At 63.0% G+C, this 57,671-nt stretch carries 43 protein-coding genes and 1 pseudogene (2 of these 44 cut by a window edge); 30 read left to right on the top strand and 14 right to left on the bottom strand.

The window, feature by feature from the left end; genetic code table 11:
- Positions 1 to 160, top strand: the 3' end of a protein-coding gene (locus ACODSJ_RS10395; protein WP_489101642.1) for an MATE family efflux transporter. Its footprint begins 1,202 nt before the window's first position; the window shows 160 of its 1,362 coding nt (coding positions 1,203-1,362); its start codon lies off the left edge, out of view; it ends in the stop codon at positions 158 to 160.
- Here ACODSJ_RS10395 and ACODSJ_RS10390 read toward each other — a convergent pair.
- The 6 genes from ACODSJ_RS10390 to ACODSJ_RS10365 form a co-directional block, all read right to left on the bottom strand.
- Positions 151 to 945 (bottom strand): DUF4123 domain-containing protein, encoded by a 795-nt coding sequence (locus ACODSJ_RS10390; RefSeq protein WP_489101641.1) that lies wholly within the window; start codon positions 943 to 945, stop codon positions 151 to 153. The genes ACODSJ_RS10395 and ACODSJ_RS10390 overlap by 10 nt on opposite strands.
- Positions 942 to 2,243 (bottom strand): type VI secretion system Vgr family protein, encoded by a 1,302-nt coding sequence (locus ACODSJ_RS10385; protein WP_489101640.1) that lies wholly within the window; start codon positions 2,241 to 2,243, stop codon positions 942 to 944. The genes ACODSJ_RS10390 and ACODSJ_RS10385 overlap by 4 nt, the downstream gene beginning before the upstream one ends.
- Positions 2,244 to 2,686: 443 nt before the next feature.
- On the bottom strand, positions 2,687 to 4,600 hold the full coding sequence (gene speA / locus ACODSJ_RS10380) for an arginine decarboxylase (protein ID WP_489101639.1): 1,914 nt from the start codon (positions 4,598 to 4,600) through the stop codon (positions 2,687 to 2,689).
- A 212-nt stretch (positions 4,601 to 4,812) separates the two neighbouring features.
- Positions 4,813 to 5,184 (bottom strand): translation initiation factor Sui1, encoded by a 372-nt coding sequence (locus ACODSJ_RS10375; protein ID WP_489101638.1) that lies wholly within the window; start codon positions 5,182 to 5,184, stop codon positions 4,813 to 4,815.
- A gap of 169 nt (positions 5,185 to 5,353) precedes the next feature.
- A complete protein-coding gene (locus ACODSJ_RS10370) occupies positions 5,354 to 5,911 on the bottom strand; it encodes an NUDIX hydrolase (protein WP_489101637.1) in 558 nt (185 codons plus the stop codon).
- A 3-nt stretch (positions 5,912 to 5,914) separates the two neighbouring features.
- Positions 5,915 to 6,982, bottom strand: a complete 1,068-nt coding sequence (locus ACODSJ_RS10365) for a DUF2333 family protein (protein ID WP_489101636.1) — start codon at positions 6,980 to 6,982, stop codon at positions 5,915 to 5,917.
- 286 nt (positions 6,983 to 7,268) lie between these two features.
- On the opposite strand from ACODSJ_RS10365, the gene ACODSJ_RS10360 reads away from it, so the two are divergent.
- The 5 genes from ACODSJ_RS10360 (at position 7,269) to accC (ending at position 13,489) form a co-directional block, all read left to right on the top strand.
- Positions 7,269 to 8,939 (top strand): diguanylate cyclase, encoded by a 1,671-nt coding sequence (locus ACODSJ_RS10360; RefSeq protein WP_489101635.1) that lies wholly within the window; start codon positions 7,269 to 7,271, stop codon positions 8,937 to 8,939.
- Positions 8,940 to 8,991: 52 nt separating this feature from the next.
- A complete protein-coding gene (locus ACODSJ_RS10355; protein ID WP_489101634.1) occupies positions 8,992 to 10,938 on the top strand; it encodes a methyl-accepting chemotaxis protein in 1,947 nt (648 codons plus the stop codon).
- 215 nt (positions 10,939 to 11,153) lie between these two features.
- A complete protein-coding gene (aroQ, locus tag ACODSJ_RS10350) occupies positions 11,154 to 11,606 on the top strand; it encodes a type II 3-dehydroquinate dehydratase (protein WP_489101633.1) in 453 nt (150 codons plus the stop codon).
- Positions 11,607 to 11,654: 48 nt separating this feature from the next.
- Positions 11,655 to 12,116, top strand: a complete 462-nt coding sequence (gene accB, locus ACODSJ_RS10345; RefSeq protein ID WP_489101632.1) for an acetyl-CoA carboxylase biotin carboxyl carrier protein — start codon at positions 11,655 to 11,657, stop codon at positions 12,114 to 12,116.
- Between the two features lie 17 nt (positions 12,117 to 12,133).
- On the top strand, positions 12,134 to 13,489 hold the full coding sequence (gene accC / locus ACODSJ_RS10340) for an acetyl-CoA carboxylase biotin carboxylase subunit (RefSeq protein ID WP_489101631.1): 1,356 nt from the start codon (positions 12,134 to 12,136) through the stop codon (positions 13,487 to 13,489).
- A gap of 72 nt (positions 13,490 to 13,561) precedes the next feature.
- On the opposite strand, the gene ACODSJ_RS10335 is transcribed toward accC, so the two are convergent.
- Positions 13,562 to 17,479 (bottom strand): dermonecrotic toxin domain-containing protein, encoded by a 3,918-nt coding sequence (locus ACODSJ_RS10335; RefSeq protein ID WP_489101630.1) that lies wholly within the window; start codon positions 17,477 to 17,479, stop codon positions 13,562 to 13,564.
- A 239-nt stretch (positions 17,480 to 17,718) separates the two neighbouring features.
- On the opposite strand from ACODSJ_RS10335, the gene prmA reads away from it, so the two are divergent.
- The 8 genes from prmA to ACODSJ_RS10295 all read left to right on the top strand — a co-directional run bounded on the left by prmA (position 17,719) and on the right by ACODSJ_RS10295 (position 28,088).
- Complete coding sequence (prmA, locus tag ACODSJ_RS10330) at positions 17,719 to 18,597, top strand: 50S ribosomal protein L11 methyltransferase (protein WP_489101629.1); 879 nt, start codon at positions 17,719 to 17,721, stop codon at positions 18,595 to 18,597.
- 30 nt (positions 18,598 to 18,627) lie between these two features.
- Entirely contained in the window at positions 18,628 to 19,872 is a 1,245-nt protein-coding gene (locus ACODSJ_RS10325; RefSeq protein WP_489101628.1) for a DUF3426 domain-containing protein, read from the top strand.
- A gap of 185 nt (positions 19,873 to 20,057) precedes the next feature.
- On the top strand, positions 20,058 to 21,065 hold the full coding sequence (gene dusB / locus ACODSJ_RS10320) for a tRNA dihydrouridine synthase DusB (RefSeq protein WP_489101627.1): 1,008 nt from the start codon (positions 20,058 to 20,060) through the stop codon (positions 21,063 to 21,065).
- A complete protein-coding gene (gene fis, locus ACODSJ_RS10315; RefSeq protein ID WP_008368706.1) occupies positions 21,062 to 21,382 on the top strand; it encodes a DNA-binding transcriptional regulator Fis in 321 nt (106 codons plus the stop codon). The genes dusB and fis overlap by 4 nt, the downstream gene beginning before the upstream one ends.
- An 83-nt stretch (positions 21,383 to 21,465) precedes the next feature.
- The gene (gene purH / locus ACODSJ_RS10310; protein ID WP_489101626.1) at positions 21,466 to 23,073 is read left to right on the top strand and encodes a bifunctional phosphoribosylaminoimidazolecarboxamide formyltransferase/IMP cyclohydrolase; all 1,608 of its coding nucleotides are present in this window, start codon (positions 21,466 to 21,468) and stop codon (positions 23,071 to 23,073) included.
- Between the two features lie 187 nt (positions 23,074 to 23,260).
- Positions 23,261 to 24,556 (top strand): phosphoribosylamine--glycine ligase, encoded by a 1,296-nt coding sequence (gene purD, locus ACODSJ_RS10305; RefSeq protein WP_489101625.1) that lies wholly within the window; start codon positions 23,261 to 23,263, stop codon positions 24,554 to 24,556.
- Positions 24,557 to 24,655: 99 nt separating this feature from the next.
- Entirely contained in the window at positions 24,656 to 27,430 is a 2,775-nt protein-coding gene (locus tag ACODSJ_RS10300) for a hybrid sensor histidine kinase/response regulator (RefSeq protein ID WP_489101624.1), read from the top strand.
- Positions 27,431 to 27,491: 61 nt separating this feature from the next.
- Entirely contained in the window at positions 27,492 to 28,088 is a 597-nt protein-coding gene (locus ACODSJ_RS10295) for a MarC family protein (protein ID WP_489101623.1), read from the top strand.
- 20 nt (positions 28,089 to 28,108) lie between these two features.
- Here the strand turns inward: ACODSJ_RS10295 and ACODSJ_RS10290 are convergent, their stop codons facing one another.
- Positions 28,109 to 28,927 carry a hypothetical protein gene (locus ACODSJ_RS10290; protein ID WP_489101622.1) on the bottom strand — a complete coding sequence of 273 codons (819 nt, stop codon included), beginning with the start codon at positions 28,925 to 28,927 and terminating at the stop codon, positions 28,109 to 28,111.
- 47 nt (positions 28,928 to 28,974) lie between these two features.
- Positions 28,975 to 29,106 (bottom strand): hypothetical protein, encoded by a 132-nt coding sequence (locus tag ACODSJ_RS10285; protein WP_489101621.1) that lies wholly within the window; start codon positions 29,104 to 29,106, stop codon positions 28,975 to 28,977.
- A 49-nt stretch (positions 29,107 to 29,155) separates the two neighbouring features.
- Between ACODSJ_RS10285 and ACODSJ_RS10280 the strand changes: the two genes are divergently transcribed.
- Entirely contained in the window at positions 29,156 to 29,797 is a 642-nt protein-coding gene (locus ACODSJ_RS10280; RefSeq protein ID WP_489101620.1) for a hypothetical protein, read from the top strand.
- Between the two features lie 85 nt (positions 29,798 to 29,882).
- On the opposite strand, the gene ACODSJ_RS10275 is transcribed toward ACODSJ_RS10280, so the two are convergent.
- The 5 genes from ACODSJ_RS10275 to cobG all read right to left on the bottom strand — a co-directional run bounded on the left by ACODSJ_RS10275 (position 29,883) and on the right by cobG (position 41,747).
- Positions 29,883 to 36,941: a TcdA/TcdB catalytic glycosyltransferase domain-containing protein gene (locus ACODSJ_RS10275; protein ID WP_489101619.1), complete on the bottom strand. Its 7,059-nt coding sequence runs from the start codon at positions 36,939 to 36,941 to the stop codon at positions 29,883 to 29,885.
- A 448-nt stretch (positions 36,942 to 37,389) separates the two neighbouring features.
- Positions 37,390 to 39,081, bottom strand: a complete 1,692-nt coding sequence (cobJ, locus tag ACODSJ_RS10270; protein ID WP_489101618.1) for a precorrin-3B C(17)-methyltransferase — start codon at positions 39,079 to 39,081, stop codon at positions 37,390 to 37,392.
- Positions 39,078 to 39,812: a precorrin-2 C(20)-methyltransferase gene (locus ACODSJ_RS10265; RefSeq protein WP_489101617.1), complete on the bottom strand. Its 735-nt coding sequence runs from the start codon at positions 39,810 to 39,812 to the stop codon at positions 39,078 to 39,080. The genes cobJ and ACODSJ_RS10265 overlap by 4 nt, the downstream gene beginning before the upstream one ends.
- Positions 39,809 to 40,435, bottom strand: coding sequence for a precorrin-8X methylmutase (locus tag ACODSJ_RS10260; RefSeq protein WP_489101616.1), 627 nt, complete (start codon positions 40,433 to 40,435; stop codon positions 39,809 to 39,811). Before ACODSJ_RS10260 ends, ACODSJ_RS10265 begins: the two co-directional genes overlap by 4 nt.
- Positions 40,428 to 41,747: a precorrin-3B synthase gene (gene cobG / locus ACODSJ_RS10255; protein WP_489101615.1), complete on the bottom strand. Its 1,320-nt coding sequence runs from the start codon at positions 41,745 to 41,747 to the stop codon at positions 40,428 to 40,430. Before cobG ends, ACODSJ_RS10260 begins: the two co-directional genes overlap by 8 nt.
- 287 nt (positions 41,748 to 42,034) lie before the next feature.
- Between cobG and cbiE the strand changes: the two genes are divergently transcribed.
- From cbiE to urtE, 15 genes and pseudogenes are all read left to right on the top strand, one after another.
- Positions 42,035 to 43,246, top strand: a complete 1,212-nt coding sequence (gene cbiE / locus ACODSJ_RS10250) for a precorrin-6y C5,15-methyltransferase (decarboxylating) subunit CbiE (protein ID WP_489101614.1) — start codon at positions 42,035 to 42,037, stop codon at positions 43,244 to 43,246.
- Positions 43,239 to 44,336, top strand: a complete 1,098-nt coding sequence (locus ACODSJ_RS10245) for a cobalt-precorrin-5B (C(1))-methyltransferase (RefSeq protein ID WP_489101613.1) — start codon at positions 43,239 to 43,241, stop codon at positions 44,334 to 44,336. Before cbiE ends, ACODSJ_RS10245 begins: the two co-directional genes overlap by 8 nt.
- A gap of 11 nt (positions 44,337 to 44,347) precedes the next feature.
- Entirely contained in the window at positions 44,348 to 45,070 is a 723-nt protein-coding gene (locus ACODSJ_RS10240; protein ID WP_489101612.1) for a cobalt-precorrin-6A reductase, read from the top strand.
- Positions 45,071 to 45,429: 359 nt separating this feature from the next.
- On the top strand, positions 45,430 to 45,789 hold the full coding sequence (locus tag ACODSJ_RS10235) for a DUF6124 family protein (RefSeq protein WP_489101611.1): 360 nt from the start codon (positions 45,430 to 45,432) through the stop codon (positions 45,787 to 45,789).
- A gap of 219 nt (positions 45,790 to 46,008) precedes the next feature.
- Positions 46,009 to 46,161, top strand: a pseudogene (locus tag ACODSJ_RS10230) (addiction module antidote protein); the annotation flags it as partial.
- 291 nt (positions 46,162 to 46,452) lie between these two features.
- Positions 46,453 to 46,851: a DUF2946 domain-containing protein gene (locus tag ACODSJ_RS10225; RefSeq protein WP_489101610.1), complete on the top strand. Its 399-nt coding sequence runs from the start codon at positions 46,453 to 46,455 to the stop codon at positions 46,849 to 46,851.
- A 45-nt stretch (positions 46,852 to 46,896) separates the two neighbouring features.
- Positions 46,897 to 47,376, top strand: a complete 480-nt coding sequence (locus tag ACODSJ_RS10220; protein ID WP_489101609.1) for a copper chaperone PCu(A)C — start codon at positions 46,897 to 46,899, stop codon at positions 47,374 to 47,376.
- Positions 47,377 to 47,433: 57 nt separating this feature from the next.
- Positions 47,434 to 47,829: a DUF2946 domain-containing protein gene (locus ACODSJ_RS10215; RefSeq protein WP_489101672.1), complete on the top strand. Its 396-nt coding sequence runs from the start codon at positions 47,434 to 47,436 to the stop codon at positions 47,827 to 47,829.
- 83 nt (positions 47,830 to 47,912) lie between these two features.
- Positions 47,913 to 50,039: a TonB-dependent copper receptor gene (locus tag ACODSJ_RS10210; RefSeq protein WP_489101608.1), complete on the top strand. Its 2,127-nt coding sequence runs from the start codon at positions 47,913 to 47,915 to the stop codon at positions 50,037 to 50,039.
- Positions 50,040 to 50,252: 213 nt separating this feature from the next.
- The gene (locus ACODSJ_RS10205; protein WP_489101607.1) at positions 50,253 to 51,632 is read left to right on the top strand and encodes a PepSY-associated TM helix domain-containing protein; all 1,380 of its coding nucleotides are present in this window, start codon (positions 50,253 to 50,255) and stop codon (positions 51,630 to 51,632) included.
- Between the two features lie 388 nt (positions 51,633 to 52,020).
- Positions 52,021 to 53,286, top strand: a complete 1,266-nt coding sequence (gene urtA, locus ACODSJ_RS10200) for an urea ABC transporter substrate-binding protein (RefSeq protein WP_025211599.1) — start codon at positions 52,021 to 52,023, stop codon at positions 53,284 to 53,286.
- 126 nt (positions 53,287 to 53,412) lie between these two features.
- Positions 53,413 to 54,912 carry an urea ABC transporter permease subunit UrtB gene (gene urtB, locus ACODSJ_RS10195; RefSeq protein WP_489101606.1) on the top strand — a complete coding sequence of 500 codons (1,500 nt, stop codon included), beginning with the start codon at positions 53,413 to 53,415 and terminating at the stop codon, positions 54,910 to 54,912.
- On the top strand, positions 54,912 to 55,991 hold the full coding sequence (urtC, locus tag ACODSJ_RS10190; RefSeq protein ID WP_046064374.1) for an urea ABC transporter permease subunit UrtC: 1,080 nt from the start codon (positions 54,912 to 54,914) through the stop codon (positions 55,989 to 55,991). Before urtB ends, urtC begins: the two co-directional genes overlap by 1 nt.
- The gene (gene urtD, locus ACODSJ_RS10185; protein ID WP_489101605.1) at positions 55,988 to 56,857 is read left to right on the top strand and encodes an urea ABC transporter ATP-binding protein UrtD; all 870 of its coding nucleotides are present in this window, start codon (positions 55,988 to 55,990) and stop codon (positions 56,855 to 56,857) included. Before urtC ends, urtD begins: the two co-directional genes overlap by 4 nt.
- 168 nt (positions 56,858 to 57,025) lie before the next feature.
- Positions 57,026 to 57,671, top strand: the 5' portion of a protein-coding gene (urtE, locus tag ACODSJ_RS10180; RefSeq protein WP_489101604.1) for an urea ABC transporter ATP-binding subunit UrtE. 53 nt of this gene lie beyond the right edge of the window; the window shows 646 of its 699 coding nt (coding positions 1-646); the start codon lies at positions 57,026 to 57,028; its stop codon lies beyond the right edge, outside the window.

The following is a 57,671-nucleotide window of genomic DNA, read 5'->3' as shown; positions in this document are numbered from 1 at the left end:
GCCCTTCGCCTGGGCGCTGCAAGGGTTGGGCAACCACGGACTGTGGATCACCTTCCTGCTGTTCATGGCACTGCGCAGCCTGACCCTCGGCGCCATCGCCTGGCGCTTGCACCGCGGCGACCACTGGCTCGGTGCGCATGCGGCGAGCGTTCAGCCTTGATCGTCCTGCCATAACCGCCGCAGGTGTTCGAGGCGTTCGCCTTGCGACGCGCCCTTGAATCCGGGCACGGCACGCGCGGTGGGGTGTTGCAGGCGTAGCCATATCCAGCCGTCGAGCACCGCCTGCTCGGTGAACCCCAGCGCCAGTCCTTGCTGCAGATAGTCCCAGAGCAAACGGTAGTCACGTCCGGTGGAGCGTGCCCATTGCCAGGTGTGGCGTTCCAACAGGCATTGCTGCAATCGGCGCTGCTGTCGCTCGCTGAGGCTGTGCTCGTTTTCCAGCGCCGGGACCGCCAGCCCGGGATTGGACAATTGCTGCCAACCCTGGCTGCCGGCCGCCCGGTCGGCCCAGGTCCCCCCGAACCAGCGCAGCAAGCTGATCGGACCCAGCCAGCAACTGAGTTCGCCGGCATCGCAACCGTCGAAGAAATAACTGGCAGTGTGCGGGTTGTAGTAGTTCACCAAGGCCCGGTGATGAGGACCAAGCGTCACGGTGAGCATGCGTCGAAGGTGTGCCAGCAGTGGCCCGACCGGCGCCGTGCTCCTGAGCAGCAGCCCCGGCCAGGCCCCGGCATCAAGATGACACAGGCTCGCCAGCGCCGGGGCTTGCCGAAGGTCCACCAGCAATGGGCCGTGGTCCCTCAAACCCTGCCACTCGGCCCCCTCGAACAGCGCAAAGCACGGGGCCTGGGCGAATTGCTCGTGCAACCGTCGCGCCGCCGTTGGCGCACCGGGCACATCCAGCAGCAGCCAATGAGGCGCAGGCCCAGGCATCGGCGCGCTCATGGCGCACTGCCCGCGCCGTGTCGGGTAAGCAGGCGACAGGTGCACACAGGCTGGGTACAGGGGGTGAAGGGACCGCCTCCGGGGACCAGGCACAACAGGACCAAAGGCTCGCCACTGCGGATCGCGGACAACAGGACCGGGTCGAGCTCGCTGGCAAGAGGCTGGCTCGAAATCGAGTCATCCACCGCCACGGCAGTGGCCGGCGCATCGAGGAACGCACTGATCACCGGACGATCCGGGTCGCCTTCGACAAAGCTCACCAGCACCTCGGTGCCTTCATCGAGGACCGGAGGTCCGTCGCCGGACAGCTCCCGCGCCAGCGGCAACCAGCAATGGCCGGGGCTCGCGCCTTCGCCCTGATAGGTCCAGTCGAACTGCACCGCCACATGCCCGGCCCGTGGCGCCGGCTCCCGCACCTTTATCACCCAGCCACGCTGCCGGCTCGCCATGCGCGGCTTCGCCGGAACCTTGTCGGCAACCAACGGTGCCCCTGCGGGGATGGCCGAAAAGACATTGCGGTACGCCCCGGCGTCGCCGCGATGCTCGACCCTCGTCAACCACCAGCGCCGGTTCCAGCCAGCGAACGGATGGGCTGCCAGCGACAATGCCCGGCCACTGTGCAGGTGCGCCAGATCGCTGCGGCCTTGGGCGAGCTGCGCGCCCGAGGCGTCCGTTCGCACGCGGAAGGCCTGCACCCCGCTCCCCTGGCCCGGGCCGGTGGACACCACCTCGCCAAGGCCTGGAAAGTGCTCGGCGTTGTCGGTGAAAACCACGCAGTGCCCGCCCCGGGCGTGCTCGAAATGAAAGTGGATGCCCGCCTCGGCACACACACGGCGCAAGAACTGCAGGTCCGACTCTCGATACTGGGCACAAAAATCCCGTGGCTGATAATCCCCCGTCAAATCCAGGCACAGGTGGCGGCCACGGATGCCATGCCCCTTGAGCACCTGGCGGATGATCTGCGGCACCGAACTGGCACTGAACACCCGCTGGCTGAAGCGCTGCGCCAGGCAAGCCAGCCTAGGCCCGATGCGCACCCGGCAGCCTGCGCCATGGCATGGCTGGACAAGCTCATGAAGCTGCCCATGAATGCCCCGCTCCGAGTCACCGAAGCTCAACCAGGCGCTGCGATACAGCAAGCCCGACAGGTCCAGTGTCGCGTCGAGGATCAATAACTGCGCTTCAAAAACGAACGGCTCGCTGATGGCTTCGCTACCCGTGAAGGCCACGACGACAAAGGGTTCGGGCAGACCGGCTATCTGCAGACGAAAGGATGGCTCGCTGGCTGGATCGGACATCGGCGTTTCTCTACAGGAGGGGCGGCCGGGGATTCTCGCCGAGAGCCATGGCCGAGTAGAGGGCCGAAGTACAAGTTAGGAAAGGGACTACATGATTTAAGGACACTGCCGGTTAAATGGGCTGCGTCGCCGAAAAAACGGGCCGGCATCAATAAAAATGCCCTTCGCGACTGTCCGAAAATGCCCGCAAGACACGGTGTATTTTCTGACAGCCACGGAGGGCACTGTTGATCTGGGCCCGACACAGTCCTGTGGCGAGGGAGCTTGCTCCCGCTGGGCTGCGGCAGCAGCCCCCCCAAACAGTCAACTCAATTTGCCTGGCACACCGAGTTTTCGGCATTCAGGGCTGCCGCTCCCGAACGCGGACCGGCCCAGCGGGAGCAAGCTCCCTCGCCACAATGAATCCCGCCAACCTGGAGACGGCGATTGACACTATTTCCCCATCAAGAGGACAGATACGACGAACGCGTCAACCCCAACCGCAGCGCATCGAGGAACTGAGTACGCTCGGCGGTGCTGATGCGGGCGCTGGCGCATTTGTCGCGGTAATGAGTCATCAACTCCTCCGGCGACAGGTGCACGTAGCGCAGCATGTCTTCGATGGTGTCGTGGGTCTCGATACCGGCGTGGTACACGCTGCCATCGGCGTTCTGGTAGATGTTCACCGAATCGGTGTCCCCGAACAGGTTGTGCATGTCACCAAGGATTTCCTGGTAAGCGCCGACCAGGAAGATGCCCAGCAGGTAGTCCTCGCCCGACTTGAGCGCGTGGACTGGCAGGCTGGTCTCGATGCTCTGCTCGTCGACGTACTGCTTGATCTTGCCGTCGGAGTCGCAGGTCAGGTCTTGCAGCACGGCGCGGCGCAGCGGCTCTTCGTCCAGGCGATGCAGCGGCAGGATCGGCAACACCTGGCCGATGGCCCAGGTGTCCGGCAGGCTCTGGAATACCGAGAAGTTGCAGATGTACTTGTCGGCCAGCTTGTCGTTGAGTTCGTCCAGCACCTGGCGGTGCGAGCGCTGGCGGGCCTTCAACGAGTTGTGCAGGCGCCGGCACACAGCGAAGTAGCACTGCTCGGCCAGGGCTTTTTCGGCCAGGGTCAGCTTGCCATCGGCGTACTGGGCGGCCACGTCGCTCATGTAGTGGGTGGCGCGCCAGTAGGTCTCGGTGACCATCTCGATGTCGGTCGGGCCCAGCAGGTCGACCAGCCACTGCACGGTTTCCGGCAGCTGTTCCTTGTGGTCAATCGCCGGCACTTCATCGTTGTGCTTCTCGACGTCGGTCACCTGCACCACCAGCATCGCGTGGTGAGCCGTCAGCGAACGGCCGCTTTCGGAGAAGATGTGCGGATGCGGCAGGCTCTGGGCATCGCAGAACTCCTTGAGCATGCCGACCACGACACCGGCGTAGTCGTCCATGTCGTAGTTGATCGAGCTGGCATTGCGCGAGTGGGTACCGTCGTAGTCCACGCCCAGGCCACCGCCGACGTCGATGTGGTCCACCGGCAGACCGAGGTTGCGCAGCTCGCCGTAATAACGGATCGCTTCCTTGAAACCGTGCTGGTAGTCCGCCAGGTTGGCGATCTGCGAGCCCATGTGAAAGTGCAGCAGGCGAATGCCCTGGTCCAGGCCGGCGTCACGGAAGCGCTCGACCACTGACAGCAATTGTGCGGCAGACAAGCCGAACTTGGATTTCTCGCCACCGGTATCGGCCCACTTACTCGACGCCAAAGACGACAGCCGCACCCGCAGGCCCACCTGAGGCTTGACCTTGAGCGACGCCGCTTCGTCGATCACCAGGCCGACTTCGGACTCTTTCTCGATCACGATGAAGACGTTGTGACCCAGCTTCTGGCCCATCAACGCCAGGCGAATGAACTCGCGGTCCTTGTAGCCGTTGCAGACGATGGTCCCGCCTTTCGGCGCCAGGGCCAGCACGGCCAGAAGCTCAGGCTTGGAGCCGGCTTCAAGGCCAATGGAAACATTCTGGGTGGCGATGATGTTTTCGATCACCGCTTCCTGCTGGTTGACCTTGATCGGATAAAGCGCGGTGTACTTGCTCTGGTATTCCAGGCGCGCGATGTTGCTGTCGAACGCGCCGGTCAACTGGCGCACACGGTCTTGCAGGATATCGGGGAAGCGCACCAGCAAGGGCAGCGACAAACCGCTCTGGCGCAGTTGCTCGACTTGCTCGAACAGGTCGATGGGCGAGCTCTCGGGTCCGTTCGGACGAACTTCGACGCGACCGGCGTCATTGATCGCGAAATACCCGGCCCCCCAATGGCGAATCCCGTAAACACTGCGGCTGTCCGCAACTGTCCATTGGCTGCCATCGTCTTTGCGTGTGCGTCGTACGGACATCGAAGTCCCCTATAAAGAAGTCAGAAATTCACCATCCTGTCGGAGGCTGGCGCAGTCTAGAGAGTGAAAATGACGAATTATCTGTCAGCAAGGTAGACCCTGCTCCCAGCGATGAGTTTAGAAACCCGTTCAGAACAGGCTCTGTGAAAACCATGTGGGCGACCTCGGACACCGGGTCCGGATCAAGCCGAAAGTGGTTTTCACAGAGGCTGCTAGCCGCCGGATTTCTTCGCCTTGAAACCGTGTTTGACCAGTTCGGCCAACAACAGCTCGACGTGATCACCCTGGATCTCGATGATGCCGTCCTTCAGCGCGCCACCGGTGCCACAGCGTTTTTTCAACGTGGTAGCCAATTCCTTGAGCGCGTCTTCGGCCAACGGCACGCCGGTGATCGTGGTCACCGTCTTGCCGCCCCGCCCCTTGCTTTCACGGCGCACACGGGCAATGCCGTCTCCGGCGGGGATGACGGTTTGTTTGCAGATGCAGGCATCCACCGGTTGACTGCAACCAGGGCAATGACGACCGGCGTCGGTAGAAAATACCAGGCCGCCCAGGGCGGCGAAGGATGCGGCTTTTTTGGCCACCGGCAATCCTCTTGGGAGGACAAAGACTGGTCGGGGTGCAAAGAGCCTCGACCGCGAAGCCCCACTCAGGCAGGGGCAGCGCTACTGGACCGCAGACGTCGGTCCAGCTTGAAAAGGCGCGCAGTGTAACGGCAAACCATCGACTTGCTAAGAGCCAATCGACGTCAATTTATAGCTTCTTTGCGACGTCGCCGCCATGAACCCGCAAATAGCGTTCAAGGGCCGCCAGAGAGTCCGGACAATAAGGTTTGCGCTGGATTTCATCGAGCACCTGTTCGAGGGGCAGGAAACGTGCTTCGAGGACTTCTTCAGGTTGCAGGACCAGCGGGCCGTCCCACACCGCCGAGAACGCCGAACACCACAACCGGCTCCCGGTGTCTTGGAAATAGAAATGGTCGTGGGCGGTCAGCTCCACACCGCTTACGCCCAGCTCTTCGGCCAGCTCACGGGCGGCCGACTCGGCGTAGGTCTCGTCCGCCTGCACCATGCCGCCCGCCGCCACGTCCCAGAATCCGGGGTAAATGGCCTTGCTCAGGGTTCGCCTGTGCACACACAGCTCACCGGCCGAATTGAACAGCATGATGTAGCTGCCGCGTCCGATCAGGCCGCGCTCGCGCAGGTCCGCGCGCACCAGGCTGCCGAGCAGATTGTCGTGCTCATCGACCCAAGCGATCAGCTCGGCATCAGAGGCCGCTCGGTGAGCGACCTCCCGGGAACGCTCGTTCATGACTCAGCCCTGGTTCAGCAACTGCCGCAAGTCGATCACTGCGGCGTTGGCCCGGGAAATGTAGTTGGCCATCACCAGCGAGTGGTTCGCCAGCACGCCGAAGCCGCTGCCATTGAGGATCATCGGGCTCCAGACAGCTTCCTGGGACGCCTCCAGTTCACGAATGATCTGGCGCACGCTGACCGTAGCGTTCTTTTTCGCCAGCACATCGGCAAAATCCACCTCGATGGCGCGCAGCAGGTGCGACAGCGCCCAGGCCTGGCCGCGGGCTTCATAGAACACGTTGTCGATTTGCAACCAAGGGGTCTCGACCACCTCCTCGTCCACCTGCGGCACCTGGCCTGGGGCCGGGACTTCGGTTTTCAGCGAGGTATTGAGCTTGACCCGGCCCACGCTGGCCGACAGGCGCTGGGACAGCGAGCCCAGGCGGGTACCGACGTCGCCCAGCCAGTTGTTCAGGTTGTCGGCGCGGGCATAGAACAGCGCGCTCTTCTGGTTCGGATCGGACAGGCGCGCCTGATAGCGGCTCAGGGAGTTGATGCCTTCCTGGTACTCGGACTCACTGGACGGCAGCACCCAACTGCGATTGTCGAAGTTGAAACGCGGCTCGGCCTTGGCCAGGTCAGCGTCCTCGGCAGACTGGGACTGGGACCGGGCGAAGTCCTTGCGCAACGCGCGGCTCAGATCACGGACCTGCACCAGAACGCCGTATTCCCAGCTCGGCATGTTGTCCATCCACAGGCCTGGCGGGAAACGGTCGTTGGAAATGTAGCCGCCCGGCTTGGTCAACAGCGTCCCGGCCACCGTCTTGAGGGTCTCGACCGTGGTGTAGCCCACCACCATTTGCCGACCATCCTTTTCGGCCGCCGCCTGGGCATTCTGCTGGACCGGAAACAGCGCGGGCTCCTGGCTCCAGTACCAGCCGACAGCGATGGTCACCAGCAGGTACAGGCCAATCAGCGAGCCCAACGCCCGGCTGAAGAACAGCCCACCCAGGTAGCTGCGGGTGTCCGATTTCGGTTCGGCGGCACGTTCAGGCGCGCTGCCCGCGCGGTTTTTCCAGTCCAGCATGACGATGTCCCTTCAATCACTTGAGTTCACGGTTCGACCACAACCCTACGCCATCGTGCCTGATTTGAAACGCGATAATGTGGCGCCAGATCATGCCTGTCCTGGCAGGGTCGTCGAGCAACCACTATAAAGGAAGCGCCGCCGTCGGTCTGCGAAACTGGCCGGTCATTAACTGAATGTCGCGGCTGGACAGATTATTGACGTATGACACTGATGCATGGGAAAAGAGGTGCTAGCATAGAGCCACTAGTCGACCTCAGCATGCACCCTAACTAGAAGTCAGGATATGACCGAGCCAGAAGACCCCAGCCGTGAGCGCCTCAAGCACCACTTTGCCCAGCGGGTAATTCATCAGGCTCGCCAGATCCTGGAGATCTGGCAGCGCCTGCAACGCAGCGAGTGGTCGAGTACCGATCTGTCGGAGCTCAGCGAAGCCAATCTGCGCCTGCTGCGCTTCGCCGAGCGCTTCGAGCAGCCGGAACACTCCCAGCTAGCCCAGGGCATCAGTCAGTCGCTGCAAGCGGTGAACGACAACCGCGGGCGCCTGAGCAGCCACCTGATCACCGAAATCAATCGCCTGATGCAGCGCCTGTCGCGCACTGGCCTGCGCCATGGCGACCAACTCGAACAGACCTTCCTGCCGCCACTGCGCAAACCTATCTATGTACTGCTGCAGGACCATGACCGCGCCGAGCGCCTGGCCAAGCAACTGGAATTTTTCGGCCTCAGCGCCCAGGCCCTGGACAGCGTGGCGGCGTTCCGCTCCTCGATGGTCGAGCGCCTGCCGGCGGCGATTGTCATGGACGTGGATTTCAGCGGCCCCGGCATCGGCCTGAAACTGGCCGCCGAAGCCCAGCAGGGTTTGGAACAGCCGTTACCACTGCTGTTCTTCAGCCTGCTGGAAACCGATACGCCGACACGCCTGGCCGCCGTGCGCGCCGGCGGGCAGGAATTCCTCACCGGCACGCTCGAGGCGTCGAGCCTGTTGGAAAAGATCGAGGTGCTGACCTGCGTCGCCCAGTACGAACCCTACAAAGTGCTGATCATCGACGACTCCCGCGCCCAGGCCTTGCACACTGAGCGCCTGCTCAACAGCGCCGGCATCGTCACCCGCACGCTGATCGAGCCGATCCAGGCGATGGCCGAGCTGGCGGATTTCCAGCCTGACTTGATCATCCTGGACATGTACATGCCGGCCTGCACCGGCACGGAGCTGGCCAAGGTGATCCGTCACAACGACCGCTACGTCAGCGTACCGATCATTTACTTGTCCGCCGAAGACGACCTGGACAAGCAGCTCGACGCCATGAGCGAGGGCGGCGACGATTTCCTGACCAAACCGATCAAGCCCCGGCACCTGATCACCACCGTGCGCAACCGCGCCGCCCGGGCCCGCAACCTCAAGGCACGGATGGTGCGTGACAGCCTCACCGGCCTGTACAACCACACCCACATTCTGCAACTGCTCGAAGATTGCGGTTTCCGTGCCCGTCGAGAAGGCAAGCCGTTGAGCTTCGCGATGCTGGACATCGACCATTTCAAGCGGGTCAATGACAGCCACGGCCACCCCATGGGCGACCGGGTGATCAAGAGCCTGGCGCTGTTTCTCAAACAGCGCCTGCGCAAGACCGACTTCATCGGCCGCTACGGCGGTGAAGAGTTCGCCATCGTGATGCCTGACACCGACATCGAGGCCGCCTGCAAGGTGCTGGACGAAATCCGCCAACGCTTCGCCGAGATCCACTATCCGGCCCAGCCCCACGACCTGTGGTGCACCTTCAGCGCGGGCGTGGTGCAGATGAGCGAAGAGTCCGACAGCCTGATGATGGCCAGCCAGGCCGACGAAGCGCTGTACCGCGCCAAGCACGCCGGACGCAACCGGGTGCACAGCGCGCGGCAATCACAGCAAAGTGCCACCTTTTCATCAGATTCCACTGATTCGGTCATAAACATGTAATGCAAACGCAATAAATTCAGGCGCTTACGATTCTGCCCTTGGTAGGCCCACGATGCGCCTGAAGCTGCTGACCAATCTCAATACCCTTCTTTTAGTGACTGTTTGCCTGGGCCTGGGGGCCACCTTGTGGTGGTCGCAGGTGGCCCTCGAACGGCCTTACCTGTTGATGGAGCGCTACCTGGGCCTGTCTCGACAGTTCCAGAACGAGGTGGCGCGCAACATTGAAGATTACCTGGGCAGCGGCGACGCCTTGCGCCTGAACAGCGCCACCCAGGCCCTCGAAACCCTGCAGAAAGGCCTGGATCAATTCCCCCTGGAACTGGCCCAGACCCTGCGCCCGAGCCTGTCGAACCTCGATGGCTTCAGCAAGACCGACCTGCTGGCCGCCGGCAAACTGGCCGGCGATCCGCAGGCGCTGTTGTTGCAGGCCGAGCGCGAACTGGGCGCCAATCTCGATCAGTTGGCCCGCTATGCCAATGGCGCCCCGGCGTACCTGCCGCCGCTGTTCGCCGCTTCGCAGCACTTGGGCAGGCTCTCGCTGGCGCGGGACAAATTGGTCAGCAGCGGCCGCAGCGAGCTGGCCGCCGATGTCGAACGGGAGCTGGCCAGCATCCGCCTGGAAGCCGAGCGCCTGGAGGGCTTGCCGCTGCTCGGCGTGACGGCCAGCAACGAAACCGGCAGCGATGATTTCGCCGCGCTGATGGGCCTGCAATCCGAGGAAAAAACCATTGCCGAAGACGCCGGCATCGCCCTCAAGCGCGAGCTCAACAGTTTGCTCGGCCGCTATCCCGCAGAACTTGCACGTACCCGCGAACTGATCCACAAGCGCACCGAGTTGAGCAACACCACTCACCTGAAAACCGCCGATGTGCAGCAAGCGATCGATGCCATGGAGCCTGCGGTCCGGGCCCAGCATGGTCGGATCCAGGGCGAAGTGCGCTTGATCCAGGGCGTGATGATCGGCTTGATCCTGCTGATCGCGCTGCTCATCGATACCCTGCAACGGCGCCTGGCCCGGACCTTGACCCAGCTGGCGCCCGCCCTGTCGACCTGGGCCGAAGGGGATTTCAGCCGAGACATCCAAGTCGATGCCCGCAACCGCGAGTTGAAAGACATCGAGGCGTCGCTCAATCGCCTGCGCGCTTATCTGGTGGACCTGGTGGGCACTATCCGCGTGAACGCCGAACAGGTCGCCGGCAGCAGCCGGACCCTGGCCGAGTTGAGTGGCGAGCTGCACAGCGGGGCCGAGGACCAGGCCGATGACACCGCATTGATCCGAGACTCCCTCGGCGAACTGGAGGCGACCATCCAGCAGGTCGCCGGCGACGCCAGCCAGGCAGCGGACGCCAGCCGCAGCGCCGGACAGGCAGTGGAGCAAGGGCAGAAGGTCATCGGCCTGAGCCTCACGGGCTTGCACGCGTTGGTGGGTGAAGTTCAGGACAATGCGCAGATGATCGAACAACTGGCCGAGGAATCCGCCACCATTGGCGGCGTGCTGACGGTGATTCGCTCGATTGCCGACCAGACCAACCTGCTGGCCTTGAACGCCGCCATCGAGGCCGCCCGCGCCGGGGAAATGGGCCGTGGCTTTGCCGTGGTGGCCGAAGAAGTCCGCTCCCTGGCCCAGCGTACGGCAGGTGCCACCGCCGAAATCCAGGAGTTGATCGCCGGCTTGCAACTGGCCGCGCGTCAATCGGTGGAGGGCATGCGCGCCCAGGTCGAACACGCCGAGGCCACCGCCAGCCAGGCGCAAGCGGCTGACGGCGCGCTGGACGAGATCGTCGGCGCCATCCAGACCATCTCCGCCACAGCCGTGCGCATCGCCGACGTCACCGCCCAACAAAGCGGCGCCGTCAGCGAAATCCGCGATCACAGCGAACGGATTCACCAACTGGGCGGGGACAACCTGCAGCGCATCGGCCAAGGGCGGGAACAGGGCGACAACCTGCTGGTGCTGGGGGGACGGCTGCACACGGCGGTGCAGGCGTTTCGGGTTTGACCTCAATACACATGACAACCCAGGGTGGGCACAGATCCTCGGCCCACCACAGATTTCCTGTGGGAGCAGGGTGACCGAATCAATAATCACGGTCACAAACTTCGCGCAAACATCGGTCATCGTGCTGGCTATTGCCGAGAACTGGACAGTCATCAAGGCTTTGCGGCATAGTCGCCGGGTTCTGATACTCGCTCACAGATAACAAGGAACAGCTGATGGCGACCCTTCTGGTCCTGCACGGACCCAACCTGAACCTGCTTGGCACCCGTGAACCGGGCGTCTACGGGGCCGTCACACTGGCCCAGATCAACCAGGACCTGGAGCAGCGGGCCCGGGATGCCGGCCATCATTTGCTCTATCTGCAAAGCAACGCCGAGTATGAATTGATCGACCGCATCCATGCCGCGCGCGACGAGGGCGTGGATTTCATTTTGATCAATCCAGCAGCTTTTACACACACAAGTGTCGCATTACGTGACGCGTTGCTGGCGGTGAGCATCCCATTCATCGAAGTGCACTTGTCCAACGTGCATAAACGCGAACCTTTCCGCCATCACTCTTATTTCTCCGATGTAGCGGTAGGAGTGATCTGCGGCCTTGGCGCCAGCGGTTACCGACTGGCCCTGGAGGCCGCCCTAGAGCAGCTTGAAACACAGGCAACGGCTTGAATAACAAGCGTTAAACGCCCCTGACCGACCCTTGGGAGTTGATGATTCATGGATATCCGTAAAGTTAAGAAACTGATCGAATTGCTGGAAGAGTCCGGCATCGACGAGCTGGAAATCAAGGAAGGCGAAGAGTCCGTACGCATCAGCCGCCACAGCAAGACCCCAGCCCAACCGTACTACGCGCCAGCCCCGGTACACGTACCGGCCGCTGCACCGGCTCCGGCTGCTGCCCCAGCTGCCGCCGCTCCAGCAGCACCTGCCGCTCCAGCGCTCAACGGCACCGTTGCCCGCTCGCCGATGGTAGGTACTTTCTATCGCAAGTCTTCCCCGTCCTCGCCAGCCTTCGTTGAAGTCGGCCAGACCGTGAAGAAAGGCGACACCCTGTGCATCGTCGAAGCCATGAAGATGATGAACCACATCGAAGCTGAAACCAGCGGTGTGATCGAATCCATCCTCGTCGAAGACGGCCAGCCGGTTGAGTACGACCAACCGCTGTTCACCATCGTTTGAACCGCGGAGAGCCTTTGATGACTGCGAAGTTGGAAAAAGTTCTGATCGCTAACCGCGGTGAGATCGCCCTGCGGATTCTGCGTGCCTGCAAAGAGATGGGCATCAAGACCGTCGCCGTTTACTCCAAGGCCGACAAAGAACTGATGCACCTGGGCCTGGCGGACGAATCCGTCTGCATCGGTCCGGCGTCGGCTGCGCACTCCTACCTGCACATCCCGGCGATCATCGCCGCTGCCGAAGTGACCGGCGCCACTGCCATTCACCCTGGCTACGGTTTCCTGGCGGAAAACGCCGACTTCGCCGAACAGGTGGAGAACTCCGGTTTTGCCTTCATCGGCCCGAAAGCCGAAACCATCCGCCTGATGGGCGACAAGGTATCGGCCAAGCACGCCATGATCGCTGCCGGCGTCCCGACCGTTCCGGGTTCCGACGGCCCGCTGCCTGAAGACGAAGAAACCGCCTTGCGCATCGGTCGCGAAGTCGGTTACCCGGTGATCATCAAGGCCGCTGGCGGCGGCGGTGGTCGCGGCATGCGCGTGGTGCACAAGGAAGAAGACCTGATCGCCTCGGCGAAACTGACCCGTTCCGAAGCTGGCGCGGCGTTCGGCAACCCGATGGTCTACCTGGAAAAATTCCTGACCAACCCGCGTCACGTCGAAGTCCAGGTGCTGTCCGACGGCCAGGGCAACGCCATCCACCTGGGCGACCGCGATTGCTCGCTGCAACGTCGTCACCAGAAGGTCCTCGAAGAAGCGCCGGCACCGGGCATCGACGAGAAGGCCCGCCAGGAAGTCCTGGCACGTTGCGTCAAGGCTTGCATCGACATCGGCTATCGCGGCGCCGGTACCTTCGAGTTCCTGTACGAGAACGGTCGTTTCTACTTCATCGAAATGAACACCCGTGTTCAGGTGGAGCACCCGGTTTCGGAAATGGTCACCGGTATCGACATCGTCAAGGAGATGCTCAGCATCGCCGCCGGCAACAAGCTGTCGTTCACCCAGGATGACGTGGTCATCCGCGGTCACGCGCTGGAATGCCGGATCAACGCCGAAGACCCGAAAACCTTCATGCCAAGCCCAGGCACGGTCAAGCATTTCCATGCCCCGGGCGGCAATGGCGTTCGCGTCGATTCGCACCTGTACAGCGGTTATGCCGTTCCACCGAACTACGATTCTTTGATCGGCAAGCTGATCACCTACGGGGCAACCCGTGACGAAGCCATGGCGCGCATGCGCAATGCGCTGGACGAGATCGTGGTGGACGGGATCAAGACCAACATCCCGCTGCACCGCGACCTGGTTCGTGACGAAGGCTTCTGCAAAGGCGGCGTCAACATCCATTACCTGGAGCACAAGCTGGGCAGCCAGCATTGATGTTTCGCGTGATGTAAAAAAGACCCCGGTCCATTGGCCGGGGTCTTTTTTTTGCGTTCGACAAATAACCAATCAGCTCAGCGCCACCGTGGAGAACGCCTGGGCCTCGATCTGCGACGCCGTCGCCGGCCTGCCCTGCAAGGTGCTGATGGCACCGTTGGCATTGGCGACCAAAGGATCGCTGCGCAAGCGCGTCATGAACCCGCGGGCGCGCACCGACACCGGGTCACCGCTCTTTTTCGCCCGTGCCAGCACCGGTATGTAGTAGCGCTCGACCTGGCTGCGGGACGTCTTGAACACCGACGTGACCCCACTGCTCAAGTCCAGTGACACACCGTAGGTATTGCCGAAGCAGGAAGAATACGACCAGTGATCCCAGGTGGGTCGCAGGCCCTGGCGCCTCATCGCCGAGCGGACCCGACCGCCAATGTCGGCGCCCGTCAGCCAATCCCCGCCCACCAGGGTGGCACGAATATCCCGGGGCGCTCCGCCCAGCCGCTGTGTCACGTCCCGGAGACTGCGCTCGATCAGCGCGCGGATGTTGTGATCGAAATGAACGACGGCCCCGGTCCTGGTGGTCGGGTTGTACAACGATGCGATCACGCACGTCTGCGCGTTCAGGGAGAACAGATAGTTGTCCGCCACCGCATCGCTGAACCTCGCCACCACGGCCTCGCCCTGCAACGCCCCCCTCGATACGTCCGGGAAGACATGCCCGGGAAACGCCTCCCGCAAATCGCTCACCCGCCCGAGGACATGCGCATGTTCATTGCCGCCTCTCAAGCCGACCTCGTTGTGCGCCCATTTGCCATTGCCCATCCTGCGAATGGGCAAGTTGTACAAGGCACCCGGGCGGCTGGCGTCCACCAGGCACAAGCCGCCGAAATAGGGGTCTTCCTTCACTTGGAAATACTTGCCCCTGCTGCGTATGAAATAGGTGTTGAGCGGCTGCGATGCGCTGGACGGGCTGCGATAGGTGCCCTGGAAAATCCCCTCCTCGGTCACCCACTCCAGGTTCTCGGGGGTTTTACTCACGGCCTGCCTGGGCTTGAAGCGTAGGGGCGGGATGATCGGCCCGACGTCCTTGGCAAGCCGCGGCGGCACAAGCCCCAAGCGCTGCGCGGACAGTGACAGCGGCTTGAGGACAAGCTTCAGGCTCCTGGCCGCTGTCCCCAGCAACGTAGCGACGGTTCCTGCCCCCAGCGCGGCGAACAGCACTCCCCAGGAGGCCATCGCCCATTGCCCCAGCGCGCGATCCGTGTCGCCCTGCCAATGCGCTTCGACGGCCTGCCCGGCGCTCGCGGCAATTAACGCGACATCCAGCAGCAAGGCAAAAGGGGGATAAACCAGGCACACCGGTGCCGACGCAAACAACAGCCCCTTGATGACCTGCTGCCTGATCACTTCGGCACGGCTGCGGGTGACGTCCTCCACATCGTTGACCGCGCGCTCGACGGATGCATCGAACTCTGCCTGGATATCGTTCACGCGATGGAGTTCGCGCAACGCATCAACGCCCATGCTCGCCGTCGCCAGCGCCACCAGTGAGCGCCGGACAACCGTGCGGGCACTGAGTGCGACCCGCTCCAGTACATAATCCTGCAGGCGCGCCGCGACTTTCCCGGCAAAGTCCTGGTACCTGCGAAACGCGATACCGTCCGGCGCGTCCGGCGTATACAGCCAATACGAGCCCTTCGGATCGAAGTAAGTGAAAACGTAGGCCCCCATGACGACATGGCCGCCCACCGAAAACCTGATCACACCTTCACGCTGCACGACAGCACCCGGATACACCGGACCGGACAGCGCCACCGGCCCACTCAACAGGGTGACTTGGCGAGTGAGCCACCAGAATTCGTTCGCGCTCAATTGCGACTTGCCCATTGCGACACGCAGGTCACGGTCCATCCGGGTCAGCAGCAGGTTGCGGTAGGCGTTGCGGCGCGCGTTGTATTCCGGGGCGCCGGCATCGAGAAACCGGGCGCGGACCTCCCGCGCATATTGCTCCCCCACGTAGGCTCGCCGCAGATAGCTCGCCAGCTCCGCACTGCGAACCTGCCTCAGGTCCTGCCCCACCGCCGAGCGCACCCCTTTTCGCGGGTTGTCGATCCCCGAGTTGTCGTCGTAGCCATAGATGGCAAGCTCCAGCAGGCTGGCGACTTTCGTCTTGCCATCGGCCAACCCCGGGTTGTAGTCGATGAGCACCGTTGCAGGATCGACCGGCTCCTGCACACCCTTGCTGCGCAGGTAAGGGGCAATGGCCTGGGTGACGGTCCGCTTGGCGAAATCCACGAAGACTTCGTAGCCCTCGACCTGCTGGTTGAACACTGCCTGATGAACCAGAAGCTCCTGGTTCAGGCTGCTGAGGTTTCGCCGGGAATCCAGCGTCAGGGCGGCGTACCAGCGAGGCGATTCGTCCAGTTCCACCTGCGCAAGATGGCTGTCCAGGCCCCTTGCAACGACGTCTTCAAGACAAGCCCTGAACCCGGCCACCGCCCCACGAAGGTCCTTGCTCGAATCCCAGGTCGTCGGCTTGTCTGCCACGCGGGCAAAGTATTCCCGGGCGTCACCGCGCGCCCGTGGCACGATCCGCTGGAGCAAATATTCGCGACCGGCTTCGCCACGGGTCCATGCTCCGATCTCCACGCTCACTGCCCACAGCGAGGGCAGCTCGATCCACTCCTGGCCGTCCGGCTTGTCGGGGGCGTAGAGCAACAGGTCGCCTTGCAGGTCCGGGGGATAGAACAGCAGTAAATCGGCGCAGTGCAGAGCATTGGGAAGCACCACGCCGCTGACCCGCAAGACACCGGCCTGCGCCGAAGGCTCGCCATCCCACAGGGCTTTGACCGCGTCGTGATTGGCCTCCTTCAGGTGACCTGCGCAGCGGGCAACGAACGCGCTTTGCTGCAACCGTGCCGAGAGCCAATCGAACAGAGCATCTTTCAGGTCCCTGCGGGCATACCGCTCGACCAGAGCTTGCCAGTAGCCGGCCGGGGCATCGACCTGCGCCAGCAACTGGCTCATGAATGCCGGTGAAAGCGCCTGGTTGCGCAGCATGGCGCCGTTTTCCACCCGCCACACCGAAATGGCATCCGGCCTGAGCGGACCGGCCGCCAGCCACTCGCTCAGGCTGCGGGTATGCAGCGGCTGGCCCATTACGCTTCGCCACTGCAGTTGCACCCGAACGCTATCGGGCTCGACCTCCATGTCCAGTTCTTGCCGGACATAGTCCCTGGCCAATTGCCGGGCGAACGCCTGCAACGACCCCAGGCCATCGAGCAGCCTGTCCACCAGCGCCTGTGCCTGGGAGGTCTGCTCCTGGAAAACCTTCAGGCGCCTGCGGTCAACGTCGTCCAGGCCTCGCAGCCAGTCAGGCAGTTGCAGGCGGGTGATCGCCTGCAGGATCTGACGCTCCGACGCCGTCGCCAACGTCGTCAATTGGCTCATCCGACGCCAGCCCTCCTGGAGCGTATCAAGCTTGTCCCGCAGCGCATCGACGTCCAGGCCTGCCAATGGGTCCGGCCGCAGGATCAGGGCGACGTCCGCCAAGTGATCGTCGAGCCGTTGCTCGACCAGCTCCGCCAGGGACGCATCGCCCGACGCCATGTTCCAATGCCGATGCAGGGCGTCCCGGTAGTGGCTGACAAAACCCGACGCGGCACTCTCAACCACCTGGGCAATGGCCTCCTGGCGCTCGACCGGCATTCCCTGGTCGACACCGCCCGCCCACCGGTAGGGCACGTCGTACGCTTCGTCGGGCATGATCGGCCGCGGGTCGATCAGCCGTTGCAGCACCGTATCGAGCAGAGTGTCGATGAAGTGCGGATCGATGTTGCCTTGGTGGTACCGGGTGCGAAGCTCCACCAGCAGGTACTCCTCCAGCACCTCCAGCACGCTCATCTGGGTTTGCAGCCGCGTGTCGATGGTCGCCTGCCAACGCGCCAGTCTTTCGAGGATGGCCTGCGCCGTTGCCGCCGGCGGGGAAGCCATTGCTGCCGCGCCACTTACGTTTCCTTGCCGCTGGGCCGTGTTGTCCATCACATTCCTCCCTGTTGTGTGGACCGGCACCTTATCTGCCCTGCGGCATGTCCAAGGCATACATATATATATCGAAACACCCACCCGGGCCGCGCAGACGCGCTTATCCACTTTGCCAGCGACCTGGCGTACACTGCGCGCCTTTGCAGCCACGCGCTGCCCCCTGTCGATATTTTTCAAAGGTGCCCGCCATGCCTTGGCTGCAAGTACGCCTGGCTATCAGCCCGGAACAAGCTGAAACCTACGAAGATGCGTTTCTTGAAGTAGGCGCAGTCTCGGTCACCTTCATGGACGCCGAAGACCAGCCGATCTTCGAACCGGAACTCAATACCACCCCGCTGTGGTCCCACACCCACCTGCTGGCCCTGTTCGAAGGCGGCACCGAGGCGGCCAGCGTACTCGCCCATCTCGAACTGCTGACCGGCAGCCCGTTGCCCGAACATCACAGCGAAGTGATCGAAGACCAGGACTGGGAACGCAGCTGGATGGACAACTTCCAGCCGATGCGTTTCGGCCAGCGCCTGTGGATCGTACCGAGCTGGCACGCCGCGCCGGAGCCGGATGCCGTCAACCTGCTGCTGGACCCGGGCCTGGCCTTCGGCACCGGCACCCACCCGACCACCGCGCTGTGCCTGGAATGGCTCGACGGTCAGGACCTGAAAGGCTGCAACGTGCTCGACTTCGGCTGCGGCTCGGGGATCCTGGCCATTGCCGCCCTGCTGCTGGGTGCGCGGGAAGCGGTTGGCACCGACATCGATGTCCAGGCCCTGGAAGCCTCACGCGACAACGCCGGGCGCAACCACATCGACCCGGCGTCGTTCCCGTTGTACCTGCCGCAAGACTTACCACCGGTACCGGCCGATGTGCTGGTGGCCAATATCCTGGCCGGACCATTGGTCTCCCTGGCGCCGCAACTGTCGAGCCTGGTCAAGCCGGGCGGACGCCTGGCGCTGTCGGGCATCCTCGCCGAACAGGGCGAGGAAGTCGCTGCAGCCTATGCCGCCGACTTTGACCTGGACCCGATCGCCAATCGCGATGGCTGGGTGCGCATCACCGGGCGTCGGCGCTAGAATGGCCGCCTGTATCGACCGGATTGCCGCATGACCGACAGCTTCGTCACCCAGTGTCCGCATTGCCAAACGCGCTTTCGCGTCAGCCACGCTCAATTGAGCGTGGCGCGCGGGGTGGTTCGCTGCGGCTCGTGCCTGCAAGTATTCAACGCGGCACGCCAACTGCTGGAACAACGCACAGCCAAGCAAACCGCTGCGCCCGCCGCACCACCGGTGAATACACCCGCCGTCGAGGCCCCGCCACGGGCCATCAGCCAGAAGCAGTGGACCGCCGCCGAACTGGATCTCGATGACCTGGACAAGGAACTGGCTCGCCTGGAACGGCGTGACAAACGGTCACCGGACAGTTCCGGACGCCGCCGCGAAGATAACCTGAGCGCCCAGCGCGACCACCTCTCCGGCGAGGAGCCTTGGTCCGACAGCCTCTACAGCACACCGCCGGACGAACGCGCCGAAGCCGTGTTGCAGGCACCGATCGAACCGTTCGAGCCCCACGAACCGGCGCGACCACCGCGCACCGAACCGTCCTTGTCCCTGGCCCTCGAACCGCTGGAACCGGATGACGACGAACCGGTCACCCCCCTGCGCCTGGAGCCTGTCGACGCGCCCGAGGAACACCTCGAGCGCTTGTCTGCCACCGACGACCACGATCACGACGACCTCGACGACGAACCCGAGCCACCGACGCCGACGCGCAAGACCCGCGAGCGCCAGGAGCCGGGAATCCGTGCCGAAGCCCTCCACGACCTGGACGACGACCCGCTGCAACTGGACTGGCGCAAGCGCCGCTCGCCCTGGGGACGACGCCTGCTGTGGGCGCTGCTGATCCTGCTCGCCAGCGCGGCCCTGGCCGGCCAGTACATTGCTTACCATTTCGAGGAACTGGCCCGTCAGGACCAGTACCGCCCGTGGTTCCTGCAAATCTGCCCGACCCTCGGGTGCGACGTACCGTCCAAGGTCGACATCGCCAAGATCAAGAGCAGCAACCTGGTGGTGCGCAGCCATCCGGACTTCAGTGGCGCCCTGGTAGTGGATGCGATCATCTACAACCGCGCGCCCTTCTCCCAGCCGTTCCCATTGCTGGAGTTGCGCTTTGCCGACCTCAACGGGCACCTGATCGCCAGTCGTCGATTCAAACCCGGGGAATACCTGGGCGGCGATCTGGAGGGGCGCGGCGAAATGCCGCCGCAAACCCCCATCCACATCGCGCTGGATATCCTCGACCCGGGTCCCAAGGCCGTGAACTACAGCCTGAGCTTCCATTCGCCCGAGTAAAACCGGCCCGGGCCGGTCGATTGACGGCAGCTTTCTGACTCACCCCACCCAGACCAAACCGCTGGCGATAACCAGACAGCTGTTCAGATTTTATCCAATTCGACCTTTATCCAGTCATCGAGAGCGGGTATCATGCCAACCCTTTTTCGAACTCTCATGATCCGGCCCCACTACAGGGAAGTCCTATGTCGGCGGTACGCATCGGCCCATATACATTGCACAACGGCCTGGTTCTCGCGCCCATGGCGGGCGTCACCGACCAGCCCTTTCGTCAGTTGTGCAAGCGATTGGGTGCCGGCTTGGTGGTTTCGGAAATGGTCACCAGCGACATGAGTTTGTGGAACACCCGCAAATCGCGTCTGCGCATGATCCACGAAGGCGATCCCGAGCCGCGCTCGGTGCAGATCGCCGGTGGCGACGCACAGATGCTGGCGGAAGCGGCCCGGGCCAATGTGGCGATGGGCGCGCAGATCATCGACATCAACATGGGCTGTCCGGCCAAGAAGGTCTGTAACAAGGCCGCCGGCTCGGCACTGTTGAAAGATGAAGCCCTGGTCACCGAGATCCTGCAGGCCGTCGTCGCCGCAGTCGATGTGCCGGTGACCCTGAAGATCCGCACCGGGTGGGACCGGGAGAACAAGAACGGCCTGACGGTGGCGAAGATCGCCGAACAGGCAGGTATCGCGGCGCTGGCGGTGCATGGCCGCACCCGTGCCGATCTGTATACCGGCGAGGCCGAATACGACACCATCGCCGCGATCAAGCAGGCCGTGTCGATTCCGGTCTTTGCCAATGGCGACATCGACTCGCCCGACAAGGCCCGGTACGTGCTGGACGCGACCGGTGCCGATGGCCTGTTGATCGGCCGGGCCGCCCAAGGGCGGCCATGGATTTTTCGTGAGATCGAACACTACCTGCGCACCGGCGAAAAGCTCGCTGCGCCGCAGTTGTCCGAGGTGGAACGTATTCTGCTAGAGCATCTGGCCGCGCTGCATGCCTTCTATGGAGAAGTCATGGGTGTACGCATTGCCCGCAAGCATGTGGGCTGGTATCTCGCAACCCTGCCGGGCGCCAGGGAGTTTCGCGCCCGCTTCAATCGTTTGGATGGTACGCAAGCACAATGCGCCGACGTTCAGGCTTTCTTCGCTGAACGTTACAAGAGCCTGACAGGGGACGAAGGGGTGGCCGCATGACGATGATGACCGAGACTTTAGTGAGTGGAACAACACCCGTGAGCGACAACGTGAATTTGAAACAGCACCTCAATACGCCCAGCGAAGAGGGCCAGACCCTTCGCGGGAGTGTCGAGAAGGCGCTGCACAATTATTTCGCCCACCTTGAGGGCGCTGCCGTCACGGACGTGTACAACCTGGTGCTTTCCGAAGTCGAGGCGCCCCTGCTCGAAAGCGTGATGAACTACGTCAAGGGCAACCAGACCAAGGCCAGCGAGATGCTGGGCCTGAACCGCGGCACCCTGCGCAAGAAACTCAAGCAGTACGACCTGCTGTAAGCATTCAATAAAACCAGAAAGGCGCCCGCGTAAAAAACGGTCGCCTTTTTTGCTGACTTCCCTTGCTTTTGATGGAAATTGAAATGACCGACCAGACCACCCGCCTGCCGATCCGCCGCGCCCTGATCAGCGTCTCCGACAAGACCGGGATCCTTGAATTCGCCCGCGAACTGCAACAGCTGGGCGTCGAGATCCTGTCCACCGGCGGGACCTTCAAACTGCTGCAGGACAACGGTGTTGCCGCAGTGGAAGTCGCGGACTACACCGGCTTTGCGGAAATGATGGACGGTCGGGTCAAGACCCTGCACCCGAAAATCCACGGCGGGATCCTGGGCCGTCGCGGCATCGACGACGCCATCATGAGCGAACACGGCATCAAGCCGATCGACCTGGTAGCGGTCAACCTCTACCCGTTCGAAGCCACCATCAGCAAGCCTGGCTGCGACCTGCCGACCGCCATCGAGAACATCGACATCGGCGGCCCGACCATGGTCCGCTCGGCGGCCAAGAACCACAAGGACGTGGCCATCGTGGTCAACGCCAGCGACTACGCCAGCGTGCTGGAAAACCTCAAGGCCGGCGGCCTGACCTACGCCCAGCGTTTCGACCTGATGCTCAAGGCCTTCGAACACACCGCGGCCTATGACGGCATGATCGCCAACTACATGGGCACCGTGAACCAGGCGGCCGAAACCCTGACCACCGAAGGCCGCAGCGAATTCCCGCGCACCTTCAACACCCAGTTCGTCAAGGCCCAGGAAATGCGCTACGGCGAGAACCCGCACCAGAGCGCGGCGTTCTACGTGGAAGCCAAGCCGGCCGAAGTCGGCATCGCCACCGCCACCCAGTTGCAAGGCAAGGAGCTGTCGTTCAACAACGTGGCCGACACCGACGCCGCGCTGGAATGCGTGAAGAGCTTCGTCAAGCCAGCCTGTGTGATCGTCAAGCACGCCAACCCTTGCGGCGTGGCCGTGAGCCCGGACGCCGAGGGCGGCATCCGCCAGGCCTACGAACTGGCCTACGCCACCGACACCGAGTCGGCATTCGGCGGCATCATCGCCTTCAACCGTGAGCTGGACGCCGAGACCGCCAAGGCCATCGTCGACCGTCAGTTCGTTGAAGTGATCATTGCCCCTTCGGTCAGCGAAGAAGCCCGCGCCATCGTCGCCGCCAAGGCCAACGTGCGCCTGCTGGCTTGCGGCCAGTGGTCGGCTGACCGCGCACCGGCCTGGGACTACAAGCGTGTCAACGGCGGCCTGCTGGTCCAGAGCCGCGACATTGGCATGATCGGCAGCGAAGACCTCAAGGTCGTGACCAAGCGCGCCCCGAGCGAACAGGAAATCAACGACCTGATCTTCGCCTGGAAAGTCGCCAAGTACGTCAAGTCCAACGCCATCGTCTACGCCAAGAACCGCCAGACCATCGGTGTCGGCGCCGGCCAGATGAGCCGCGTGAACTCCGCGCGCATCGCCGCGATCAAGGCTGAACACGCCGGTTTGCAGGTACAAGGCGCGGTCATGGCCTCCGATGCGTTCTTCCCGTTCCGCGACGGCATCGACAACGCAGCCAAGGTCGGCATCACCGCCGTGATCCAGCCGGGTGGTTCGATGCGTGACGCAGAAGTGATTGCCGCAGCTGATGAAGCCGGCATCGCCATGGTATTCACCGGCATGCGCCACTTCCGTCACTGATACAACCAACTCCCTGTGGGAGTTGGGTTTGTGTGGGAGCAAGGCTTGCCCGCGATAGCATCACCTCGGTTCGCCTGATAAACCGAGCTGCCTGCATCGCGGGCAAGCCTTGCTCCCACATCAGCCCGCTCCCACAGAAGCATCTCTGCGATGCTCCATAGAATCAGCGTCATCCGAGGTTTTTGAAATGAATGTTTTGATCATTGGCAGCGGTGGCCGTGAACACGCCCTGGCCTGGAAAGTGGCTCAGGATCCGCGTGTGCAGAAGGTTTTCGTGGCACCGGGCAATGCCGGCACCGCCATCGAACCCAAGTGCGAAAACGTCGCCATCGACGTGCTGGCCCTGGAGCAACTGGCCGATTTCGCCGAGAAGAACGTCTCGCTGACCATCGTCGGCCCGGAAGTCCCGCTGGTGGCCGGCGTGGTCGATCTGTTCCGTTCCCGTGGCCTGGACTGCTTCGGCCCAACCGCCGGTGCGGCGCAGTTGGAAGGCTCGAAAGCGTTCACCAAGGATTTCCTGGCGCGCCACAAGATCCCGACTGCCGACTACCAGAACTTCACCGAAATCGAGCCAGCCCTGGCTTACCTGCGTGAAAAAGGCGCCCCGATCGTGATCAAGGCCGACGGCCTGGCCGCCGGCAAAGGCGTGATCGTTGCCATGACCCTGGCCGAAGCCGAAGAAGCCGTGCGCGACATGCTCGCCGGCAACGCCTTCGGTGACGCCGGTTCGCGCGTGGTGATCGAAGAGTTCCTCGACGGCGAGGAAGCCAGCTTCATCGTCATGGTCGACGGCAAGAATGTCCTGCCAATGGCCACCAGCCAGGACCACAAGCGTGTCGGCGACGGCGACAGCGGCCCGAACACCGGCGGCATGGGCGCCTACTCCCCGGCCCCCGTGGTCACCGCCGACGTACACCAGCGGGTCATGGACCTGGTGATCTGGCCGACCGTGCGTGGCATGGCCGAAGAAGGCAACGTCTACACCGGTTTCCTTTATGCTGGCCTGATGATCGACAAGGCTGGTAACCCAAAAGTCATCGAATTCAACTGCCGTTTCGGCGATCCTGAGACCCAACCGGTGATGCTGCGCCTGCAATCGAGCCTGGTGCTGCTGGTCGAAGCCGCTCTGGCCCAGGCACTGGACAAGGTCGAAGCCCAGTGGGACCCGCGCCCGAGCGTCGGTGTCGTACTGGCAGCCGGTGGCTACCCTGGCGACTACACCAAGGGCAGCGTTATCCAAGGCCTGGACGCGGCAACACAGTTGGAAGGCAAGGTGTTCCACGCCGGGACCGAGCTGAAGGATGGACAGGTCGTCACCGCTGGCGGTCGCGTGTTGTGCGCCACGGCCATGGGCGCCAGTGTCGATGCCGCCCAGCAGCAGGCCTACAAGCTTGCCGCCAAGATCGATTGGCAAGGCTGCTTCTACCGCAAGGACATTGGCTACCGCGCCATTGCCCGCGAGCGTGGCGAAAGCCTGGAATAACCCGGCCGTCGAGCTAGGCAAGGGGTCATGGGCCTTGCCTGGCTGTTCCGGTGCCGCGCATAGTTATAATCTGGCATCAACCTACGAAGGGATTTCGCCGTGCGCTGGCTCAGGATCGCCATAGGCTTTATCGCCACCCTGCTGACGCTGCTCTGTATGCTCCCGGCCCAGGCCGCGCCAGGCAGCGGTTGGGCGGTATTGCTCGACGAACAGGGCGACCTGAAACTGAGCGATATCCGCTCGGCCCGCTACACCAATCAATTCAGCCCCATCGACCTGGACCGCCTCGAGGCCGCCGAACCCAATGGAGCCCTGTGGCTGCGCTTTCGCCTGGCCCCTGACGATCATGAGCAGATCCTGCGCATCTTCGCCCCCGACCTGTCCCTCCTGAACCTCTACGTGCTGGACGGCGACAACCTGATCGACCAGCAGACCAGTGGCAATTCACTGCCCCGCAGCGAACACCCGGTCCCCAGCAGCGATTTCATACTCGCGCTGCCACGCAGCGACAAAACCCTGGACGTCTACGTAAGGCTGGCCTCGCGCCACGAACTGCGCCCCTACGTCACCTTGCAGCCAGCGGTCCTGGCAGCCGCCGACCAGAACCAGACGCTGATCTACGGCCTGCTGTTCGGCTGCATCGCGATGCTGATCCTGCACAACCTCACCCGCTACGCCTACACCCGCTCGCGCAGTTGCCTGTGGCTGGCCGCCTGTGAAGGCCTTTTGATGCTCAGCCTGGTACTGCTGCTGAACCTGGCCGGGCCCTGGCTGCCCGACTGGCCGGCGTTCCAGACCCCGGGGGCCTACCTGGCCCTGTTGCTGACGGCGCCGTGCGGCCTGATGTTCGCCTACCGTTTTTTCGCGCCCCTGGGACCGCACCCGTTGAACCGGCTGCTGCTGGGGGACATTGTGCTCACCATGCTGTGCAGCCTGTTGCTGTTGTTCGTCAACACACTGCCGCTCAACATCATCACCTATGCGCTGGTGGCCCTGGCCGGCCTGAGCATGCTGTTCGTCAGCGCCTGGCACTGGCAAAAAGGCTACCGCCCGGCACGCCTGTTCGTCGCGGCCATGGTGATCTTCAACCTGGGCACGCTGATCATCCTCCCGGCCCTGCAAGGGCTGACCGAGGTGCCTCCCCAGGGCTTGATCATCACGCTGCTGGTGTTCATCTGCCTCAGCGGCCTGCTGATGAGCGTCGCCCTGGGCGAACGCCAGCGCTCGATCAATGAAAGCCGCTTCAGCATCAGTCGCGACCTGGCGGCGAGCAACGCCGAGATCAATGCCAAGGCCGAATTCCTGGCCAAGATCAGTCACGAGATCCGGACGCCGATGAATGGCGTGCTGGGCATGACTGAATTGCTGCTGGGCACGCCGCTGTCGGTCAAGCAACGCGACTACGTGCAGACGATCCACAGCGCCGGCAATGAATTGCTGACGCTGATCAACGAGATCCTCGACATTTCCCGGCTCGAGTCCGGGCAGATCGAACTGGACGATGTGCAGTTCGACCTCAATGCGCTGATCGAGGATTGCCTGAGCATCTTCCGCGCCAAGGCCGAACAGCAGAACGTCGAGCTGATCAGCTTCATCCAGCCCCAGGTGCCGCGGGTGATCAGCGGCGACCCGACGCGGCTGCGCCAGGCGCTGTTGAGCCTGCTGGAAAATGCCTTGAAGAAGACCGACGAGGGCGAGGTATTGATCGTCGTGGCCCTCGACGAGCGCAGCAACCAGCCGCGTCTGCGCATTGCCGTGCAGGACAGCGGGACGCCGATGGACGCCGAAGAGCGCGACACGCTGATGCACGCCGAGCTGCACAGCAAGAACTTCCTCTCCGCCACGCGCCTGGGGGGCAACCTGGGCCTGGTGATCGCCCGACAATTGATCATCCTCATGCACGGGGAATTCGGCATCAAGAGCGGCAGCAGCCAGGGCAGCACCTTGTGGCTGACGTTGCCGCTGGACCCGGACCGTCTCGAACATCCGACCTCCGACCTCGATGGCCCGCTGCAAGGGGCGCGGGTGCTGATCGTCGACGACAACGACACCTGTCGCAAAGTGCTGGTGCAACAGTGCAGCGCCTGGGGCCTGAACGTCAGTGCGGTGCCCTCGGGCAAGGAAGCGCTGGCGCTGCTGCGCACCAAGGCGCACCTACGCGATTATTTCGACGTGGTCCTGCTGGACCAGAACATGCCGGGCATGACCGGCATGCAACTGGCCGCCAAGATCAAGGAAGACCCGAGCCTGAACCACGACATCCTGTTGATCATGCTCACCGGCATCAGCAACGCGCCGAGCAAGATCGGGGCGCGCAACAGCGGGGTCAAGCGCATCCTTGCCAAACCGGTGGCGGGCTACACCCTCAAGACCACCCTGGCGGACGAACTGAACCAGCGCAACAAGGGCCAGGGAGCGAATGCGTCAGCGAGCGCAGGCCTGCCCGTCCCGGTGAAGGTGCCCAGCGATTTCCGCATCCTCGTGGCGGAGGACAATAGCATTTCCACCAAGGTCATCCGCGGCATGCTGGGCAAGCTCAATCTGCAACCCGACACCGCCAGCAATGGCGAGGAGGCCCTCAAGGCCATGAAGGAGCAGCATTACGACCTGGTCCTGATGGACTGCGAGATGCCGATCCTCGACGGGTTCTCCGCCACCCAGCAGCTGCGTGCATGGGAAGTCGGCAACCAGCGCACCCGCACCCCGGTGGTGGCGCTCACCGCGCACATCCTGGCCGAACACAAGGAGCGCGCCCGCCAGGCCGGAATGGACGGGCACATGGCCAAACCGGTGGAACTGTCGCAACTGCGCGAGCTGATCGAGCACTGGGTGGCCCAACGTGACCAGCAAAACCACGAAGCGCAAACGTCCTGAGCCGACAGACAGCAAAACGCCTGTTAGACTCCCGTCGTGTTCCCCGCCTTGAGCCTCAACCATGCTCCACGTGCTGTTCAGCGTTTACCTGAAGATGCTGGTGCTCTATAGCCCCTTCTTCGTATTGTCGTGCTTTATCGGCCTGACTCGCGGCTATTCGCGCAAGGAACAGCGACGCCTGGCCTGGAAGGTCGCCATCGCGACGCTGGTGTCCAGCGTGTTGCTGTACCTGTTCGGGAGAGTGATTTTCACCGTGTTCGGCATCACCGTGGATGCGTTTCGTATCGGCGCCGGCAGCGTGCTGTTCATTTCGGCACTGGGCATGGCCCAGGGCAAGTCGGCGGTCCAGACCGACAGCGTCCAGCAGGACGTGACAATCGTCCCGCTGACCATTCCATTGACCGTCGGCCCCGGCACCATCGGCGCCCTGCTGGTGATGGGCGTGAGCCAGCCGCACTGGGACGACAAGCTCATGGCCATCGTCAGCATCGCCCTGGCCAGCTTCACCGTTGGCGTGGTGCTGTACCTGTCCAGCCGCATCGAGCGGATCCTGGGTGACCAGGGCTTGCAGATCGTCAGCCGCCTGATGGGGCTGTTCGTCTGCGCGTTGGCCGCGCAGATCATCTTTACCGGGGTCAAGGGCTACCTGGTGCCATAACCCTGCCGGCGCCTTGAGCCTCAGGCACGCTTGCGACGGGCGAACCTTCGGCTCAGCACCTCCCGGCGGTGTACGCCCAGGTACTCTTCGATGTCCTGGCGGAACTCTTCATAGCGGACAGGGTTGAAGGTCACGAACGATTTGCCGCGAAAGATCTCCCGTGCCGAAGCTTGCCAGTTCACGAAGAGAGCCCCGCCGTTACTCGACGTACCGGTTTGCTTTATCGAGGTGGACGAGGCAATCAAGGTGCCGTTGGCCAACTGCTCGCAGGGGATGACCGATAGACGTGCGCCGTCCGCCGCCTTGACCTGGGTGTTGAACAGGCTGATGGTCTGCTCGTCGCGCTTCAGACCGTCGATCGTGGTGTTCACTACCGCGCCGAGCACCGTCGCGGCCGGGACACTGGCCTTGACGCCGTCGATGATGCCTTTGACGATATCGCTGATCACCCAGTCCATGTCCACGCGCCGGGAGCTTTCGGAGTAGCGGGTATAGCCGTCATCGGCGACGAAGCAGCCAAGGTCTTGCAGGCATTGGATGAAGGCGTCGTACCACGCCCGGGTATTTTTGCCGCCGGGTACTTCGAAGTTGGCTTCCATGATCGCCATCGTCATCAGGTTCTCCATGATCGCCATGTTGTTGAGCGACATGCTGTTGCCATAGCCGACGAGCGCATCCCCCAGCATCAGGGCATCCAGGTCCTTGGTCGGGCTGTCCTGCTGCGCCAGGGACCGGCGTACACGCCGGCCCGTAACGGCCTGCGCCTTGCGCCGGTTTATACGGCCCTGAATCAACTCAATACTTTGCGCAACACTGATGACACTTTCAAACTGTTCCATATTCAATCTTCCTTGCTGTTAGTAAAGTTCGCTCCTGCGAACCCGACTCAATCTAATTCATCGACCTCAAAAACAACAACACCATCCAATTGCAATATATGTAGACAACCAAAAATCCTCACCACCTCAACATCCAGACTTATATTAACGCCCAGCCACTTACCGACAACCTTCATCATTGCCTATCCAACAAGAGCAACAGCACACTTAACTTAATGGAAAGTCTTGATGAATAACGGACTATTAACCGGACTGGTCGGCGGTCCCAACCTGTTTTCGTACATCGGCGCACCGGCCCTGCAAGATCACAATGACATCGCCGATTGCAACGCCATCGCCACCCGCTCGGCCGACCTCGGCCATCACCGCTATGCCAATCCCAAGGAGTGGTTCGAAGAATATGCCCGTACCTTGAATTTCCTCGGCTGGTCGCTGTATGGCGACTCCATCCATACCCGCACGCAACACATCGTCTCCGGCTCGGTGGCGGATTTCCTGGTCGAGAGCGCTCACGCCATGAAAGATGCACGCCAGGCGAACGCCATGATCGACACCCTCGACACGTTGAAAGCCGACCGCCCGGCCCTACTGTCCTTGGACAACGAAACCCTGGAAGGCGAGACTTTCCAGGTTATTCCAGCCCGATACGATTCACAGGGCAACCTGCACATCGCCCTGTTCAAACTCGAACTTAGCGTGGAGACACGCAGGCGCAGTTTCCTGTTCTGGAACTGGGAAAGTCGTGCAGCCAGGATTATCCAACGCCGAGCGCTCCTGAAACTGGACAGGCGCGAACTCGACAGCAGAAGAACACTGATCAACAAAGTACTGAATGAGTATTTGATGAGGCGTTTTGTCTTGAGAAAGTAGCGCCTCATTCATCACTCAAAAAAATGGGTTGCCGGTCATAACACCGGCAACCCATTTTTATTCAATGCCCTGTTCGTGCCTGGGCTCAACTCACCGTGTTGGTCTCCACCGCCAACGCTTCATCCGACAGCGCTTGCAGCGTGACGCCGTTCTGAGTGTCCCGCCGGGCGTCCAGGCGTTGCACCAGCGTCGAGACAGCATAGTGTCGATGCCCGCCGAAACTGAGCAACACGTCGCCACGCAAGTTGACGTCCGCCGCACACACCTCGCGAACAATCAGACTGTGGCCGCTGTCCGGATCGAGGATCACCAAGTGATCCTGGACCTTGCTCAGCCATAACCGATCAGGTTCATCCAGGTCCCAGATCAACTTGCCGGGGATCGTTATCGCGTCGCCCAGCGGATGCCGGCAGTCGAGGACCACCGACTTGACCCTCGACCAGGCGGCTTTGGACAGTCGGTAGCTCACGGCGCCTTGGCCCATGCGCAGGATCAGGATCCTGACGTCATCCGCCATCAACGGCAGCAGATCATCGATCTTCGCGTCCTGGCCCTCGACGACCATCACCTCGCCTTCACGCTGGACATAGCTGAGCGGTCCGGCATGGGCCCTGCCAGGCAGGGCCAACAGCGTCCCGTTGGTGCTTTCATGAAGCAGGACGTTGGTCTGCCGCTGGGTCCCCAACACCTCGAAAGACTCCGGAACAGCGGCCCTGGGCACCCGAATCACACGCTCGGTCTCGGCGACGAACCACTTCAGGCCGTCCGGATCGCCCACCGACAGCAACGGGCTATGGGACGTCCGGGCAATCAACTGCCTGAGCCCCTCGCGCTCGCGACCACCTTGAGCGGCCACCCAATGCTGCGTGACACCGGTCACCCGCGCCGGCTCTTGGTCGCGCAACACGACCTCCACGCCGTCGAAGGTCACGCCACGCAGGCCGGCCCCGTCGACGGTCATCTCGGCAAACTGCCAGGGCGCCCATTCGCGCAGCGGATGAGGCACCACATCCGCCTGCAACAGCTGCGAACCCTGGCCAAAGGCAGCGTCCAGTCGCTGCGGATCGATGAAGGCCTGGCGATAGACCTCGCCACTGGCCACATCGAATAACCAGGCCGCCTCCCCATCCGGCGTCGCGCCCAACAGCCGCACCGGCGCGGCACCGTCCCAATCGAGCAACAGCAATCGATTGCCGACATACCAGGCACACAACGTCCCGTCCCCCCCGACACGGGTCAAGCCAATCAGCGCCAGGCTTCTGTTCCCGTGCCGCTGGGCCAACGCGTCCAGGGCCAACCACCATTGGGGGCGGTCCTTGAACCAGGTGTCCCGCACGCCTCCCAGCTCCAGCTCGCCGTGGCCGGTGAGGTTGTTGTAGAACAGGCCGCCAGAAGTCAGCGCCACGTACCCCCCCTCGACGGCAATGACATTTTCCAGGCGAGGTGCCCGCGCGCACCGGCTGGACCATTGCCCACGGCCCGCCACCACGGTACGCCGCCTGGCGCACAGCGCCTGGTTGAGCCTGTCGTAGATGACAAACACATCGCTGTCGTCCGGCGGTGCGAGCAGGGTCAGGTCCGTCATGTTCTTGATCGAATCGGGCCACCCACGCGCCTGGTTGCGCGGTGGCGAAGGACGAATGATCAAGCCGTCGCTGCGGCGCACCCAAGCCATGTCCCGCTGCTGCGCATCGATTTTCCAACAGACCGAAACGAAGGGTGCCGGCTGCCAATTCACGGTCTCGAAGGTGTCTGCGCTGCCGGCGGACGGCACAAAGGAGTAGGCATCGCCCAACACTTGCGACCAATCGCCCAACGTCTCGCCGGCACTGAAGACCGATTCCAGCGACGCATCCAGGTCCCGAGTGATGGAGCTGAGCAGCAATTGCCCGTCATGAATCACGTACACCAGCACATCGTCGCTTCGATCCTGACGGGTGATGTGCTGGACAACATGGATCACTCCCTGCGCGTCCGCCTCGACGCTCTTGATGACGGCTTTTTGCTGATCGATGCTGCGCAGCCAATAGCGATGGCTCAGCACGCCGGTGACCGCATCGGTTTGCCAGATGATCAGGTTCTGAGGGTCATGGAAATAGCCGCTGTCGCCTGCCACTGCCCCCAGCACCGCATCCTCGGCGCCCGGCAGTTCATCACGAATGAACAGGAAACGGTCGTTCCTGGCATCGTACCAGGCCGTGACATGGCGGGGCTCGTCGGCTTTCTCGAAGGGAATCAGATAACGATGGACCGGCGTATACGGCATCACCAGGCGGTGCTGCCTGGCCAGGCTCTTGAAATGCTCCTGCAAGGCCTGTCGGTCCATGCCCGGGGGCACGTCCTGTTCGATCACGGCGAGTTGGCCCGCCTCGACCTTGAACACCTGCTCATCGGCGATCCGTATCAGCACGTCATGGCGACCCGTTCCCGTGAACGCGACCGTGACGTCGCCGATGGACAGTTTCCCGTAACGCTCCAGATGCAGGTCGCTTTCCTGGGCCCACGGGGCGTCCAACACCCAACTGGCGTTCAACGGCCGCGTCGCCTCCAGGGTCAGGCTCACGCCGGGATTGAGCGCCAAGGCGCATCGCTTGCCGGCACCCTGGATCTCGTAGGAGATCTTGCCATGCCAGGCTGGCGGCAGGACGGGCACCACCAATGAGCGATCGCTGCCATCGAGCACCACCTTGATCACGCTCGGGCGATAGTCCGGGACCAGGCGATAAAGAATGTAATCGCTGGGGAAGGAATAGAACGAAAACAGGAACAGCCATCCACCGTCGGCTTTCCTTTTCTCCAGGCGCCGCGCGGTATCGAAACCGGTGTCGTGGCGCAGGCCAGCGAAGGGCAACGCCTTGTACTCATAGCGGTAGCAGGTTTGCGGCGCACAGGGCAGGACAATGACCGAGCCTGCGGGAGGGTTGAATCTGACGCGCCCCGGCAGGTTGAGCTCTCGGCGGATATTGATCGCCCGCTCGTAATCGTCGTCGAAGGTCGGCACGCCGAAATGATCGCGCAGCGGATACAACCTGGGGCTGTCCAGCATCAGTTCGGCCCGCGCCAGGTCCAGCGTGTGAACGATCAGCGACGGGCGCGGCAGCCACGCGCCCTGGGTGGCATCGGACCGATAGGCCTGGAGATGAGCGTTTGCCACTTCATCGAAAAACAGCCCGACCTGCTTGGCCTCCTCGGCGATGCCGGCGAACCCTTGGGCCAGCGCCGCCACTCCCACCGCCAAGCCGCCCAGCATCACCGCAGCGCCGCCCAACAAGGCTCCGGCGGTGGTGGCGCCGGCGGCATAAGCACCGATCGACAGCACCAGGCTGGCCGAGTCGAACGCCAGCTGGGTGCCGAACTGGGCTCGCCCGACGTCGTTCTGCGCGGTGGATAACTGATAAATGTCGAAGCCGACGTTGGCCAGTTGCAGCAGTCCCCCCGTCGCCTCGCCAACGCTGCTGCCCACGGCCGCCTTGACCACCGGCGCGACAGTGCGGGCGATCAGCTTCTCCTGGGCCAGTGCCTGCCGGACAAGCCCCACCAGACCCGCGATATCCACGACGTTGCCATGGACCAATTGCGCGTAATTGACATAGGCATGCAAGCGGACCGCCAGGGTCAGCGGCCGGTCAGGTCCTTCCCGCCCCCGCAACGCGTTCATCAGCGCTTGTATGGCGAAGCCGGCATTCAAGGTGTGGACACTGCCCACCTCGGTGGGATCGCCCGCCAGTGAAGGCCTGTTGGCGAGGACGGAAAAACGTTCCGAGAGGTAGTTCTTGATCTGCAAGAACCGATGGTCATCGGTGACGATCCGTACCAACGCCTCAGTTTTTTGCGGATCGATCAGGTTCATCCGGTAGGTGCCGTTCGGCATGACCTCCAGGGTGTCGAACAACGGCACCAGGTGCGGCGCCAGCTGATTCGCTTGCTGAAGACGAGTCGTCGCCTGCTCGATCTGCTGGCTCCACCAATGGCCATCCAGCGCCAGCAGAGAGTTGCCCAAGCGAGGATTGCTCTGCAGCGACTGCCCCCGGGCATTGGCCAAGCGCTGCCTGAGGGGACGTTGCGGCTTGCCGGACAAGGCGCCCGGTTGCAGCAGTTGCTCCACCGTGAAACCGTCGGACAGTCGCAAGGTCGAGACCTTTTCGCTGTGCAGATCGATCAGATCGAATTCCGGTCGGGCTTCAGAGCCATAGGCCGCGTAATGACGGGCCATGCCCTCTTTCTGGAAAAACTGTTCCAGGCCACGCTGGAAGGTATCGGCCTGGTCGAATTTGCACAGCCCGAAGTTGGGGTCGAAAAAATGATAGCTGGCGCGTTCCGCACTGACGGTCTTGGCCACCAGCATCGAATGATTGTCGGAGTTGAGCATCAGCGTCCGAGCGCCGGCATGTTTCTCCAGTGCAGCCGTGACCTGATCGAGGTTTGCCTGCCCCAGCGACGTGCCGACGTCACCGATCGCGACGTCCCGCAGGGCTTCCAGCGCCTGTAGAAAGCCCTGGGAATCGTCCTGCCCCGGTTCGAGCACCGCCAGGAAGAAACGCTCGCGCAACTGTCCCGAGGCGGAATCCCCCCGGGCCAGCGCCGCGCTCATCACCAGCGCCAGGGGATAGCAACGCCCCCCAATCGTCTCGCCGTCGTGATCGAGCAGCAAATCCTGGGGGACCATCTGCACGCCGTTGTGCCCGAACCCATCGAGCACCTGCCCGGACCGTTCGACAACCTGGAGACGGTGCTCAAGGGTGGCGACTTTCTGGATCCGCGCGACATGACGCCCCCACTCAAACAAGGTCTGCGCCTGCTTGAAGGCGGCTTTTTTCAGTTCCAGTGCGCTGTCGGAAGGCTTCGACACATAAGCCGGATCGCTTCCCAGGCCGCGCATGAACCCGGCGGCCTTGCGCTTGTACAACTGACGCTCGATGACTGCGTAGCGTCCGGAAACGCCTTGCTCGGCAACGCCATTGGCCAGGTTCTCCAGCTCACCGGTGGCCCCGTTGAAATGCCGGTTATCCAGGGAGTCCATTCCCAACAACAAGCCCAGCGAGAGCCTTTGCAAAGGACTCGCTTCGATGAAACGCAGGGAACCGTCTGCGATGTTGGCCAGCACTTCATCGATTCCCAGGTTGGGCACTTCACCGTCGCTCAGGAACACCGGGACCAAGGCATCGGCCGCCTGGCGCTTGATCAACTGGCGATCGTCGAAACTCAGCGGCAGGGGCTGCTCAAAGCGGATCTCTCCATCATGCCCCTGCCTCATCGCCTCGATGAACGGCTCGCCAAGCCCATCGGCCAGACGCTCCAGCACATCGGTCAGCAGCACCGCTCGCCCTTCGATCAGCGGCCAACCCTGCTGGAACTCGATGGTCGAATGCTTGAGCAACTGCGCCATGTCACCGCCGTAGCGCGTGCTGTACTGCCCCTCGCGCCAGCGCGCCTGCTCGTTGCCGAGCCATTTATCCGGATTGCTCTCGTTCTCTTTCCAGGAGTGATCCTGCTCTTCTTCGGTGGCACCGTTCACCGTCCGATGGGGTGCGATGGCCGCTTCTTTGCGCAGGGTTTCGGCAATGGCCGCGCTCAAATGCGCCTTCGCGTAGTCGGCCATGCCATCGCGCATGGCGCCCGGGCCCGTCAGGTAGATGGTGCCCTCGCTTTCGAAGCGGATGCCGTCGCCGAAGTGGGTGGCAATGGCCGAGACCAGCGCGATCGCCCGGGGCACTTCCTCCATCGGCAGTTGAGCCAGTGGTCCATTGGATCTTTCGTACACCTCCTCCACCAGGCTCAACATGCCGCCCACATCGCTCAAGGCAACGTCGCGCTGGGCGGCCAACCGGGTCGAGGCGTCAATCAGCGCGTAATTGACACGGAACCGGTCGATTACGCTTTTGACCGTCTCACTGCCTGGATGAGCCATCAGGAACGCATTGGATAACGATTGCTCCATCGCCACGGCCCGTAGCGCGAAAGGCCGGGAAAGCCGATCCGCCGGCAGCGCGAAGACCTCGTGCAGGCTTGGCCGGCTCTTCGCGAACGCCTCCAGTGCCGACAGATGCTCGGCGGGAACATGCACCCGATAACGGGAGGAGGCCTGGCGACCTGGCATCCATTCCGGGTTCTCGTTCAACAGCAATTGCAGGGTGCCGAGGCGGGCATCCCGGTCGAAACCGCTGATATCCACGGTGCCCAGGGTTTGCGCCAGCGGCGGCAGGTGATCGATATCGGTATAACCGCCACCTTCGGTATACAGCGCTTCCATTCGCACGACATCGGAGCCTGCCGCCATGTTGCCGCGCAAACGCATCTCCCGCTCATAGACATCCGGCAACTGCAACTTCACTTCACCGGCTGCGATATCGCGCAAGTTGAAGCCGCTCATGCCCAAGACACTGCGACGGTTATGTTCAAGCAGTTTGCGCAGTACTTGCGCATCCTGAGCATAAGCGCGGGACAATAAATCTATCCGGGCCTCGTCGGCGGTTCCTCCATTCGCCACTGCCGCATTGATATGCGCATACATCTGTTGTTTCAGAACAATGGCCCGTTCGTTATAAAGAGCGCCCAACTCCACTTCCGAAACAGTTTCATCGACCCCGCTCAAAAAGGCGTCGGCCTTGGCGGCCTCGACAATGACTTTATTGGTTTGCCACGCCAATAGTGCGTCGCTGTCGTACCAAAGATTCAAGGTATAACCCTGCGCAGCCAACACCGTTCGCCATACATTGAGGTAATCGCGCTGAATGTCGCCAAGCCCGCCGCCGAGCCAGATGAAGTGCTGCGTCCTGGGGACTTCCGTTGGCATTTTCTTCATCTGTTCGGCGCTGAATTGCAGACGCGCCTCATGACGTTCGACCTGGTCGTATATTCGCGGCAAGTCTGCCGTAGCCTGGGCCGTGCCGGACCTGCCTGTGCCCTGGCTGCGCTTGACCCTGCGGCTGCCCAGGATCTGCGCAAGCGTGCGCTTGAGGAGTCCCAGTGGCTCCAGCAGCCGGTGGGGATCCGGCATGCCGATACAAGCAAAGTAATAACGCATGACCGCGTCGTATTGTTCACTGTTCCGATAGGGCAACAGTGCACGTTCGAGGTCGGTCAGTTTGAATAGGCTGATAAAGTCGACCGCACTGTCGCGAACCTGCGGGTTTGCATCCTGCATAAAACACTCCTTGACCTGTTCAAACAAGAAAGAACAGGCATATAAAAACATCGCCACCAGGGCGCACCCCGGCGACGAATCTTTCAATTAATATCTTGCAACCTAGCGACATCCAAAGTAATACCAAATACTGATGAGTGCCTACCGACAACTGATCAGGCTCGCAAACTAACGCTTAAAAACTAACAATTCAAACAGGAAGGCTTTCAATGCATTTCAAAGCAGGAACAAACTTAAATCACTTCTTTATCTATACGCGCGACAAATAAAAATAGAATACCCCGATATTTACGCGAAGCACCGTGGCGAGGGAGCTTGCTCCCGCTCGGCTGCGCAGCAGTCGTCAGACACTGCCAGTCGTTTCCTGATGCAATCTGCTGAATGGCTTTGGGGCTGCTGCGCAGCCCAGCGGGAGCAAGCTCCCTCGCCACGGTTTTCAAGTGAACTGTCAGGCAGGCTTGAACCCATACCAACGCGGTGTGTACACCCACTCCCCTCCTTCGGCACGCGGGAACACGCAGGTCGTGGAGGAGCCGATCAACACCATGGTGCGCATGTCCACCTGCTCCGGGGTCAATTGCCCCAGCGTGGTCACGCGCAGGGTCTGGCCCGGGCGACCGATGTCTCGTCCCAACACCACCGGCGTCTGCGGGGTGCGATGCTGGGCGACGATCTCCAGGGCGCGTCCCAACTGCCAGGGCCGGGAACGGGAGATCGGGTTATAGAAGGCCAGGGCCAGGTCCGCTTCAGCCGCCAGGTCCAGGCGCTTTTCGATGATCGTCCACGGCTTGAGGTTGTCCGACAGCGACATCACGCAGAAGTCATGCCCCAGCGGCGCACCGGCCTGGGCGGCGGTGGCCAGGGAGGCCGAGACGCCCGGCAGGATCTGCAGGTCGACGTTGTGCCAGCGGGCATTCGTCGACTCGTGCAGCGCTTCGAGCACGGCGGCAGCCATGGCGAACACGCCCGGGTCGCCGGACGAGACCACCACCACCGAACGCCCTTGGGCCGCCAGTTCGAAGGCGTGTCGGGCGCGCTGCATTTCTTCGCGGTTGTCGGTGCAGTGCTGCACCTGATCGGCCCGGAACGGCCCCGCCATGCGCACGTAGGTTTCGTAACCCAGCACATCGGTGGCGCGGTCGAGTTCGGCACGCACCGCCGGGACCATCAAGTCCGCCGCCCCCGGGCCAAGGCCGATCACGGCCAGGCGACCACGCGGGTGGCCGATCCGCTGGGGATCGAGGGGCTGTTCGGCCACGGCGATGGCATGCTCACCCGCCGCGCGAATCGACGCCGATTGGCCGACGGCTTCCTCCAGCCACTGGACAACTTCACCGTGGGCCGTGATGAAGCGCAGCGGCACGTTCAGGGCCGACGCGGCCTCCTGCAATTCGGGCCGGGCCATGTCGCTGTCGGCCGCCAACACGCAGGCCAGCGATTGCGTCGCCAGGCCCGCTTCACGCAAGGTTTCGCCAACGTTCGGTGACGCCCCAGGGGCCAAGGCCACCACCAGGTTGCGCGGGTAAATACGCAGCTCATCCACCGTCGGCGTACCGGCGGCGCTGTCGATGCGAATCGCCAGGCGCGCCTGCTCATCCTGGGGTAACTGCGCCTGCTCCAACCACGGGGCGACACCTTCGACGCGCACCGACTCACCGGCCAACAGATCGGAGACAAAGCGCTTGCCCTGCTCCAGGTCACCGAGGTGGTAACCGCTCGGCGGGTTGAGCAGGCAAGTGCCGAAACGCAGTTCACCGCTGGTGGTGATCGCCGGGGCGACGTGCAGCGCAGCCGCGATGTCGCGGGCCATGATATTCACCCCGCCCAGGCCACCCAACAGCGGCACCACGGCGCTGCCATCCTCGGCCACCGCCAGCACCGGCGGCTCGGCACCTTTTTCCAGCAGCAGCGGCGCCAGGGTGCGAATGACGATGCCGGCCGCGCACAGGGCGATGATCGGCGTGTCCTGCTGATAGAGTTCGCGCAGCGTCGCGCCGAACTCGACGTATTGGCGATCCGCGCCTTCGACCCGTCCGGCCAGGCCGTGGATCAGGGCATCGGGGTAACGCTGCTGGATCCGTCGGGCCGTGGCGAGGCTGCCGGGACCGAGGACGACGATTGCCGCGGCCTTCGACGTCATCCCTGCCACCGTTCGCCCGGCACGATGATCAGCGAGAAGTACGGCGAGGACATCGGCTCGACTTCATCCAGCGGCACGATTTTCTGATTGGCCATGGTCGCGCGCTCGACGTACAGCGCCCGCCCGTCCATGCCCAGCTCCTGAAGCACCTGGCGGACCTTGGGGAAATTGCGCCCCAGCTTCATGATCACCGCGGCGTCGGCATCGGCCAGGCGTCGCTTGAGTTCGTCATGGGGCAGGACACCCGAGAGCACCGACAGGCTCTGGTTGCGATAAACCAGCGGCGCACCGAGCACCGAGGCGCCACCGAGCATCGAGCACACACCGGGAATCACTTCGGCGTCATACCGCTCGGCGAGGCGATCGTGCAGGTACATGTAGGAGCCGTAAAAGAACGGATCACCTTCGCAGATCACCGCGACGTCGCGACCGGCGTCCAGGTGCTCGGCCAACTGTTCGGCGGCGGTGTCGTAGAAGTCAGCGATCACCTGTTCATAGGACAAAGGCGCCGGCAAGGCTTCGGTGGTGACCGGGTAGACCAGCGGCAGCAAGGTCTGGGCCTCCTGCAAATGCGCCTCGATGATGCCGAAGGCGTTGCCCTTCTTGCCCTTGGCGACGAAGTACGCCACCACCGGCGATTCACGCAGCAGGCGCAGGGCCTTGACCGTGATCAGTTCCGGGTCACCGGGGCCTACGCCGAGGCCGATCAGACGTCCAGGTTGCTGCATCATTCAATCTCCGTAGCGAGGGCGTTGACCGCCGCGGCAGCCATGGCGCTACCGCCCAGCCGACCTTGCATGATCACGAACGGCACGCCGCGGCTGTTGGCCGCCAGCATCGCCTTGGATTCGGCGGCGCCGACAAAACCCACCGGGAACCCCAGGATCAGGGCCGGCTTCGGTGCGCCGGCATCGAGCATTTCCAGCAGGTAGAACAGCGCGGTCGGCGCATTGCCGATGACCACGACGCTGCCTTCCAGATACGGACGCCACAGCTCCAGGGCGACCGCCGAACGGGTGTTGCCCAGCTCACGGGCCAACTCGGGCACGCACTCGTCGCGCAAGGTGCAGATCACCGGGTTGTTGGCCGGCAGGCGAGCACGGGTCACGCCCTCGGAAACCATCCGCGCATCGCACAGGATCGGCGCCCCCGCAGCCAGCGCCTGGCGCCCCGCCGTGCCCGCGCCTTCGGAAAACTGCAGGCCATCGACGGCCTCGACCATGCCGCAGGCGTGGATCACCCGCACCGCGAGTTTTTCCAGGTCGGCCGGAATGCGCGCCAGGTTGGCTTCGGCGCGGATGATCGCGAAGGAGTTGCGATAGATCTCCTGACCGTCGCGGATGTAATCAAGCATCAAGGGAGCTCCGGGGGCGAGCGTCGAGCCAGTGGCCGAACGCTTCAATAGTCAGATGGTGTGCCTGCAACGCGCCGAAACCCGGCTGCGTGGCGTCGCGCACATACAGGTCGTAACGACCGGGGGCGACCGCCAGCAACGTGGCGGGCGCGACATGGGCCGCCGCGCAGGAACGCGGGCAGCCCGACAGATGAACCTTCAAGGTACGACCCTGGCGTTGCAGCAGGTCGGCCAGTCGGCGGGCATCGGCCTTGGTGTCGGCCAGCGCCCTGCCACAACCGTCGGAACCGGTGCAGGCAATGAGCTGCGCCAGAGGCTGAGCAGCCGAACCGAGCAATCCCAGCGCTTCGAGTCGCGCCAGCACGTCGTCGGCATCCTCGCGACGGACATTGGGCAACAGCAGGCTTTGCCATGGGGTCAGGCGAAAGCTCGCATCACCCTTCTCCCGCGCCAGCTGCGCGACGCCCCGCAACATGGCCGCGTCGAGCCGGCCCAGGGGCGCCACGGCCCCCACGTAGACCCGGTCATCGTGCTGGGGATGGATGCCGATGTGCAGCCCATCGATGGACGCCGCTCGTCGCCACTCGGTGCAGGGTTGCAACGGTACGCGGCGGGCCAGTTGGGCGATGAAATCCTGACGGGGGACTTCGTCCAGCAAGTGCCGCATCCGCGTCTGGTCCGGACGGGCCAGGTCGAGGAACAGCGTCAGCACGGCTGTCACCAACCCGTGCCCCTCGTCCAACGGCACCACGCCCGCCGGCTCATCGAGCGGCGAACCGGCCAACCCGAAGGCCCACCCGGGCTCGCCGTCACGGACAACAGCCGACAACCACAGGTCATGATGGTGTTCGAGCATCGCCAGGCGCTCGCCACCGTCCAACTGCACGGCGAACTTGGCCGACAGCTCATGGAAGCGTTCATGGGTTTGCAGGGTGTCGAGGATCTGCCCGGCCAACGGACGGGTGTCGAACAGCCTCTGCTGGTCAATCCCGGCCGACGGGCTGAGCATCAGGTTGCGCACGTCATCGCCGTCCGGTTTACGCGGGCCGAGCCCTGCCGCCAGCAATTGCTCGATCAGCGCATCCTCGTCCGGGCCGATCCCACGAATTTGCAGGTTGGCGCGGTTGGTCGCTTCGATCACCCCGCCAGCAAACCGCTCGGCCGCCGACGCCACGGCATCCGCCTGATCGGCCAGGATGGCACCGCCGTCGAGCTTAATCCGGCAGATCCCCCCGTCCAGCGCCTGGACAATACGCATGAGCCCGGGGCAACCGGTGGGACGGATGACGCAAGAGGATGGACGTTCGTTCAAGGGCAGACCGCCAAAATTAGGACACGCCAAACGGCGAAGGATGGCCATTATGCCTGCTTTGCCTGGGGTCATGAAAAGCTTGCCGGTCGGATTGTCTGGAGAGTGATATTGACCGTGCCACCGCTATCGCGAGCAGGGCTTGCTCCCACAGGTTCTCCTGGCGGATACAAAACCTGGAGCAATCCGAATGTGGAAGCGAACCTGCTCGCGATAGTGGCCTGTCTGAACCTCCGGGGCACGGTATGATGGCGACCCGACGATCCAACACATTCATTCGAGGAACAAAGATGACCCCCTGGCTGACCATAGTGGGCATCGGCGAAGACGGCTTCAAGGGCCTGGGCCGGACGGCTCGGCACGCCTTGCTGCGGGCGACGCGCATCGTGGGCAGCGACCGGCAACTGGCGCTCTTGCCCAAATGCATCGCCGGCCAGCGAGAACTGTGGCCCAGCCCGTTCGCCCTCGAACCGCTGCTGGCACGCAAGGGCGAGCCTGTGTGCGTACTGGCCAGCGGCGATCCGATGTTCTACGGCGTAGGCGCCAGCCTGGCGAAACAGTTGCCGGGCGAGCAGATGCAAGTCATCCCTGCGCCCTCCTCCTGCTCGCTGGCCGCTGCACGCCTGGGCTGGCCGCTGCAGGACGTGGTCACGCTGTCACTGGTGGCACGCCCCCTGGCGGCGCTCAACGCCCACTTATCCACAGGCGTCCGGCTGTTGCTGCTGAGCAATGACCGTCACAGCCCCACCGCCGTCGCAGCGCTATTGCGCGAGCGCGGGTTCGGCCCCAGTCCCATGAGCGTACTGGAACACTTGGGCGGCGAGGCAGAACGGCGGATCGACAGCAGCGCGCAACAATGGTCCGATCCGCCCCTCGCCGACCTGAACCTGATCGCCATCGAATGCCGCGCCGACGCTTCAACGCAGCAACTGTCGCGCCTGGCCGGGTTGCCCGACCACGCATTCGAACATGACGGCCAGATAACCAAGCGCGACGTGCGCGCCATCACCCTCGCCCGCCTCGCCCCAACCCCCGGCGAGCTGCTCTGGGATGTCGGCGCCGGCAGCGGCTCCATCGGCATCGAATGGATGCGCACCCATCCCAGTTGTCGGGCCCTGGCCATTGAAGCCGACGAAGGCCGCCAAAGCTTGATCGAACGCAACCGCGACACCCTCGGCGTGCCCGGCCTGCAACTGATTCGCGGCAGCGCCCCGCTGGCGCTGGAGGGCCTGGAGCGGCCAGACGCGGTATTCATCGGCGGCGGCGTCACCCGCGAAGGCGTGCTCGACGCCTGCTGGGCCCAACTCAAACCCGGCGGTCGGCTGGTCGCCAATGCCGTGACCCTGCAAAGCGAAATGACCCTGATGCACTGGCGCGAACGTCACGGCGGTGAACTGACCCGCATCCACATCGCCCAGGCCCAGCCCTTGGGCGAGTTCGACACTTGGCGCCAGGCCCTGCCAATTACCTTGCTCGACCTGGTCAAACCGCTCGATGCGTGACGAAACCGCCGAACAACCCGCCCCCTTGCGCAGCGGCCTGACCACCGGCAGTTGCGCCACGGCTACCAGCCTGGCGGCGGCTCGATTACTGCTGCGCGGCACCGAAGCCGATGCCGTGGAAATCGTACTGCCCAAGGGCAAGCAGGTGCAGATGCGCCTGGAGTTCTGTCGGCTGACCGAACAAGGCGCCGAAGCCGGAACGATCAAGGACGCCGGCGATGATCCGGACGTGACCCACGGCGCCCTGTTGTTTTCCCAGGTGCGCTTGATCGCCGAGCCCGGTGTACGTTTCGTCGCTGGTCGCGGCGTCGGCACGGTGACACGTCCGGGATTGGTGCTGGCCGTCGGCGAACCGGCGATCAACCCGGTGCCGCGCCAGATGATCAACGACCACTTGGCCCGCCTGGCCGAGGAGTGCGCTTATACCGGTGGTTTCGAAGTCACGGTCAACGTCGAAGACGGCGAAGCCCTGGCGCTGAAAACCATGAACCCGCGGCTGGGCATCCTCGGCGGCCTGTCGATCCTCGGCACCAGCGGCATCGTCCGGCCGTTCTCCTGCGCGGCCTACATCGCCTCGATCCACCAGGGCATCGACGTGGCAAAAACCAACGGCTACCTGCACATCGCCGCGTGCACCGGCAACGCCAGCGAAGACACCATGCGCCGGGTCTACAACCTGCCGGAAATCGCCCTGATCGAAATGGGCGACTTCGTTGGCGCGGTGCTCAAGCACCTGCGCAAGGTGCCGGTGGAAAAACTCAGCCTCTGCGGCGGCTTTGGCAAGATCAGCAAACTCGCCGCCGGCCATATGGACCTGCACAGTCGACATTCGAGCATCGACCTGCCGCAACTGGCCCAATGGGCGGCTGCTATCGGTGCCGATCAAGCGTTGCAGGATGACATCCGCAACGCCAACACCAGCCAGCAAGCCCTGTCCATGGCCAGCGCCGCCGGCATCGCCCTCGGCGACGCGGTGTGCGCACACGCCCTGGCCTTTGCTCGTAGCATCGTACCAACCCAGGTCCAGGTCGAAGTCTTCGCCATCGACCGCCAGGGCGGAATCGTCGGCCACGCCGAAGCCTTGCCATGAAGAGCCTTGAAATGAAACGCATCCTGCTACTTGGTGGCACCACCGAAGCCCTGGCCATCGCCCGCACGCTCGGGCCACAGCACATCTACAGCCTGGCCGGCATCGGTCGCGTCCCCACCGACCTGACCTGCCAGGTGCGCGTCGGCGGCTACGGCGGCGCCGAGGGATTGGCACAATTCATCCGCGAGCAAGGCATCGACCTGCTGCTGGACGCGACCCACCCCTACGCCGCGCAAATCAGCCACAACGCCGCCCACGCCGCCCGTGCCTGCGGCATTCCCTGCTGGGCCCTGCGCCGTCCGGCATGGCAACCCCAGGCCGGCGATGACTGGCGCGAAGTGGCCGATTGGCCCGACCTGATCCAAGCCCTGAAACCCTTCCACCGCCCCTTGTTCACCCTCGGTCGCGAACCACTGCAACACCTGCACGAAATCCCGCCAGAGCAATTCTGGACCCTGCGTGCCCTGGACGTTTACCCCGGTAATGAGCGATGCGAAGTGATTGGGGCCCGTGGGCCGTTTCACCTTAAGGGCGAGCGCGAACTGTTCGAACGGCGGCGGATTGATGTGCTGGTCAGCAAGAACAGCGGCAGTACGGCGACTGAGCCAAAGCTGGACGTGGCGCGGGAGCGGGGGGTGCCGGTGTTGGTGTTGAAGCGTCCGGTGCTGACGGGGGTGGATCGGGAGTTTGGGACGGTGGATGAGGTGTTGCAGGGGCTGCGGCAGTTGATCTGACAGAAAACTGCACCGTCCTACAAGCCTGTTCTGTCAGAACTACGTCAGCAGGCTACATCACCTTGCGTCGCTGCCTACAACTACGCCAGAATCCGCCGGCTTGTGCGCCTTGGAGGCCCTCGGTAACTTGATTCCCGTCACTGCCCTTCAGTGATCGGGTTTAGTCGCCCGAGGTTTTCAGCGGGTTCACAAGCTTCGTCAGTCAGGTATTTCATCCCTGCACTTGATGGTGGTTGTGCGCAGGGCGCCTTCGGGCGCGCCGGTAATGCTGGACTCCCCGGTCGACTAACCTGCGTACAGCCGCCACCCTTCGTTTAGTCGCGAAACCGTTGCGGCTCCATAACATGGAGTTTCCAGCAATGTTCAAAAACACGCCGAATCCCCCTACCTCAGACGATCACGTATCCCGCAGCCAGTCGGCCAATACCAAAAAACTCGACGACGCGGCTACCCGCGCCTTGGACTATTACCTCAAACCGTCAGCCGACAAAGAACCATCCGACAGGCTAGATACGATTTTCGTCATCGCACCTAACATCGACGCCGAATGCCTGCTCGCCAACCTCAGCGAAACCCTGGCGTCGGCCAACGCGATGGTCAGCGACCTGGCATTCGATCTGGAGGGCTCGCGACGACATATCGCGCAAGGAGTCCAGCAGATGATTGAGCTGGGCCAATTGTTGGCGAATCGGGCACTGGATGTGGTCGACCCGAGATAAGCGACAGGACGTTGGGTTTGATCAAAATCGATTGGTCAAACCCACCTCTGTGGCGAGGGGATTTATCCCCGCTGGACTGCGAAGCAGTCCCAAAACATAAGCTCATAGTTTTGTCTGGCGGACTGCATTCACTGCTCTTGGGGCTGCTGCGCAGCCCAGCGGGGATAAATCCCCTCGCCACAATGAGTGCTCAATCATTAGTTTTTCAAAGGTAATGCTATGCCTTTCACACGAAGCTATAAGCACACGATCATCGAACGCGTCAGGTGTGATCCTGAATTCGCCAAAATCCTGCTGGATGAAGCAGTCACTCTGCTTTTGAACGGAGAGCAGGAGACGGCGAGAATGATCCTTCGCAATCTCTTCAATGCCATCTGAGCCCTGTGGCGAGGGAGCTTGCTCCCTCGCCACAAAGATCTCACGTGCCCTTCAGATCGAGGATGACATCCCCACAGCCATGTTCGAAAAACTCCGGCGCTTCGACTCAGGCTGGTTGCCTGTTTCGAAGAACATGAAGGTGATGGAATACTGGGCGCCCACTTGAAGATCTGTTGCTACTGTTAACACCAGCCCTGCGACCCTACACCGCACGTGGCCTTTTTACTTCTCACCCCCGATCAGGCTAAATACCGCCACCTGATCGCCCATCAAGCGGATTGCCCCATGTCCCGACAACGGCTTGCATTTGCCTGGATCGCCTGCTTCGCAGTGCTGTTCAACATGCTTGCCATGCCGCTTTCCGGCAGCGCTGACGCGATGGCGAAAGCACCGGCCGAGCAAATGCTGTGGGGCAGTTTCTGTTCCTCCAGCGGCATGAAAATGGTCGCGGTGTCCCTGGGCAAGTTCGAACAGGACACACAGCAGAAAGACAATCACTCGACGATGCAGCATTGCTGGTGCTGCTCAGGCTCCGCGCCGCTGGTGGCGATCGCCGGGCATGTCCCGCAGTTGTATCTGGATGCACAGCTGGCCCATCGCGGGGCCGTCCATTCGAAGCTCGACAGCCCCACGCCACGCCAGCAATGGCCCAGTCTCAACCCCCGAGCCTCACCTCTGGCCTGATTCTTCCCGCATGAACTGCACCCTGAATCGTTCCGGAGAATTGCCATGTTGAACAGACTTATCCTGCTGGCTGCCCTATTGCTTCCCGTCGGCTTCGCCCAAGCTCACCAGTACAAAGTGGGAGAGCTTGAGATCGCCCATCCGTGGTCCCAGGAGTTGCCGCCCAATGCACCAACCGTGGCTGCGTATTTCGTGATCCACAACAGCGGCACGACCGGCGACAAGCTGCTCAGCGTCGACTCGCCCATCGCCGGCAAGGCCGAGCTGCATGAGCATGTGATGCAAAACGACCTGATGAAAATGCAGCCGGTACCCGTCGTCGATATCGCCCCCGGTGCGACCGTCACCTTCGCGCCGATGGCCTATCACGTGATGCTGCTGGACCTGAAGGACCGCAGCCTGCTCAGCGACGGCAAACGCTTTTCCATGACGCTGCATTTCGAAAAAGCCGGGGATGTCACGGTTGATGTCGCGGTGCAGAAAAAAGCACCCGACGGCACCAAGACACACATGCACGCCCAGTAGACGTAGCCGCCCGTGCAACCTCGTCGCGCCAGTCTGTCCACGCACCGCCGTCAGCCCATGAGCCTGACCCGCGGCAGCTGGATCAGCCTGTTCGCCATGCTGATGATCTTTATCGGTCCGCTGATTTCTCAGTCGATGCCGATGGATCAGCGCATGTCTTCGTCCATGTCCATGGACATGTCGATGAACATGGACATGAGCATGGACATGACGGCGCACGAAGCGCCGGCAGCCGAGCACTGCCCGCCCCAGGGCGAGCACCATGCGTTGTGGGAAAAGTGCGGCTATTGCAGCCTGCTGTTCAATTGCCCCGCACTGCCCGGCGGTCACACGTTTGCCGTTTTCGACACACCTCACGCCAACACCTACACCAGCCCTTCCCCACGCCTGGGCCATGCCCGGCCAGCGTTCTTCCCGGGTGCCCGGACCCGCGCACCGCCCTTCGACGCGTAAGCCCGACACTTACTCACCCCGGTCGCATAAGACGGCTTCAGGCCGCCCGACCGTGTCGTCTACGTCTGTTCGATGGAATCATCATGTCCAGGTTTTCTGCTGGCATCGCGTTGGGCTCTGCCCAGGTTCGCTGCCCCCTGAACGAGCCACGGGTTCGTTTGCGCCAAACCATCGCCGCCCTGTGCGGCCTGCTGCTCACCCCACTCGTACTCGCCGATGAGCACGACCATCACGACAATCAGGTCGAAGAACTGAGCCCGACGGTCATCACCGCCATCGCCCCCAGCTCGCCCCTGACCGTCGTCACCAACCCCAAGGATCCGCGCCAACCGGTGCCGGCCAGTGACGGCGGCGACTACCTCAAGACCATTCCGGGCTTCGCCCTAGTGCGCAACGGCGGCACCAACGGCGACCCGGTGCTGCGCGGCATGTTCGGCTCGCGGCTGAACATCCTCACCAACGGCAGCATGCTGCTGGGTGCTTGCCCAGGCCGGATGGACGCACCGACGTCCTACATATCGCCGGAAACCTACGACAAGCTCACGGTGATCAAAGGCCCGCAAACCGTGCTCTGGGGCCCCGGCGCATCGGCCGGGACCGTGCTGTTCGAGCGCGAGCCGGAACAGTTCGGCGAACTCGGCACCCGGGTCAATGCCAGCGTGCTGGCCGGCTCCAACGGCCGTTTCGACAAAGTGGTGGATGCCGCCGCTGGCGGGCCGCTGGGTTATGTACGGGTGATCGGCAACACGGCGCATTCGGACGATTACCGCGATGGCAACAACGACACCGTGCCGTCGCGCTATGACAAATGGAATGGCGACGTCACCCTCGGCTGGACGCCGGACGCCGATACCCTGCTGGAGTTGACGGCCGGCAAGGGCGACGGTGAAGCACGCTACGCCGGGCGTGGCATGGACGGCTCGCAGTTCAAGCGCGAAAGCCTCGGGCTGCGTTTCGAGCGCTCGAACATCGGCGAGGTGCTGGACAAGATCGAGGCCCAGGTCTACTACAACTACGCCGACCACGTGATGGACAACTACACGCTGCGCACACCCTCCGGCACCGGGATGATGGCCGGGCCCATGGCCTCCAACGTCGACCGCCGCACCCTCGGCGCCCGTATCAAGGCCACCTGGCGCTGGGCCGATGTGCAACTGATCAGCGGCCTGGACGCCCAGACCAACGAACATCGCCAACGCAGCAGCATGGGCGTGGACACCTATAAGGAGCTGCCGTACACCAAGGACGCCGACTTCCATAATTACGGGGTGTTCGGCGAGTTGACCTGGTACGCCGCCGACCGCGACAGGGTAATCACCGGCGCCCGGCTCGACCGTGCCTCGGCCAAGGACTACCGCCAGAGCATCGGTTCCGGCATGTCGGCGCGCCCCAACCCCACCGCCGATGACACCCGTGCCGACACGCTGCCCAGCGGTTTCGTCCGCTACGAACACGACCTGGACGACAGCCCTACAACCCTCTATGCCGGCGTGGGCCACGCGCAACGCTTCCCGGACTACTGGGAACTGTTCTCGGCGAACGTCGGCCCCAGCGGTTCACTGAATGCCTTCGACGCGATCAAGCCGGAGAAAACCACCCAGCTCGACTTCGGCCTGCAGTACAAGACCGAAACCCTCGAAGCCTGGGCCTCGGGCTATGTCGGGCAGGTGCGCGACTACATTCTGTTCGACTACACCCCCGGGATGATGGGCACCACCTCCCGGGCCGAGAACATCGATGCGCGGATCATGGGTGGTGAATTGGGTGCCGCCTACAAGCTGAGCGAGCGCTGGAAAGCCGACGCCACCCTGGCCTACGCCTGGGGCAAGAACAGCAGCGACGGCAGCGCCCTGGCGCAAATGCCGCCGCTGGACGCACGCCTGGGCCTGACCTACAGCGAAGACCGCTGGAGCGCCGGCGCATTGTGGCGCGTGGTCGCGGCACAGAACCGGGTCGATGAAAACAAGGGCAACGTGGTCGGCAAGGACTACGGCAAGAGCTCGGGCTTCGGTGTGTTCTCCCTCAACGGCGCCTATCGCATCAACCAGCACTGGAAGGTCAGCAGCGGCGTCGACAACCTGTTCGGCAAAGCCTACGCCGAGCACTTGAACCTGGCCGGCAACGCCGGATTCGGCTACCCGGCGAACGACCCACAAGCCATCAACGAACCGGGGCGCACGCTCTGGACCAAGGTGGATATGAGTTTCTGACAACACTGACCAGCCCTGACACCCCACCCTGTGGCGAGGGAGCTTGCTCCCGCTGGACTGCGCAGCAGTCCCCAGCTTTTTGCGGTTGCTACGCAACCGAGCGGGAGCAAGCTCCCTCGCCACGGGACCGGTGTTTATCCATGCCTCATCTGTCGGTTGCCGCGCAACCGCAAAAAACATAACAACCCAATTTGCCCTGCGGAGCGCTTTTCAATGAGCCAACCGAAACCCAACTTCTACAACCTTGCCTGGCGCTGGCATTTTTATGCCGGGCTGTTCGTGGCGCCGTTCATGGTGATGCTGGCCCTGACCGGGATCATCTACCTGTTCAAGCCGCAACTCGATCCACTGATGTACGGCAGCCTGCTGAACGTACCGGCCGGCCATCACACCCTGGCGGCCGACGACCTGCTCAAGCAGGTCCGCCAGGCCTACCCCGAAGGCCAGGTCAAACAGTACCTGCCACCGGTCAACGCCGAGCGCAGTGCGCAATTCGTGGTGATCGACAAGGGCCGGGAACTGAATGTGTTCATCGATCCGTACCACGGTGATGTTCTCGGCGAGCAGGATGCGAAGAACAACCTGCAAGCCATGGCCCGGGCCATCCACGGTGAGCTGCTGATCGGCACCGTCGGTGACCGGCTGGTGGAAATGGCCGCAGGCTGGGGCGTGGTGCTGGTGGTCTCAGGCCTCTACCTGTGGTGGCCGCGCGGGCAATCGTCGGCCGGCGTGCTGTGGCCACGTTGGAATGCGCGCGGTCGGCTGTTCTGGCGTGACCTGCACGTGGTCGTTGGCTTCTGGGGCGCAGCGTTCCTGCTGGTGATGCTGCTCAGCGGCATGACCTGGACCGGTTTCTGGGGCAAGCAATACGCCAACCTCTGGAACCGCTTCCCGGCAGCGATGTGGAATGACGTGCCCAAGTCCGACGTCGAGGCCGGCAGCCTCAACAACGCCCATCGTCAGACGGTGCCGTGGGCCGTGGAAAATACGCCGATGCCGATGTCCGGCGACCATGCCGAGCACATGGGCCACGGCGGCATGCACGAAGGCCCCGCCGCCCCGACCATCAGCCTGCAAGCGGTGCAGGACATCGCCACTGAACGCCAGGTCACGCCCGGCTACAGCATCACCCTGCCGACCACTTCCAGCGGTGTGTTCACCATCGCCGTGTTCGCCGACGACCCGCGCAACGACGCCACCCTGCACGTGGACCAGTACACCGGCAAGGTCCTGGCCGATGTGCGCTGGGAGCACTACGGCGTCGTGGCCCGTGCCACCGAAACCGGGGTGATGCTGCACGAAGGCAAGATGTTCGGCCCGCTGAACCAGATCATCGTGCTGCTGATTTGCCTGATGATCCTGCTCAGTGCCGTGAGTGGCGTGGTGATCTGGTGGAAACGCCGGCCCCAGGGCAGGTTCGGCGTGCCGCCACTGCGCCACGACTTGCCGACATGGAAGACCGGCGTGTTCATCATGCTGGCCCTGGCGGTGGTGTTTCCGTTGGTGGGGCTTTCGCTGGTGGCGGTGTGGTTGTTGGACTGGCTCGTCGCCCGTTTCAATCGCCGGGCTGAGGCGGCTTCATCTTCAAGTTGAAGAAGCGCGTTAACGGACGGCGGCGCGAAACCTCTACAATCGCGCCCGCTTTCCAAACCACAAACACAATCCTTGTGGGAACCACAATTCCTGTGGGAGCGAGCCTGCTCGCGATAGCGGAGTGTCAGCCAGCTTAAATGCAACTGATCTACCGCTATCGCGAGCAGGCTCGCTCCCACAGGGGGGGCGGTAATCCTACGCTCCAATGTGGCGCACCTCTTCGCACCAGCCCCGGCAACGCGTTCACTCATGGTGCACCCACTCGCACGCCTCCCACGCCAACCCCGCATTTCCAAGCCTTCCTCCAACCGGGCACACCCCTTGCAAAAGCGCCTTCAGCGTTTGCATCTGCCCTCAAAAAAATTCAAAAGACCACGGAGATCGCACAATGAAGCGTCGTAGCTTGATCAAGGCTTTTACACTCTCGGCAAGCATTGCCGCGATGGGCATGGCCTGGACCGTCCAGGCCGCCGAGACCATCAAGGTCGGCATCCTGCATTCGCTGTCCGGCACCATGGCGATCTCCGAGACGTCCCTCAAGGACATGGCGCTGATGACCATTGATGAGATCAACGCCAAGGGTGGGGTCAACGGCAAGAAGCTTGAAGCGGTGGTCGTGGACCCGGCCTCGAACTGGCCGCTGTTCGCCGAAAAGGGCCGGCAGTTGCTGACCCAGGACAAGGTCGCCGTGGTGTTCGGCTGCTGGACGTCGGTGTCACGCAAATCGGTGCTGCCGGTATTCGAAGAACTCAATGGCCTGCTGTTCTACCCCGTGCAATACGAAGGCGAAGAGATGTCGCCGAACGTGTTCTACACCGGCGCGGCGCCGAACCAGCAGGCGATTCCGGCGGTGGAATACCTGATGAGCGAAGAAGGCGGCAGCGCCAAGCGTTACTTCCTGTTGGGCACCGACTACGTCTACCCGCGCACCACCAACAAGATCCTGCGTTCTTTCCTGCATTCCAAAGGGGTAGCGGACAAGGACATCGAAGAGGTCTACACCCCATTCGGCCACAGCGACTACCAGACCATCGTCGCCAACATCAAGAAGTTCTCGGCCGGCGGCAAGACGGCGGTCATCTCCACCGTGAACGGCGATTCCAACGTGCCGTTCTACAAGGAACTGGCGAACCAGGGCCTGAAAGCCACCGACGTACCGGTCGTGGCGTTCTCGGTGGGCGAAGAAGAACTGCGCGGCATCGACACCAAACCGCTGGTAGGCAACCTGGCGGCGTGGAACTACTTCGAATCCGTGGATAACCCGGCGAACAAGAAGTTCGTCGACTCCTGGAAGGCGTACGCCAAGGCCAAGAACCTGCCGGGTGCCGACAAAGCAGTGACCAACGACCCGATGGAGGCCACCTACGTCGGCATCCACATGTGGGCGCAAGCCGTCGAGAAAGCCAAGTCCACCGACGTCGACAAAGTCCGCGAAGCCCTGGCCGGCCAGACCTTCGCCGCACCGTCGGGCTACACCCTGACCATGGACAAGACCAACCATCACCTGCACAAGCCGGTGATGATCGGCGAGATCCAGGCCGACGGTCAGTTCAACGTGGTCTGGCAGACCGAAGGCCCGATCCGCGCGCAACCGTGGAGCCCCTTCATCGCCGGCAACGACAAGAAGCCTGACTATGCGGTGAAGAGCAACTGAGTTCGGGAACATGCCCCTAATCCTGTGGGAGCAAAGCTTGCTCGCGATAGCGAACCTCCAGACACACCGCTGTCGCGAGCAAGCTTTGCTCCCACAGGGTCCGTCGCAGTCTTACAGGACGTAGCCATGTCCCCTTATCGTTTGCTCGCTCTGCTTGCCTGTCTGCTGTTGCCGATAGGCGCCCACGCCGGCGACGCCGAAGACTTCGTCGCCGCCAACCCGACCCAGCAGGCCAAGCTCCTGGAAACCTGGGCCGCGCAGCCGGAGCCTGGGCGTGTCGAACTGATCAACGCCCTGCAACAGGGCCAGTTGAGCATTGACGGCCAGCCCAAGACCCTGCGCCTGAACAACCGCTTGCGCGGGCTGATCGAAACCGCCCTCGCCAGCCATCAACTGCTCGCCGTCGATGCCCGCGTACGCCTGGGCGCGGCGCAACAACTGCAAAAAAGCGCGCGCCCAGCCCAACTGGCGTTTCTCGATCGGCAACTGGCCGGCGAACAGGACGAAGACGTACACGCCGCCCTCAGCCTGGCCCTGGCGAACCTGCAACTGGTAGATGCCAATCCGAGCGTGCGCCTGGCCGCCGTCCGCCTGCTGGGGGAAACCGGCGATCCGCTGGCCCGCACCCGTCTCGAAGGCTTGCTCGAACCGGGCGTCGAAACCGATGCCGCCGTGCGCACCGCGGCTGAAACCAGTCTGGGCCAGGTCAAGCGCAAACTCTTGATCGGCGAGCTATTGGGTCAGGCCTTCAGCGGCATGTCCCTGGGCTCGATCCTGCTGCTCGCCGCCCTCGGCCTGGCCATCACCTTCGGCCTGCTGGGGGTGATCAACATGGCCCACGGCGAAATGCTCATGTTGGGTGCCTACTCCACCTACGTGGTGCAGCTGTTGTTCCAGCGTTTCGCGCCGAACGCCATCGAGTTCTACCCGCTGATTGCCCTGCCGGTGGCGTTTTTCATCACCGCCGCCATCGGCATGGCCCTGGAACGCACGGTGATCCGCCACCTCTACGGGCGCCCGCTGGAAACCCTGCTCGCCACCTGGGGCATCAGCCTGATGCTGATCCAACTGGTGCGCCTGGTGTTCGGCGCGCAGAACGTCGAAGTCGCCAACCCGGCCTGGCTCTCGGGCGGGATCCAGGTGCTACCGAACCTGGTGTTGCCGTACAACCGCATCGTGATCATCGCCTTCGCGCTGTTCGTGGTGGTGCTGACCTGGTTGCTGCTGAACAAGACGCGCCTGGGCCTGAACGTGCGTGCCGTGACCCAGAACCGCAACATGGCCGCCTGCTGCGGCGTACCCACCGGCCGCGTGGACATGCTCGCCTTCGGCCTCGGCTCGGGCATTGCCGGGCTCGGCGGCGTGGCCCTGAGCCAGATCGGCAACGTCGGCCCGGACCTGGGCCAGAGCTACATCATCGACTCGTTCCTGGTGGTCGTGCTCGGCGGCGTCGGCCAGTTGGCCGGTAGTGTGTTCGCCGCGTTCGGCCTGGGCATCGCCAACAAAATCCTCGAGCCGCAGATCGGTGCCGTGCTCGGCAAGATCCTGATCCTGGCGCTGATCATTCTGTTCATCCAGAAGCGTCCGCAAGGTCTCTTCGCGCTCAAAGGACGGGTAATCGACTGATGAACCAGCCCCTGATGCTCACGGCCACGCAAAAGGCCGGCCCCAAAGTCACCCTTGCCGTCGGCGCGGTGATCCTGGCAGTGCTGCTGAGCCTGCCGTTGCTGTCGCTGTTGGCGGCGGACAATCCGCTGCACGTCTCGGCGTATACCTTGACCCTGGTGGGCAAGATTCTCTGCTACGCCATCGTCGCCCTGGCGCTGGACCTGGTCTGGGGTTATGCCGGCTTGCTCTCTCTCGGCCACGGTTTGTTCTTCGCCCTGGGCGGCTACGCCATGGGCATGTACCTGATGCGCCAGGCCGCCGGCGATGGCTTGCCGGCGTTCATGACCTTCCTGTCGTGGACCGAGTTGCCCTGGTACTGGGCCGGCACCGACAGTTTCCTCTGGGCGATGTGCCTGGTGGTGCTGGCGCCGGGCTTGCTGGCGCTGGTGTTCGGCTTCTTCGCCTTCCGTTCGCGGATCAAGGGCGTGTATTTCTCGATCATGACCCAGGCCCTGACCTTCGCCGGGATGCTGCTGTTTTTCCGCAACGAAACCGGGTTTGGCGGCAACAACGGCTTCACCAATTTTCGTTCGATCCTGGGCTTTGGCATCACTGAGCCGGGCACCCGGGCGGTGCTGTTTTTTGCCACGGTGTTGTTGCTGGTGGCGAGCCTGTTCATCGGCTGGCGCCTGGCCCGCAGCAAGTTCGGTCGGGTACTGACCGCCCTGCGCGACGCGGAAAACCGCCTGATGTTCTGCGGCTACGATCCCCGCGGCTTCAAGCTGTTCGTCTGGGTGTTGAGCGCAGTGTTGTGCGGCCTGGCCGGGGCCTTGTACGTGCCGCAGGTGGGCATCATCAACCCCAGCGAAATGTCGCCGACCAACTCCATCGAGGCTGCCGTGTGGGTCGCCCTCGGCGGGCGCGGCACACTGATCGGACCGCTGCTGGGCGCCGGTGTCGTCAATGGCATGAAGAGCTGGTTCACCGTGGCGTTTCCTGAGTACTGGCTGTTTTTCCTTGGTGCGCTGTTCATCGTCGTGACCCTGTATCTGCCCAAGGGCGTGATCGGTCTGCTGAAGAAAAGAGGTGAGCAATGAGAATCACAGCGAGTGCCGAATTCATGCTCGAACCCGCTTTCTATCCGCCGGACCCCAACAAGGACGCCGGCAGCAGCCGCGACGCCATCGGCCTCGGCCAGGCGAGCGGCGAGGGCCTCAACACCCGCCACGGCACCATCCTGACCCTGGAAGACATCAGCGTCAGTTTCGACGGCTTCAAGGCCTTGAACGATTTGAACCTGTACATCGGCGTCGGCGAGTTGCGCTGCATCATCGGCCCCAACGGCGCGGGCAAGACCACGCTGATGGACGTGATCACCGGCAAGACCCGTCCCAGCCACGGCAAGGCCTGGTTCGGCGAAACCCTGGACCTGACCCGCATGAGCGAAGTCGAAATCGCCCAGGCCGGCATCGGGCGCAAGTTCCAGAAGCCCACGGTGTTCGAAGCCTTGAGTGTGTTCGAGAACCTGGAATTGGCGCTCAAGACCGACAAATCGGTGTGGGCCAGCCTGCGGGCGAAACTTTCTGGCGAGCAGCACGAGCGTATCAACGAAGTACTCGAGACGATCCGCCTCACCACCTCGGTCAACCGCACCGCCGGGTTGCTGTCCCACGGGCAGAAGCAGTTCCTGGAGATCGGCATGCTGCTGGTGCAGGACCCGCAGCTGCTGTTGCTCGACGAACCGGTGGCGGGCATGACCGACGCCGAGACCGAGTTCACCGCCGAGCTGTTCAAGTCCCTGGCGGGCAAGCACTCGCTGATGGTGGTGGAACACGACATGGGCTTCGTCGGCTCGATCGCCGACCACGTCACCGTGCTGCACCAAGGCAGCGTGCTGGCCGAGGGATCGCTGGAACAGGTGCAAGACAATGAGCGGGTGATCGAGGTGTACCTCGGTCGCTGAGGCGATAGAGGCTGGCTTTTATGTGGGAGCGAACCTGTGGGAGCAAAGCTTGCTCGCGATGAACGATAACGCGGTCTTTCTGATGGACCGAGGCGCAGCTATCGCGAGCAAGCTTTGCTCCCACAGAAACCGATTGCTCCCACAGGTGACTTGAGGGGAATTCAAGACATGTTGCAAGTCGACAAACTGCACCAATACTACGGCGGCAGCCACATCCTGCGGGGCCTGTCGTTCGACGCCAAGGTCGGCGAGGTGACGTGCCTGCTGGGTCGCAACGGCGTGGGCAAGACCACGCTGCTCAAATGCCTGATGGGCCTGTTACCGGCCAAGGAAGGCGCGGTGAACTGGGAAGGCAAGGCCATCACCGCGCTCAAGCCGCACCAGCGGGTGCACGCCGGCATCGCCTACGTGCCCCAGGGCCGCGAGATTTTCGGACGGCTGACGGTGGAAGAAAACCTGCTGATGGGCCTGTCGCGTTTTCCCGGCGCCGAAGCCAAGGAAGTGCCGGCGTTCATCTACGAATTGTTCCCGGTACTGCTGCAAATGAAACAGCGCCGTGGCGGAGACCTGTCCGGCGGCCAGCAACAGCAGCTCGCCATCGGCCGGGCCCTCGCCAGCCGTCCGCGCCTGCTGATCCTCGACGAGCCCACCGAAGGCATTCAGCCGTCGGTGATCAAGGAGATCGGCGCGGTCATCAAGAAGCTCGCGGCCCGGGGCGACATGGCGATTTTGCTGGTGGAACAGTTCTACGACTTCGCCGCCGAACTGGCCGATCAATACCTGGTGATGTCCCGGGGCGAAATAGTGCAGCAGG

The sequence above is a fragment of the Pseudomonas sp. FG6 genome, from assembly GCF_057809015.1.
The sequence above is the reverse complement of the archived record's forward strand: the minus strand, read 5'-3'. Positions and strand labels throughout refer to the sequence as shown.

Excerpts from the sequence above, each read along its gene's own strand:
- ACODSJ_RS10240 (WP_489101612.1), top strand. The coding sequence starts at position 44,348 with ATGAAACGCATCCTGCTACTTGGTGGCACCACCGAAGCCCTGGCCATC.
- ACODSJ_RS10235 (WP_489101611.1), top strand. The coding sequence starts at position 45,430 with ATGTTCAAAAACACGCCGAATCCCCCTACCTCAGACGATCACGTATCC.
- ACODSJ_RS10295 (WP_489101623.1), top strand. The coding sequence starts at position 27,492 with ATGCTCCACGTGCTGTTCAGCGTTTACCTGAAGATGCTGGTGCTCTAT.
- prmA (WP_489101629.1), top strand. The coding sequence starts at position 17,719 with ATGCCTTGGCTGCAAGTACGCCTGGCTATCAGCCCGGAACAAGCTGAA.
- aroQ (WP_489101633.1), top strand. The coding sequence starts at position 11,154 with ATGGCGACCCTTCTGGTCCTGCACGGACCCAACCTGAACCTGCTTGGC.
- ACODSJ_RS10325 (WP_489101628.1), top strand. The coding sequence starts at position 18,628 with ATGACCGACAGCTTCGTCACCCAGTGTCCGCATTGCCAAACGCGCTTT.
- ACODSJ_RS10205 (WP_489101607.1), top strand. The coding sequence starts at position 50,253 with ATGAGCCAACCGAAACCCAACTTCTACAACCTTGCCTGGCGCTGGCAT.
- urtD (WP_489101605.1), top strand. The coding sequence starts at position 55,988 with ATGAGAATCACAGCGAGTGCCGAATTCATGCTCGAACCCGCTTTCTAT.
- purD (WP_489101625.1), top strand. The coding sequence starts at position 23,261 with ATGAATGTTTTGATCATTGGCAGCGGTGGCCGTGAACACGCCCTGGCC.
- urtC (WP_046064374.1), top strand. The coding sequence starts at position 54,912 with ATGAACCAGCCCCTGATGCTCACGGCCACGCAAAAGGCCGGCCCCAAA.
- ACODSJ_RS10285 (WP_489101621.1), bottom strand. The coding sequence starts at position 29,106 with ATGATGAAGGTTGTCGGTAAGTGGCTGGGCGTTAATATAAGTCTGGAT.
- ACODSJ_RS10365 (WP_489101636.1), bottom strand. The coding sequence starts at position 6,982 with ATGCTGGACTGGAAAAACCGCGCGGGCAGCGCGCCTGAACGTGCCGCC.
- purH (WP_489101626.1), top strand. The coding sequence starts at position 21,466 with ATGACCGACCAGACCACCCGCCTGCCGATCCGCCGCGCCCTGATCAGC.
- ACODSJ_RS10335 (WP_489101630.1), bottom strand. The coding sequence starts at position 17,479 with ATGGCTTCCCCGCCGGCGGCAACGGCGCAGGCCATCCTCGAAAGACTG.
- ACODSJ_RS10215 (WP_489101672.1), top strand. The coding sequence starts at position 47,434 with ATGAGCCTGACCCGCGGCAGCTGGATCAGCCTGTTCGCCATGCTGATG.
- urtA (WP_025211599.1), top strand. The coding sequence starts at position 52,021 with ATGAAGCGTCGTAGCTTGATCAAGGCTTTTACACTCTCGGCAAGCATT.
- cobJ (WP_489101618.1), bottom strand. The coding sequence starts at position 39,081 with ATGACGTCGAAGGCCGCGGCAATCGTCGTCCTCGGTCCCGGCAGCCTC.
- ACODSJ_RS10355 (WP_489101634.1), top strand. The coding sequence starts at position 8,992 with ATGCGCCTGAAGCTGCTGACCAATCTCAATACCCTTCTTTTAGTGACT.
- ACODSJ_RS10260 (WP_489101616.1), bottom strand. The coding sequence starts at position 40,435 with ATGCTTGATTACATCCGCGACGGTCAGGAGATCTATCGCAACTCCTTC.
- ACODSJ_RS10245 (WP_489101613.1), top strand. The coding sequence starts at position 43,239 with ATGCGTGACGAAACCGCCGAACAACCCGCCCCCTTGCGCAGCGGCCTG.
- ACODSJ_RS10385 (WP_489101640.1), bottom strand. The coding sequence starts at position 2,243 with ATGTCCGATCCAGCCAGCGAGCCATCCTTTCGTCTGCAGATAGCCGGT.
- accB (WP_489101632.1), top strand. The coding sequence starts at position 11,655 with ATGGATATCCGTAAAGTTAAGAAACTGATCGAATTGCTGGAAGAGTCC.
- speA (WP_489101639.1), bottom strand. The coding sequence starts at position 4,600 with ATGTCCGTACGACGCACACGCAAAGACGATGGCAGCCAATGGACAGTT.
- cbiE (WP_489101614.1), top strand. The coding sequence starts at position 42,035 with ATGACCCCCTGGCTGACCATAGTGGGCATCGGCGAAGACGGCTTCAAG.
- ACODSJ_RS10210 (WP_489101608.1), top strand. The coding sequence starts at position 47,913 with ATGTCCAGGTTTTCTGCTGGCATCGCGTTGGGCTCTGCCCAGGTTCGC.
- ACODSJ_RS10290 (WP_489101622.1), bottom strand. The coding sequence starts at position 28,927 with ATGGAACAGTTTGAAAGTGTCATCAGTGTTGCGCAAAGTATTGAGTTG.
- ACODSJ_RS10265 (WP_489101617.1), bottom strand. The coding sequence starts at position 39,812 with ATGATGCAGCAACCTGGACGTCTGATCGGCCTCGGCGTAGGCCCCGGT.
- ACODSJ_RS10275 (WP_489101619.1), bottom strand. The coding sequence starts at position 36,941 with ATGCAGGATGCAAACCCGCAGGTTCGCGACAGTGCGGTCGACTTTATC.
- ACODSJ_RS10360 (WP_489101635.1), top strand. The coding sequence starts at position 7,269 with ATGACCGAGCCAGAAGACCCCAGCCGTGAGCGCCTCAAGCACCACTTT.
- urtB (WP_489101606.1), top strand. The coding sequence starts at position 53,413 with ATGTCCCCTTATCGTTTGCTCGCTCTGCTTGCCTGTCTGCTGTTGCCG.
- dusB (WP_489101627.1), top strand. The coding sequence starts at position 20,058 with ATGTCGGCGGTACGCATCGGCCCATATACATTGCACAACGGCCTGGTT.
- ACODSJ_RS10220 (WP_489101609.1), top strand. The coding sequence starts at position 46,897 with ATGTTGAACAGACTTATCCTGCTGGCTGCCCTATTGCTTCCCGTCGGC.
- ACODSJ_RS10225 (WP_489101610.1), top strand. The coding sequence starts at position 46,453 with ATGTCCCGACAACGGCTTGCATTTGCCTGGATCGCCTGCTTCGCAGTG.
- accC (WP_489101631.1), top strand. The coding sequence starts at position 12,134 with ATGACTGCGAAGTTGGAAAAAGTTCTGATCGCTAACCGCGGTGAGATC.
- fis (WP_008368706.1), top strand. The coding sequence starts at position 21,062 with ATGACGATGATGACCGAGACTTTAGTGAGTGGAACAACACCCGTGAGC.
- ACODSJ_RS10370 (WP_489101637.1), bottom strand. The coding sequence starts at position 5,911 with ATGAACGAGCGTTCCCGGGAGGTCGCTCACCGAGCGGCCTCTGATGCC.
- ACODSJ_RS10390 (WP_489101641.1), bottom strand. The coding sequence starts at position 945 with ATGAGCGCGCCGATGCCTGGGCCTGCGCCTCATTGGCTGCTGCTGGAT.
- ACODSJ_RS10280 (WP_489101620.1), top strand. The coding sequence starts at position 29,156 with ATGAATAACGGACTATTAACCGGACTGGTCGGCGGTCCCAACCTGTTT.